Genomic DNA, 55,975 nt, shown 5'->3' with positions numbered 1-55,975 from the left:
ACCGGCGACAATCCGCGTGTCGCCGAAAAGGTTTGTGCCGATCTCGATTTGGCGTCCAAGGGTACCGCCACCGGGGCCGACCTCGAGCCACTCGACGACGACGCCTTCGCCGAGGCCGCCCGCAACAACACGATCTTCGCCCGAATCTCGCCCGAGCAGAAGGCGCGGCTGATCGTCTCGCTGCGCCGCCACGGGCGATCGGTGGGCTTCCTCGGCGACGGTGTCAATGACGCGCTGGCCCTGCACGCCGCCGACGTCGGGATCTCCGTCGACAGCGCCACCGACGTCGCCAAGGACGCGGCCGACGTTGTCCTGCTGGAAAAGGACCTCGGCGTGCTGGCCACCGGCGTCGCCGAGGGCCGGCGGATATTCGCCAACACCATCAAGTACGTGCTGATGGGCACCTCGAGCAACTTCGGCAACATGTTCAGCGCGGCCGCCGCGTCGGCGCTGCTGCCGTTCCTGCCGATGCTGCCCAGCCAGATCCTGCTCAACAACCTGCTCTACGACAGCTCCCAGCTCGCCATCCCCACCGACCGGGTCGACGAGGAACAGCTGCACGCGCCCTCGCACTGGAACGTCGCCTTCATCCGCCGGTTCATGCTGATCTTCGGGCCGATCAGCTCCCTGTTCGACTTCCTGACGTTCGGGTTGATGCTGGGCGTGCTGCACGCCGGCGTCGTCGAATTCCGCACCGGCTGGTTCGTGGAATCGCTTGCGACGCAGACGCTGATCATCTTCGCGATCCGCACCCGCAAGGTGCCGTTCTTCCGCAGCCGGGCCAGCGTCCCGCTGACCGTCACCAGCCTCACCGTGGTCGCCATCGGCGTCGCGCTGACCATCTCGCCGCTGGCCCACACCCTGGGCTTCACGCCGTTGCCGTGGCAGTTCTTCGCCGTGTTGGCCGGCTTCGTCGTCGTCTACCTGTTCCTGGTGGAGCTCGCCAAGCTGATGTTCTACAGCGAGCCGATGAACCACAACGGGCAGCCGCACCGCACCCGCGGAGACGAGCACCGAATCCGCCGCCGGGCCGCGCGCTTCCACTACGCTCCGAGATCATGAGCGAAGATCAGGCGCTGGTCATTGTCGCCGGTTATCAGGACCTCGATGCGGCTCGCCGGGACTTCGAAACCCTGGCCGAGCGAACCAAAGCCAAGGAGGTCGCGCTGCGCGGCGCGGTGCTCGTCGGCAAGGACGCCGACGGCAATCCCGTGCTGCTCGACACGGGCAACCGGCTGGGTCGCCGGGGTGCGGCATGGGGGGCGGGCGCCGGCCTGGCGGTCGGCCTGTTCTCGCCGGCCCTGCTCGCCACCGCCGCGGTCGGTGCGGCGGCCGGGGCGCTGGCGGGAACGTTCGCCGACCACCGGATCAAGAGCGGGCTGGCCGACAAGATCGGGCAGGCGCTGGCCGCGGGCAGCGGCCTGATCATCGCCGTGACACCGGCGGAGGGCCGCCTGGGCGTTGAGCAGGCGTGCGCCGGCTCCCCGATGAAATCCGTTGCGGAGCTGAGCCGTTCGACGCTGCGCAGCCTGGGCGCGGCGCTGGAAGAGGCGATGGGCAAGTTCAACCCCGACCGCACCCGGTTGCCGTTGCCGCAGCGAGCTTTCGGCGGCACCATCGGCCGCACCATGGCCGACTCGGTCGGCGACTGGACGATCGTCCCGGGGGCCAAGGCGCCCGACGGCGCGCCAAACGTGCTCATCGTGCTCATCGACGACGCCGGGTTCGGCGGCCCGGACACCTTCGGGGGCGCCATCCGGACCCCGACCCTGACCCGGGTGGCGCGCAACGGATTGACCTACAACCGCTTTCACGTCACCGCGGTCTGCTCGCCGACCCGCGCGGCGCTGCTGACCGGGCGCAACCACCATCGGGTCGGGTTCGGTTCGGTCACCGAGTTCCCCGGCCCCTTCCCGGGCTATTCCTCGGTCCGGCCGCGCAGTTGCGCCGCGCTGCCCCGCATCCTGCGCGACAACGGTTACGTGACGGGCGGTTTCGGCAAGTGGCACCTCACCCCGGACAACGTCCAGGGCGCGGCGGGCCCGTTCGACAACTGGCCGGTGGGCTGGGGCTTCGACCACTTCTGGGGCTTTCTGTCCGGCGCCGCCGGCCAGTACGACCCGATCATCACCCAGGACAACTCCGTCATCGGCGTGCCCCAAGGTGCCGACGGCCGGCCCTATTACTTCCCTGACGACCTCACCGACAAGGCCGTCGAATGGCTGCACGCCGTGCGGGCACAGGACGCCGAGAAGCCCTGGCTGATGTACTACTCGACCGGCGCCACCCACGCGCCGCACCACGTGTTCGCCGAATGGGCCGACAAATACCGCGGCCAGTTCGATGAGGGCTGGGATGTCTACCGGCGCAAGACATTCAAACGCCAAAAGCAGCTCGGTGTGATTCCGGCCGACGCCGAGCTGACCGAGCGGCCCGATTTGTTCCCGGCGTGGGACGGCCTGTCGGACAACCAGAAGAAGCTCTTCGCCCGCCAGATGGAGGTGTTCGCCGGGTTCTCCGAGAACGCGGACTACAACGTCGGCCGACTGCTCGACGCGATCGAGGATCTCGGCGAATCCGACAACACGCTGGTCTTCTACATCTGGGGAGACAACGGCGCCAGCATGGAGGGCACCGTCACCGGCTCGTTCAACGAGATGACGTTCCTGAACGGGGTGCTGCTCGACGCCGACCGTCAACTCGAGCTCATCGAACAGTACGGGGGAATCGAGGCGCTCGGAAACGAGTTCACCGCACCGCATTTCGCGAGCGCCTGGGCGCACGCCAATAACACCCCGTTCCAATGGGGCAAGCAGATGGCCAGCCACCTCGGCGGCACGCGCGACCCGATGGTGGTCGCCTGGCCGAGCCGGATCCGTCCCGACGCCGCGATCCGAGGCCAGTTCACCCACTGCATCGACATCGCGCCAACGGTGTTGGAGGCCATTGGTTTACCGCAGCCGGTCAGCGTCGACGGCTTCGAGCAGGAGGCGATGGACGGAACTAGTTTCGTCCACACTTTCGACGACCCCGCGGCGGAAGAGCGCCACACGGTGCAGTACTTCGAAATGTTCGGCAGCCGCGCCATTTACCAGGACGGTTGGTGGGCGTGCACCCGGCTGGACAAGGCGCCGTGGGACCTCTCACCCCAGACGCTGGCGCGGTTCGCGCCCGGAACGTACGACCCGGACAGCGACGTCTGGGAGCTGTACTACCTGCCCGACGACTTCTCCCAGGCGCGCAACGTCGCCGCCGAGCATCCCGACAAGGTTGCCGAGCTCACCCGGCTGTGGTGGCAGGAGGCCGAACGAAACCGGGTGCTGCCGCTGCTGGGTGGCCTCGCGGTGATGTTCGGCAGCCTGCCGCCGCTGCCGACCACCACCCGGTTCACCTTCAAGGGCAGCGTGCAGAACATCCAGCGCGGCATGGTGCCCCGGATCTTCGGGCGCTCCTACGCGATCGAGGCGCGGCTGGTCGTTCCCGACGACGGCGCGCAGGGTGTGATCGTCGCCGACGCCGACTTCATCGGCGGGTTCGCGCTATGGGTCGACGAGCGCCGGCGGCTGCGCCACACGTACTCGTTCCTCGGCGTGGACACCTACAAGCAGGTGTCCACCGAGCCGATTCCCACCGGGGACGTGACGGTGCGCATGCTCTTCGAATCCGATCAACCCGTCCCGGGTTCGGGTGGGCGGGTGACGCTCTGGGCCGACGACCGGCTGATCGGTGAGGGCTCGATGGCGAACACGGTGCCGCTGGCCTTCACGTCATACGCGGGCATGGACATCGGGCGCGACAACGGCCTCGTCGTGGACCGCGATTACGAGGACAGGGCGCCGTACGCGTTCACCGGGACCGTCAAGGACGTCGTGTTCGACCTCAAACCCGTTCACCCGGACGCCGAACAGGCGCTGCACGAGCACGCGGCCGTGCAGGCCGTCGGGCGCGGCGCCGCGGGCTGAAGGCCGCTACTGCTGGGCGCGGGCGACGTTCCCGCCGGCGAGGCCGGACTGGATGCCCCGGTTGATCTGGTCGGCGACGGAGGAGCCGCCGTTCGAGACCGTCTGCGGGCAACTGCAGGACAGGTCGTTGAACACGCTGGGGTCAGCGCCGGCCGGCGCCGCCATCGAAATCGCCATCCCGACTGTGACAGCAGCGCCAACTAAAATTCTCGATACCACGTAATCAGTTCTCCGAGCTGGTAGGTGATAGCGGGAGTGTAGGGCCGGCAGGTCTCGTGAGAGCGACCGTGCGCGTTGCCGTCACGTTAAGAAAAAAGCACGTTCGCTGTGAGGTCAGGACGCGTACTTGGGGCAGTACGCCCGGATGCTGGCGCCGACGAAGTAGCCCGCGTGGTAACCGTCGAGGCTGCTGTTGCTCATGACGGTCGACGCGACCTGGTTCACCGTCCGGCCGGTGTCCAGCTCGTCGCAGACCTCGTGGCCGGCGATCAAGGCCTTGTCAGGCGAACCAAAGTGGATGCCCTTGGCGCTGAGCGCCGCGAGGAACGCGTCGTCGGCGGCGTCGGCGCGGGCGACCGCGGCCGTGGCCGCCAGGGGAGCGAAGGCGGCCAGCACGACCAGGTGGACGATGCGGGTAATCGTCATTTCGCCTCCCTCCCTCGTCGGCACCATTGCCGAGCCGCGAATTGTCGGACATTACAGCTTTGCACAATGCGGCGATCGACGAATTGAAATCAGGGCGACACGAAAGGCGTTCGGGCCGCCGGATTCCGTGATTTGAACCGGCGTTATGCCGTTACGACGGCACGTCCGCGTATTGCGGGCAGTACGCGCGTTCGGCCAGGGCCACGAAGTAGCCGGCGTCGTCGCCGTCGATGCCGCTGCTGTTCATCACGTCGGTCGCGATCTGTTCCTGCGTCTTGCCCATATCGAGTTGGTGGCACACCAAATGGCCCGCCGCGATCGCGGATTTGGGCGACTCGTGCTCGATGCCGTGGTTGTGCAGCGCCGTGATGAACGCGTCGTCGGTGCCGTCGGCGTAAGCCGGCGGGGCCGCCGTCACCGGACCGAGCAGCGCGACCGCCGGGATGAAGCCGGCGGCCAACAGCGGGAGCAGCCGGCGAGGCTTGCGGGTACCGGTACTCGTCATTTCTAATACCCCCAAGGTTCTGAAGTTCCGTTGTTTGACGACTGAAGGTTCGGCCGCCAACGTTGCAAGCAGGTTACAGCTCGCCATCATCTAATCATCGCGGATATTGCGAACAACGCAACAATGGTTCCCGCCGGCCATACCCGCGCTGGTTTTGGCTCGTCTTCCTGGCGGCCTGCGCTGTCGGCGTCGCGGGCTGTGACGTGCGCCACGTATCGGCGGCCAGCGCCCGGGATCTGGCCGGCACCATGCGTTCCGGCGGCATGGACCGCACCTACACGTTGCACGTGCCGCCCGGCGATCCCGTCGCGTTGGTGCTCAGCCTGCACGGCGGGGGCGGCACCGGAACCGGCCAGCAGGGCCTGACCGACTTCGACGCGGTCGCCGACGCCAACAACCTGCTGGTGGCCTATCCCGATGGTTACGACAAGAGCTGGGCCGACGGGCGGGGGGCGTCCCCGGCGGATCGTCACCATGTCGACGACGTCGGGTTCCTGGTCGCGCTGGCGGGCAAGCTGCAAAGCGACTACAACATCGCGCCCGGGCACGTCTTCGCCACCGGCATGTCCAACGGCGGCTTCATGTCCAACCGGCTCGCTTGTGACCGCGCCGACGTGTTCGCCGCGATCGCGCCGGTGGCCGGCACGCTGGGCGCCGGCGTCGTCTGCCACCCGTCGCGTCCGGTGTCCGTGCTGGCGGCCCACGGGACCGCCGACCCGCTGGTGCCGTTCGACGGCGGGAACGTGCGCGGACGGGGCGGGGTCAGCCATTCGATCTCGGCGAACAGCATGGTCGACACCTGGCGTTCGGCCGATGGGTGCCAGGGCGATCCGTCGACGCAGGTGCTGCCCGGCGTGGGCGACGGCACCGTCGTGCACCGCTTCGATTCCGCGGCCTGCGCGGCGTCCACCGAGGTGATCTTCTACCGGATCGACAACGGCGGGCACACCTGGCCGGGCGGCAAGCAGTATCTGCCCCAGGCGATCATCGGGCGCACCTCGCGCGCCCTGGACGCCTCGGAAGTCATCGCCCAGTTTTTTCTCGCGCACGGCCGGAACTAGCGGAAGCGGTTAGTATGCCTCATGGCCGTGACGAGGGCATCCCTTTGAAACCCAATCGATTTGGTGCAGCGGTGGCGTTCCTGGCGACCGGTGCGGTGGTCGTGTCGGCGTGCGGCAGCGACCACCACGCCACCGGTCCAAGCGGCACCAGCAGCCCGGCGGCGAAGGTGGCCTGCGGCGGCAAGCCGACCCTGCGGGCCAGCGGCTCCACCGCTCAGGCGAACGCGATGATCCGTTTCGTCAAGGCCTTCGAACAGGCCTGCGGAGGCCAGTCCCTCAATTACACGCCCAACGGCTCCGGCGCCGGCATCGGCGAATTCGTGGGCAATCAAACCGATTTCGCCGGCTCGGACTCGCCGCTGAGCAAGGACGAGTACGCACGCGCGCAGCAGCGCTGCGGCTCGCCCGCGTGGAACCTGCCCGTGGTGTTCGGCCCGATTGTCATCGGCTACAACGTCAACGGCGTGAGCGCCCTGAACCTCGACGGCGCGACCGCGGCCCGGATCTTCAGCGGCGGCATCACCGGCTGGAACGATCCCGCGATCGCGGCGCTCAACCCCGGCGTCATCTTGCCGGCCGAGCCGATTCGCGTCGTGTTCCGCAGCGACGAGTCGGGCACCACCGACAACTTCCAGCGGTATCTCGACAGCGCCTCCAACGGCGCGTGGGGCAAGGGCGCCGGCAAGACGTTCAACGGCGGTGTCGGCGAGGGCGCCAAGGGCAACGACGGCGCCGCGGCCGCCGTGAAGACCACCGAGGGGGCGATCACCTATGTCGAGTGGTCGTTCGCCCAGGCGCAACACCTGAACACGGCCAAGGTCCTCACGTCGGCCGGCCCGGACCCGGTGACGATCAGTGCCGAATCCGTGGGCAGGACCATCTCGTCGGCCTTTTTCATCGCCAAGGGCAACGACCTCGCCCTCGACACGATCTCGTTTTATCGCCCCAACCAGCCCGACGCATACCCGATCGTGCTGGCGACCTATGAGATCGTGTGCTCGAAATACCCCGACCCGCAGGTCGGCGCGGCGGTAAAGGCGTTCCTGCAGAGCACGATTGGGGCCGGCCAGGACGGGCTCGCCGACAACGGGTACGTCCCGATTCCGCAGGAGTTCAAGTCCCGGTTGTCGACCGCGGTCAACGCTATCTCATGAGCTATCTCATGACCCGCGATACCGCGGGCAGTACGCGGCGATGCTCGCGCCGATGAAGAAGCCGGCGCGGTAGCCGTCCAAATTGCTGTTCGTCATCACCTCGGAGGCGATGTCGGACTTCTGCTTGCCGATGTCGAGCTCGTCGCAGACCTCGTGACCGGCGACGATCGCGGCCTGCGGGGTGGCGAATTCGATGCCCTTGTTCTTCACCGCCGTGACGAACAGGTTGTCGACCGCGTCGGCCCGCGCGGCCGGCGAGACCGCCACCGCGAGGCTGAGCATGGCCAGGGCGAGCCCGGCCGATAGGCGCGTTCGGGTGGTCGTCATCGCTGGGACCTCCCGTCCGGTGGTGATGGGGCCCGTCCGGCCCGCTGTGCACAGAGATCATTGCATGCCGACCTGGCAGGAGGGGCACCAATACCTGACCCGATCGCCGCCGTCGTCGTAGCGGATGCGGGTGCCGCAGCGACGGCAGGGTTGCCCGGCACGCCCGTAGACCCACAGCTGCCGGCCCGGCCGGGTGTCGCCGGTGGTGCAGCGGTTCCAGCGGAAGCGGTTGGCCCACAGCATGTCTCGGGCGCGGGTGACGAGTCGGTGCGGGTCGGCGACGGCGGCGACCGGCGCGGTGGGCACCTGCCCGCTGACGAAACACAGTTCGTTGCAATAGACGTTGCCAATGCCGGCCAGCACCCGCTGGTCCAGCAGCGCCTCGGCGATCGGCCGGTCCGGGTGCGCCACCAGGTTGGCGGCGGCGCGGTCGGCGTCCCAGTCCGGGCCCAGCAGGTCGGGTCCCAGGTGCGCCACCGCGTCCTGGTCGGCGTCCCTGTCCAGGATCTCCAGCACGCCCAGGTCGACGCCGACCGCTCGAATGCCGTTGGCTTCCAGGATGATCCGGGCGCGGTGATCCACCCGCACCGGGCGGCCGCCGACCCGCCAACTGCCGTCCATCTTCAGGTGCGAGTGAATGCTGGCCCGCCCTACCCGGATGAACAGGTGCTTGCCGCGGCTGAGCACCTCGTCGACCGCCTGCCCGGTCAGGTCGACGGTGGCGAACCGCGGCACCCGCACGTCGCAGCGCGTCAGCGTGCGCCCGGCCAGGTGCTCACGCAGCACGGCCGCGGTGTGCCAGACGGTGTCGCCCTCGGGCATGGGTTATCGCAGCCGCATTCCGCGCGGGGTGCGGGCGAACCCGGCCTCGGCCAGCGCCTCGGCGGCCGGGTTCGGTTCCCCGGCGTGGGGTTGCAGCGCCGGCGTGCCGTCGATGCGTTCGACCAGGATCGACGCGAGGCGCCGGGCGGCGACCAGGTCGGCCAGCGCGACCGCCGCCGCACGGTCGGCCGCGGGGTCGTCGGTGAACGTCAGCAGCGACCGGCCGCCGCGCTCCAAGAACCAGGCCAGCTCGCCGTCCACCAGCACGACGAGGGCGCCGGCCTTGCGGCCGGGGCGCGCGCCCTCGGCGCTCGAGGCGGGCCAGGGCAGGGCGGCGCCGTAGGGGTTGGCGGGATCGGCGGCGGCCAGCGCGACCGCCCGGTACTCCGGGCGCTCCTGATCGACGTCGTCGGTGTAGCTGCGCAACCGGTCGACGGTGGACGCGACGGCGAACTGGGCGCCGCCCAGCGACTCGACGAAGTAGCCGCGCTGGCACCTGCCGGCTTCCTCGAACGTGCTCAGCACCTTGTAGAGGGTCGCGAACCCGCCCGGCACGCCCTCGGCCGCCACCGCGCCCCGGGTCAGCACGCCGTGGCGGCCCAGCAGCAGCTCGGCCTGGTAGTGGGCCCGCAGCGTGGAATCCGGCTCCGGCGCCGGCAGGGCCGACCACCTCCCGGCCACCGCCGGGTCGGTGCTGCGGTGCTGGGCGTGCGCGACGCTGTAGCGGCTCAGCCGCGGCGGGCGACGGGTGCGGTGCGCGGGGGCGGATCGCTTGCGGGCCCCGGCGCCGGTCAGCAGGGCGCGCACCGGGGCGAACGTGTCGCCGGTGACCCAGCCGGCCCAGATCAGCTCCCACAGCGCGGTTTTCAGCTCCGACTCACCGATCGCGTCCTGGGCCAGCTGGCGGAAGAAGTAGGCGCCGCCCCCGGCCAGCGTGTCCAGGATCGCCCGATGCGCGTCGGTGAAGTCGAGCTCGGCCGGGCAGGCCAGCGTCAGCGGAGCGGAATCGCTGGCGTGCAGCGCGATCCAGCCGTCGCCCGCCGAGATCGACCCGGCGCCCGACCAGGTCACCTCGCCGGCGGCGAGCAGTTCGTCGAGCATCGCGGGGGAGTAGTCACGCACCCGCGGGGCCAGCACGAGGGGTTCGATTGCCGAGGCCGGCATCCGCACGCCGGCCAGCTGATCGATCACGGCGACCAGGCCGTCGAGACCCGACTGCGGCGACGACATGTGGTGCCACGCCGGCAGGAACCGCCCGTACGCGGCGGTGCTCACCGGCTCCACCTGCGCGCGCAGCGCCGCCAGCGAACGCCGCCGCAGGATGCGCAACACGTCCGCGTCGCACCACTGCTCGCCGCCGGCGCCCCCGGACGGTTCGGCGGCGACGAACTCGCCGCGCACCAGCCGGCCGTCGGCCGCCAGCCGGCCCAGCACGTCGGCCGTGACGCGCAGCCCCAGGCCGAACCTGCCGGCGGCCTCGGCCGTGGTGAACGGGGTGTGCGTGCGCGCGTAGCGGCCCAGCAGCTCGCCCAGCGGGTCGGCCACCGCCTCGGTGAACGCGGCCGGGACGCCCAGCGGGACCGCCGCCCCGACCCCGTCGCGCAGCCGCCCGATGTCCTCGACGGCCACCCACCAGCTGCGGCCCGCGAACGGCACGGTCAGCGCGCGCCGGGCGGCCCGCAGGCCCTCCAGCCACCCCCCGACGTCGGCGCCGCCGGCCCGGGCGGAGACCTCGTCCTCGGTCAGCGGGCCCAGCAGCCGCAGCAGGTCGGCGACGCCTTCGGCGTCGCGGGCGGCCCGGTCGGCCGACAGGTGCTGCAGCTGCCGGCCGGTCGCGGCGATGACGTCGGGGTCGAGCAATTCCCGCAGCTCTACGCGGCCCAGCAGCTCGGCCAGCAGCGTGCTGTCCAGGGACAGCGCGGCGGCCCGGCGCTCGGCCAGCGGGGTGTCGCCCTCGTACATGAAGGCGCCGACGTAACCGAACAACAGCGACGCCGCGAACGGGGAGGGCCGCGCGGTTTCCGTCTCGAGCACCCGCACCTTGCGCTGGGCGATGCCGGCCATCAGCGCGGTCAGCGCCGGGACGTCGTAGACGTCCTGCAGGCATTCGCGGATGGCCTCGAGCACCACCGGGAAGTCGGGGTACTTGCGCGCCACGTCCAGCAGCTGGGCCGCGCGCTGGCGCTGGTGCCACAGCGGCGAGCGGCGGCCGGGGTGGCGGCGGGGCAGCAGCAGCGCGCGCGCCGCGCACTCCCGAAACCGCGACGCGAACAGCGCCGAGCCGCCCACCTCGGCGGTGACGACGGGATCGATCTCGTCGGCGTCGAAGACGAAAAGTTCTGCGCCGGGCGGGCTTTCGTCCAAAGTATCGGGCAGGCGCACCACGATGCCGTCGTCGGACGCGGTCGGCTTCTCGTCGAGGCCGTAGCGCTCGCGCAGCCGCCGGCCCACCGCCAGCGCGAGCGGCCCGTGCACCCGGAGCCCGTACGGCGAATGCAGGATCACCCGCCAATCGCCGAGCTCGTCGCGGAACCGCTCGACCAAAAGCGTGGTGTCGGTGGGGACCACCCCGGCGGCGGTTCGCTGCTCGTCCAGCAGCCCCCACAGATTGTCGGTCGCGTAGGCATCGAAACCTAAAGCGGCGCAACGCTTGTCGAAGGCTTCGCGGCCGAGGCCGGCCAGCTCCCCGGTGAACGCGCCGAGCGCGGCCCCCAGCTCGGCCGGGCGGCCCACGTCGTCGCCGCGCCAGAACGGCAGCCGGGCCGGCTGTCCTGGCGCGGGGATCACCAGCACCCGGTCGTGGGTGATCTCGGTGATCCGCCAGCTGGTGGCCCCCAGCGAGATCACGTCGCCCGGCCGGGACTCGTACACCATCTCCTCGTCGAGTTCGCCTACCCGCGAAGGCTTTTCGGCCTCGGAAGCCAGATACACGGTGAACATCCCGCGGTCCGGGATGGCGCCGCCGGACGTGACGGCCAGCCGCTGTGCACCGGGCCGCGCGGTCAGCGTGCCGGTGTCGCGGTCGTAGACCAGGCGCGGGCGCAGCTCAGCGAACTCGGTGGACGGGTACTTGCCGGCCAGCAGGTCCAGGGTGGCCTCGAACACGCTGCGGGGCAGCGTCGCAAAGGGGGCGGCGCGCCGCACGGTGTCGAACCACCGGTCGGCGTCCAGCGGCTCCAGCGCGGCGGCCGCGACGGTCTGCTGCGCCAGGATGTCCAGCGGATTGGCGGGCACCCGCATCGTCTCGATCTGCCCGTCGAGCATGCGCTGCACGGTCACCGCGCACCCGATCAGGTCGGTGCGGTGCTTGGGAAACAGCACGCCGCGCGAGACCTCGCCGACCTGGTGGCCCGCCCGCCCGATCCGTTGCAGCCCGCTGGCCACCGACGGCGGCGCCTCCACCTGGATCACCAGGTCGACGGCGCCCATGTCGATGCCCAGCTCCAGGCTCGAGGTCGCCACCACCGCCTTGAGCAGCCCGCGCTTGAGGTCCTCCTCGACCAGGGCGCGCTGCTCCTTGCTGACCGAGCCGTGGTGGGCGCGCGCCAGCAGCGGCGGGGCGCCGAAGCTCTGGCCGCTCCCCATCAGGTGTGCCGGGGCGCCGCCGGCCACTTTCGGGTTGGGGTCCGTGTCCAGCGAGATCCCGGCGCGTTCGGCGTGGATCTCGTTGAGCCGGGAGGTGAGCCGCTCGGCCAGCCGGCGCGAGTTCGCGAACACGATGGTCGAGCCGTGCGATTCGATCAGGTCCACCAGCCGGGCCTCGACGTCGGGCCAGATGGAGTTGTTCGCGAGGTTGGCCATGTCGGGCACCGGGACCTGCACCGTTAGCTCGATGGTCTTGGCCGACGGCGGCGCGACGATCGTCGTGCGCGACTGCCCGGACAGGAAGCGCGCCAGCTCCTCGGGCGGGCGCACGGTGGCCGACAGCCCGATGCGCTGCGCGGGCGGCGCTTGCGACGAGGCGAAGCGCAGGTCGTCGAGGCGTTCCAGGGACAGGGCCAGGTGGGCGCCGCGCTTGCCGCCGGCGATGGCGTGGATCTCGTCGACGATCACCGTCGCAACGCCCGCAAGGGTTTCCCGGGCCGCCGACGTCAGCATCAGGAACAGCGATTCCGGGGTGGTGATCAGCACGTCGGGCGGGTGCGCGATGAGCTGCCGGCGGGCCGCGGGCGGGGTGTCGCCGGAGCGAACCCCGACGCTGATGTCCGGCGGGGGCAGGCCGTGCCGCTCGGCGATGCGGGTGAGCCCGGCCAGCGGGGTGCGCAGGTTGCGTTCGACGTCGACCGCCAGCGCCTTGAGCGGCGACACGTAGAGCACGCGGGTGCCGGCCGGCCGCTCGGCCGCCCCGGCGAGGGAGGCGGGGTTAGCCAGGGAGTCCAGGGCCCACAGGAACGCCGCGAGGGTCTTGCCGGATCCGGTCGGCGCGATCACCAGGGTGTTGTCGCCGTCGGCGATGGCCTCCCAGGCCTGCGCCTGCGCGGTGGTCGGGGCGGCGAACGTGCCGGTGAACCACTCGCGGGTGGCCGCGCTGAACCGGCCCAACGGGTCGGGTGGCCGGGAGTCGGTGCGAGTGCTCACCCAACCATGGTGCCAATGGGCACCGACAATTTGGTCGGCGAGCGCCTTCTCACAGCCTCGCAGTCGCCATCGCGTGCGCCAGCTCCGGCGGGATCTCCGGCACCCGGGCGATGGAGTCGAGCAGCGTGTGCGCGCAGGCGTCGGCGAGCCGGTCGGCGTCGGTGGTGGGGTCCATGATCCGCTGCCGGCAGATCTCGAAGGTGAACGCGAGCCAGCCCTGGATGATCACCCGCAGGTCGCGCTCGACGCTCGGTTCCAGCGCGCTGGTGTCCGGCATCCCGCTCACGACCTCGCCGATGCGCGACATGATGTGTTCCATCTGGCGGTTCTTGGCCTCGTCGTCGATGCCGAGCAGGACCGGGTCCGACCGGCCCAGCCCGACGTACGCGGCCCAGGCGGCCTCCGGGTTCGACTGGTGATAGGCCATGTAGGCCAGCACGCCGGTCCGGATCTCCTCGAACATCGTCATGCCGGGCTCGGGCGGATTGTTGGTGGCGTCGTAGAGCCGGTCCGCCTCGTCCTTGACCACCGCGGCGAAGAACGCCCGCTTGTCCGGGAAGTAGTGATACATCAGCGCGCGGGACACGCCCGCGCGTTCGGCTATCTCGTCAATGCGGACCTCGTCATAGGGTCGCTTCCCAAAGACTTCTGCCCCCAAAGCGAGCAGCTCTGCGCGGCGATCCTCAGGGGATAACCGCCTTCTGGCTGTCGGCATGTGTCAGATAGTACCCACACGGTATGAGACGCCCCTCACATTGGCTCAACCAAACGTCACGCCCTGGGCCAGCGGTAACGCGTCGGAATAATTGACGGTATTGGTACTTCGGCGCATGTAGGCCTTCCACGCGTCCGAGCCGGACTCGCGCCCGCCGCCGGTTTGCTTCTCGCCGCCGAACGCGCCACCGATCTCGGCGCCCGACGTGCCGATGTTGACATTCGCGATGCCGCAATCGGATTCGTCCAGGAAGCGCTCGGCCTCGCGCAGGTCGGTGGTGAAGATCGCCGACGAAAGTCCTTGCGGCACCGCATTGTTGAGCGTGATCGCCTCGCCCAGGTCGTCATACGTCAGCACGTAGAGGATCGGCGCGAACGTCTCGGTGGCCACGATGTCGGTCTGTGCGGGCATGCGGACGACCGCCGGCGCGACGTAGTAGGCGCTCGGGTGGGCCTCTTGCCCGTCAGGGCTGGCGAGATGGAAGCGCTCGCCGCCGAAGACCTCGCCGCCGTCGGCGCGCGCCTGCTCGAGGGCGCCGACCATGTCGCGGTAGGCGGTCTCGTGGATGAGCGGGCCGACGAGCGTGCCCGGCGCCGACGGGTCGCCGATCGCCAGCCGCCCGCACGCGTCCACGACCCGGGCGACCACCTCGTCGGCCACGGAGCGGTGCACGATCAGCCGGCGCAGGCTGGTGCAGCGCTGCCCGGCGGTGCCCGCGGCGGCGAACACGATGGCCCGCACGGCCAGGTCCAGGTCGGCCGACGGCGTGACGACGGCCGCGTTGTTGCCGCCCAGCTCCAGCAGGGCACGGCCGAAGCGCGCGGCGACCCGGGGGCCGACGGCCTGGCCCATGCGCACCGAACCGGTGGCGGACACCAACGCGATCCGGTCGTCGTCCACCAGCAGCTCGCCGAGGTCGCGCTCGCCCAGGACCAGGCCGCTGACCGCGGCGGGGGCGCCGACGTCCGCGGCCGCGCGGCCGATCAGCGCATGGCAGGCCAGCGCCGTCAGCGGCGTCAGCTCCGACGGCTTCCACACGACGGTGTCGCCGCACACCAGCGCCACGGCGGCGTTCCACGCCCACACGGCGACCGGGAAGTTGAACGCGGTGATCACCCCGACCACACCGAGCGGGTGCCAGGTCTCCAGCAGGCGGTGCCCGGGGCGCTCGGACGCGATGGTGCGGCCGTACAGCTGGCGCGACAGGCCCACCGCGAACTGGCAGACGTCGATCATTTCCTGCACCTCGCCGAGCGCCTCGGAGCCGATCTTGCCCACCTCGACGGTCACCAACGTCGCCAGGTCGTCCTTGTGGCGGGTGAGCAGCTCGCCGAGGCGGGCCACCAGCGCGCCGCGCACCGGGGCCGGCGTGGCGCGCCACGCCGAGAACGCGTCGGCGGCATCGGCGACGATCGACCGGGCCGCCTCGGGCGTGGTGTGGCCGACGGTGAACAGCACCTCGCCGGTGATGGGCGTGCTGGCGGGCAGCCCGTGCCCGGCCGGGTCGCCGAGCGTGACGCCGACGCCCATCGCTTGATAGGCCGCGCGCACCCGCGACCGCAACTCCTCAGTACGCTCGGTGATCATCGGGTTGCCTCCTCGTAAAGTGCGTACGGGTCACGGATCTCGCGGCCGATTGCCCCGGCCAGCCACTGCGCGTCGTAGCCCGAGTCGTCGGCCGCCGCCCGCGCCCGGGTTTCGCGGTCCAGGTTGGAGCGGAAGATGCCCGCCGCCGACGCCGGCAGGAAGTCTTCGTAGACGACCGGCGCCGACGGGTCGCCGCCGCGATAGTAGGCCAGCCCCTCGGCGGCCATTTCCGCGTCGGTCGGCGGGAAGTGCCGGTGCCACACCGACGCCGGGTCGGGCGCGCCCATCGCGGCGTCGTAGCGTTCCCGGCCCTTGCGGGTCAGCGCCACCCCGCGCGCCTCGACCTCGCCGAAGCGCACCCGCAGGCTGCCCGCGGCGACGCGGCCGTCCCGGCCGCGAAACAGGCAGGGCTCGGCGAGCGCGCGAAAAGAGGTCTGGCGCAACAGGACCGCGGGTCCGTCGGTGCGGGGCGGCCCCTGGATGGCGTCGATCATGGTGATGCCCCGCGCGGTCATCCGCCGATACAGCTCGTCGATGTCGAGCACCCGCGGCGTCAGGTGGTTGATGTGGGTGGAGCCCACCCCGGCGATGTCGGCGGCCACCGCCGACACCCGCGACAACTCGTCGTACCAGGCCTTGTCGATCGGCTCGCGCGACAGCGCGAACGCCGCCACCGCCGCCGAGACGAACGCGCCCGCCTCGTCAGCGGCGCAGCCGCCGTCGGCCGCAATCGTTCGCGCCCGCGCCACCAATGCGGGGTCGAAGAGCCGCCGGCGCGCGACGAACGTCTCCACCCGGGCCCGCAGCTCCGGGGAAAAGTAGCGCGCGTCCCGCGTGGCGAGCATCGAGGTGAACACCCGAAACGGGTTGCGCGCCAACTCATTCGCGTCGAGTGGACGAAACGCCGTGGACACCACCGGAATCGGCGAGGCGGCGCGGCGCAGGTCGTAGTAGCCCACCGGGTACATGCCGAAGGCGGCGAACAGGTCGGCGACGGCGGCCAGTTCGGCCGGGCTGCCGACCCGGATCGCGCCGTGCCGCTCCGCAGCGACCCGATCCAGCGACCCAAGCCGTTCGGCGTCGGGATGTCGCCCCACGTGGGCGGCGTTGACCTGGCCGCTCACCTCGACCAGCGTGCCGTACGCGGGAACCTCCCCGGCGTACATGGCGGACAGCCCGGCCGCGAATCGGGCGCGCAGCTGCCACGCCGCCAGCGTGCCCTGCCCGGGGCTCATGGCGCGCCGTCGATTTCGGCTTTGCTGCGATAATCTCCGCCCATGGGTGACGCGCTCGACGAGATTGACCGGACCCTGGTGCGCGAGCTGGTCGCCAACGGTCGCGCGACCCTGGCGGAGCTGGCCGCGAAGGCGGGCCTGTCGGTCTCCGCGGTGCAGTCCCGGGTGCGCCGGCTGGAGTCGCGCGGCGTGGTGGCGGGGTATTCCGCGCGGATCAACCCGGAGGCGGTCGGGCACCTGCTCTCGGCGTTCGTGGCCATCACTCCCTTGGATCCCTCTCAACCCGATGATGCGCCCGCCCGTCTGGAACACATCGCGGAGATCGAGTCGTGTCACTCGGTGGCCGGCGAGGAGAGCTATGTCCTGCTGGTCCGTGTCGAGTCCGCCCGGGCGCTCGAGGACCTGTTGCAGCGGATCCGCACGGCGGCCGACGTCCAGACGCGCAGCACCATCATCCTCAATACTTTTTACAGTGATCGGCAATACATACCATAATATTTCCTGTCAATATGCCATAGCACCGTAATAATCACGCTAAGATGAGCGGCATGACCGCCGCCGTTTCCGACCGGGTCCCCGAGACGTTGTCGCGCAGCATGCTGGTCGACGGTTTTGACCTGGTGCTTGACCTGACGCGGTCGGCCGGCTCCTACCTGGTCGACGCCCGGGACGGCCGCCGCTACCTCGACATGTTCACGTTTGTCGCGTCGTCGGCGCTGGGCATGAACCACCCGGCGCTGGCCGGCGACGAGGAGTTCCGCGCGGAGCTCCTGGCGGCCGCGCTGAACAAGCCGAGCAACCCCGACGTGGCCACGGCGGCGATGGCCGGCTTCGTCGAGACCTTCGTCCGGGTGCTGGGCGACCCCGCGCTGCCGCACCTGTTCTTCGTCGAGGGCGGGGCGCTGGCGGTGGAGAACGCGCTCAAGGTCGCGTTCGACTGGAAGAGCCGCCACAACGAGGCGCGCGGGATCGACCCGGCGCTGGGCACGCGGGTCCTGCATTTGCGCGGCGCGTTCCACGGTCGCAGCGGCTACACGATGTCGCTGACCAACACCAAGCCGGTCACCGTGGCCCGCTTCCCGAAGTTCGACTGGCCGCGCATCGACGCGCCCTATATCCGGCCGGCGACCGACATGGATGCGCTAGAGGCCGAGTCGATTCGGCAGGCCCGGGCGGCGTTCGACGCGCACCCGCACGACGTCGCGTGCTTCGTGGCCGAGCCCATTCAGGGGGAGGGCGGCGACCGCCACTTCCGTCCCGCCTTCTTCGCCGCGATGCGCCGGCTGTGCGACGAACACGACGCCCTGTTGATCTTCGACGAGGTCCAGACCGGCTGCGGGCTGACCGGAACCCCATGGGCCTACCAGCAACTGGGCGTGCAACCCGATGTGGTGGCGTTCGGCAAGAAGACGCAGGTGTGCGGGGTGATGGCGGGCCGCCGGGTCGACGAGGTCCCCGACAACGTGTTCGCGGTCGCCTCCCGGATCAGCTCGACCTGGGGCGGCAGCCTGGCCGACATGGTGCGGGCCCGCCGCATTTTGGAGGTGATCGAGGCCGACGGGTTGTTCGACCGCGCCGCCGATCTGGGGCGCTACCTGCTGGGCCGGCTGGTCGAACTGGCCGACGACTTCCCGGCCGTGGTTCTCGACCCCCGCGGCCGCGGCCTGATGTGCGCGTTCAGCCTGCCGAGCACCGGCGCCCGTGAGGCGGTGATCGCCCAGCTGTGGCAACGCCGCGTGATCGCGCTGCGCTGCGGGGAGGACGGCGTCCGGTTCCGGCCCGCGCTGACCGTCACCCGGGGGGAGATCGATGCGCTGGTTTGCGCCCTGAGCGGCGCTTTGACGGCCGTGACGTGGGGCTGACGGCGGTTTACCGTGATAGGGCGCAGGGTATCCGGATCTGCATCATCGTGGGCGCGTAACTAATGCGGCGCAGCGAACGATTAACCAAGAAATCAGGGCCAGCACACGGGGGACGAGTATGCAAACGGCGGATCAGCGGTCGCCGGGTGACCACTTGGGGCAGGAGGACCGCGAGGTGCACGCGGCCATCCGGTTTGCCGCCCTGGCCGCAATCGCGGGCATGGGCTTCTTGGTTCTTGCCGCGTTGTGGGTCAGCACCTGCCCCGGGACCGGCGTCGACACGGCGGCCTGTGGCACGCCCCAGCGCACGATGCTGGCGCTGGGCGGTCCGCTGATTCTGCTGGCCGGGGCGCTCTGGGCGTTCCTGCGCACCTACCGGGTATGGAAGGCCCACGGCACCTGGTGGGGATGGCACGGCGCGGGCTGGTTCCTGCTGACGCTGATGGTGGTGGCCCTCGGCCTGGGCGTATCCCCGATCGCCGGGCCGGTGCTGGCCCTATGACCTGCGCCGACTAAACGCGCGAATCGGGGCGCGCGGGGCTCTGCGGCTTCGGGCCGATCTCGGTTCGTGGGATCTCGGTCCGTGGAATGAAGCGCCATTGCTCGTCGATGCGGCCCACGCGGCGGTGCTCCGCGACGAACCACAACGCGCCGGCGATCGTCCCGAGCACGGCCACCAGGCTCGTGGTGGCGACCCATTCGTAGTGGCCGTAGGCGGCCGCGGCCGTGGTACTGATCATCCCGCCCACCGCGACGAGGAACAGGATGAACCCGGGCCAGTACAGGTTGTCCTTCATCGAGAAACCGGCGTGCGGTTGCGTCGTCCGGAAGTGGTCCGTCGGATCGCGATGCCTGTCGCTCATCAGCCCTCCCTCGGTCGTTTCAGGTCGTCGAGCCGGCCGTGTCGCGAACCGGCACCTCGGGCAGCGAAATCGCCCCGATCGTGGTCACCAGCCACACGATGATCGTCGCGGCGAGCCAGGAGGCGGCGCCGCGGATGGACAGGCCGTGGGTGAACGCCGCGGCCAAGCTCAACGCGACCAGGGTCAGCACCAGCCCGGCGCCCCCGAGCAGCAGCGACGCGTAGGCCCGCGGCAACTTCACGATCAGCAGCGACAGGCTTGCCTGCGCCACCGAGAACACCAGGACGGCGACGACAAACCCCGACGCCGACACCGAAACGCCGGGCACGACCCAGGCCGCCGCCAGCAGGCCGACGGCCCACGACGCGAGAAGCACAACCGCTCGAAGCAGAGCCTGCTTCATGCCAATAAGTGTAGGTCGCGGGGTAGACGGTGTTAAGGGTCCGCAGACGGGGTTATTCGCTGCCGCAATTGGGTATCAGCTGTACACCATGATGAGTGCCGGAAGGGTTGCGTCAGCGACACCGACATCGATGCCCACTACCGTAGACGTGACCAGCGGCGGCGATTGTGACTAATCGGTTGGAACCCACGGTCGACGGCGGGCTGCGCGGCAATAGTAATGTCAACCAGACATTGCCGGGAGACCATATGACCGATCCGGGAGTTGGCGCGAACAAGCGTCAACGCGGCCACCGCGCCGTCGAGCTGCACGTTGCGGCACGCCTCGAGAACCTGGCGATGCTGCGCACGCTGGTAGGTGCCATCGGCACCTTCGAGGACCTGGACTTCGACGCGGTCGCCGACCTGCGGCTCGCGGTGGACGAGGTGTGCACCCGCCTCATTCGCTCGGCCACGCCGGGCGCGACGCTGGTGGTCGTGGTCGACCCGCACGACGACGAGTTGGTGGTGGAAGCCTCCGCGGCGTGCGACACCCACGACGTGGTGGCGCCCGGCAGCTTCAGCTGGCACGTCCTGACCTCCCTGGCGGACGATGTCCAGACCTTCCACGACGGTCGCGAACCCGACGAGACCGGCAGTGTCTTCGGTATCACGCTGACGGCGCGACGGGCGGCCTCTAGCAGGTGACAGCGCGAGCTGCCGGCGGTTCGGTTTCGCGGCCGAACGAGTATGCGGACGTCCCGGACATGTTCCGCGAGCTGGCGGGCATCGCCCCCGACTCGATGGAATTCCAGCGCCAGCGGGACAAGATCGTGGAGCGGTGCCTGCCACTGGCCGACCACATCGCCCGCCGGTTCGAGGGCCGCGGCGAACCGCGCGACGACCTGGTCCAGGTGGCGCGGGTGGGCCTGGTCAACGCCGTCGTCCGCTTCGACGTCGAGACCGGGTCGGACTTCGTCTCGTTCGCGGTGCCCACGATCATGGGCGAGGTCCGTCGCCACTTCCGCGACAACAGCTGGTCGGTCAAGGTCCCGCGGCGCCTGAAGGAACTGCACCTGCGGCTGGGCACCGCCACCGCCGATCTGTCCCAGCGCCTCGGCCGGGCGCCGACGGCGAGCGAACTCGCCGTCGAACTCGGCATGGAGCGCGACGAGGTGGTCGAGGGCCTGGTGGCGGGCAGCTCCTACAACACGCTGTCCATCGACACCGGCGGCGGCAGCGACGACGACGACGCCCGCGCCATCGCCGACACGTTGGGCGACGTGGACGCCGGCCTCGACCGCATCGAAGATCGCGAGGCGTTGCGCCCGCTGCTCGAGGCGCTGCCCGAGCGGGAACGAATGGTGTTGGTGCTCAGGTTTTTCGAGTCGATGACGCAGACGCAGATCGCCGAGCGGGTCGGCATCTCACAGATGCACGTGTCGCGCCTGCTGGCCAAGTCGCTAACGCGGCTGCGGGACCAACTGAAGTAGCGGCCGCGACTCGTCGCGCTCCCTCTTGGTGGGGCGCAGCAGCGGCTCGGCCTGCGGCGTCGTCACCGGCAGGGTGCCATCGGGGTCGCAGATCCTCAACAACCGCGCTACGGCCGGGCTCGGCACCATGGCCCAGTGCAACTGGGCGGCCGAGCACGCGACGTTGATCCGGTGCAGGGCCGAAAAGCCAGCGGTACCAATGAATTCCAGGCCGCGCAGGTCGACGACGATCCGGCGGGCGCGCCTGACGCTGCGTTGCGCGTAGATGGCGAGCTGATCGGCGTTGGCGGCGTCGAGCTCACCGTCGACGGTGATCACCGCCCCCAGCGCGCTCCAGCGGGAGGTGAATTGTGCGGTTCGGCTTTGTTGCCAAGATTGGGCCACAGACATGCGTGTCTCCGTCATTTGGAGGGTGTTGCTGCGGACGACGCCAGGTGGCCGTGAAGCTCGAGATCGGGGAGTTTGCCTTCCCGCTTGCCTGACGTGATCCGGGCGGCTGTGAACTCAACCTGAAACCGACCCTACCCGCGCCGGGGCGGGTCGGACAACGCTATCGAGGTTTCTTCTGAGTTTCTTCGTGTTATTTGATCTCGGCGAGGACCGTGCCCTGGGTGATGGCCGCGCCGGCCTCGACGGCGAGCCCGGTGATGGTGCCGTCCTTGTGCGCGGTGACCGGGTTTTCCATCTTCATCGCCTCGAGGACCACGACCAGGTCGCCGGCGGCGACCTCCTGGCCCTCCTCCACCGCGACCTTGACCACGGTGCCCTGCATGGGCGCCGTCACCGCGTCGCCGGAGGCGGCCACCCCCGCGTGCGATCCGCGCTTGCGCGGCTTGGGCTTCTTGCGGATCACCCCGGCCGGGTCGGCGGAACCGTTGGTCAGGGCCAGGTCGCCGGGCAGGGACACTTCGAGCCGGCGCCCGCCGACCTCGACGACCACCGTCTGCCGGGGCCGGGCGTCCTCTTCGTCGATCGGCTCGCCGCCGGTGAACGGCTCGATGGTGTTGTTCCACTCGGTCTCGATCCAGCGGGTGTGGACCGAGAAGCCCTTCTCGTCACCGATGAACGCCGGGTCTCTCACCACGGCGCGGTGGAACGGGATGACGGTCGCCAAGCCTTCGACGTGGAACTCGTCGAGGGCCCGGCGGGAGCGGGCCAGGGCCTCCTCGCGGGTGGCGCCGTAGACGATCAGCTTGGCCAGCATCGAGTCGAACTGGCCGCCGATCACCGATCCCGCCTCCACGCCGGAGTCCAGCCGGACGCCCGGACCGCTGGGCGTCTCGTACTTGGTGACGGGCCCCGGGGCGGGCAGGAAGCCGCGCCCGGCGTCCTCGCCGTTAATCCGGAACTCGATGGCGTGCCCGCGCGGGGTCGGGTCCTCGGTGATGTCGAGCTTCTCGCCGTTGGCGATCTTGAACTGCTGCAACACCAGGTCGATGCCCGCGGTCTCCTCGGTGACGGGGTGCTCGACCTGCAGGCGGGTGTTCACCTCCAGGAAGGAGATCAGGCCGTCCTGGCCGACCAGGTACTCGACGGTGCCGGCGCCGTAGTAGTGCGCCTCCTTGCAGATCCGCTTGGCCGACTCGTGGATCTCCTTGCGCTGCGCGTCGGTCAAGAACGGCGCCGGCGCCTCCTCGACCAGCTTCTGGAAGCGGCGCTGCAGCGAGCAGTCGCGGGTGCCGGCGACGACGACGTTCCCGTGCTGGTCGGCGATCACCTGCGCCTCGACGTGGCGGGGCTTGTCCAGGTACCGCTCGACGAAGCACTCGCCGCGGCCGAACGCGGCGACGGCCTCGCGGGTGGCCGACTCGAACAGCTCGGGGATCTCCTCGAGGGTGCGGGCGACCTTCATGCCGCGCCCGCCGCCGCCGAAGGCGGCCTTGATGGCGATCGGCACGCCGTACTCCTTGGCGAAGGCCACCACCTCGTCGGCGTCCTTGACCGGGTCCGGGGTGCCGGGCACCAGCGGCGCCTGGGCGCGCGCGGCGATGTGGCGGGCGGTGACCTTGTCGCCGAGGTCGCGGATGGACTGGGGGCTGGGGCCGATCCAGATCAGGCCGGCGTCGATGACCGCCTGCGCGAAGTCGGCGTTCTCGGAGAGGAAGCCGTAGCCGGGGTGGACCGCGTTGGCGCCGGACTTCTCCGCCGCGTCCAGCAGCTTGCCGAAGTCCAGGTAGGACTCCGCGGACGTCTGACCGCCCAGGGCGAACGCCTCGTCGGCCAGCCGCACGTGCGGCGCGTCGGCGTCGGGCTCGGCATACACCGCCACGCTGGGCAGGCCCGCGTCGCGGGCCGCACGGATCACCCGGACGGCGATCTCACCGCGATTGGCGACGAGCACCTTGGAGATCCTCGAGCTGGCGTGACTAGCCACTTCGCCTCCTGTTCGGCTGGACGTCATATGCGTCTCTAAGAGAAATTCTTACAAGTCTTGTCCCGGGGAAGTTTATGCGGCGCGCCGTACGGGCCGACACCCGGTCTCCAAATCCGTTCCTGATCAGGCCGTCTCGCGCAATCGCCGCTTGATGCGGGCCAGCATCGCCGACATGCCGCGCAGCCGCAGCGGGCTGATCAGAGCGGCCAGGCCCAGCTCGGTGTAGAAGTCCTCGGGCACCGCGAGGATGTCGGCGGCCGGTTGCTCGTCCAAACCGGCGGCCAGGATCGACGCGAACCCCCGGGTGGTGGGCGCCTCGGCGGGCGCGCTGAAGTGCAGCCGCACCCGATTGCGGTCGCTGGCGTCGACGTGCAGGAACAGCGGCGACTGGCACTCGGGCACCGGCTCCATCGCCGCCTCCTCGAGGTCGGCCGGCAGCGCGGGAAGGTCGTTGGCGAACTCCAGCAGCAGCGTCAGCTTGTCCTGGCCCTGGACTTCGGCGAAGTCGGACACCACCTCGGCCAGCGGCGCGGGCATGCTCATCAGACCGGAACGGCTCCCGGCTGCTCGCCCGCGACGATCGGCACCCGCACGGTGTTGCCCCACTCGGTCCACGATCCGTCGTAGTTGCGGACCCCGGGCTTGCCCAGCAGGTGGGTGAGCACGAACCAGGTGTGGCTGGACCGCTCGCCGATGCGGCAGTAGACGACGGTCTTGTCGTCCGGCCGCAGGAAGCCGTAGAGCTCCTCGAGCTCGGCGCGGGGGCGGAAGCGGCCGCTCTCGTCGACCGCCTTGCCCCACGGGATCGATACGGCGGTGGGGATGTGCCCGGCCCGCAGCGCCCCCTCCTCGGGGTAGTCGGGCATGTGGGTGCGCTTGCCGGTGTACTCGTCCGGCGAGCGCACGTCGATCAGCGGCTCGGAACCGAGGATGGCCAGCACGTCGTCCTTGTACGCGCGGATGGGCGCGTCGTTGCGCTGCACCACGGGATAGCCGCTCGACGTCGCCGTCGGGACGTCCAGGGTGGTGTCGCGGCGCTCGGCCAGCCACAGGTCGCGCCCGCCGTTGAGCAGGCGCACGTCGGGGTGGCCGAACAGTGTGAAGACCCACAGCGCGTAGGCCGCCCACCAGTTGCTCTTGTCGCCGTAGATCACCACGGTGTCGTCGCGGGCGATGCCCTTGCGATCCATCAGCTCGGCGAACTGCTCGCCGTTGATGTAGTCGCGGACCCGCGGGTCGTTGAGGTCGGTGTGCCAGTCGATCTTGACCGCGCCGGGGATGTGGCCGACGTCGTAGAGCAACACGTCCTCGTCGGACTCGACGATCGCCAGGCCGGGGGCGCCCATGTTGGCGGACAGCCAGTCGGCGGTGACCAGTCGTTCGGGGTGGGCGTATTCGGTCAGGGACGGGTGTGGATCGGGGGGTAACGACACGACTTCGAGCCTACCGCCGGGTCTCCCACAGCGAGGCCACGGACAGCCCGGCCCGGCCCAACAGCTCACGCAGCAGCGGCAGGCTCACGCCGATCACGTTCGACGGATCGCCCTCGATCCCGTCGACGAACCAGCCGCCCAGCCCGTCCAGGGTGAACCCGCCGGCCACCCGCAGAGGCTCGCCGTCGGCTACGTACGCCCGCAGATCCGCCTCGGCAGGCGCGGCGAAATGCACTGTGGTGCAGGCGGATTGGACCTCGCGGTGGGCGATCGCGCCGTCGCGCAGCCGCAGCAGGCAGTGCCCGGTGTGCAGCCGGCCCGAGCGGCCGCCCATCAGCCGCCACTGGCTCACCGCGGCCTCGGGCGAGCCCGGCTTGCCGCACAGCCGGCCGTCGATGGCCAGCATCGAATCACAGCCCAGCACAACGCAATCCGCCGCGGTGGCGCCGTCGAGGCGCCCGGCGACGTCGTTGGCCTTGGCCGCGGCCAGCGCGCACACCACCTCCTCGGGCGGGGCGTCGGGCGCCAGGCCCGCGGCGATCAGGTCCTCGTCGACGCCGGACACCACGACGAGCGGATCGAGGCCGGCCTGGCGCAGCACCTTGCGGCGGCCGGGCGAGGCCGACCCAAGCACCAGCCGGGTCAATGCCTCATGTGTGTCATCTGCTGCATGGTCAGCCGCTGGTAGTTCGACATCGCGTAGCGCAGCCGGTCGACCGGCAAGCCCCAGCGGGTGCTCTCCGGCTGGGTGGGCTCGGGCGAGGCGGCGCCGACACCGCCGAGCACGGCCACCAGCGCCGCCAGCTCCGCGTCGGTGGGGTTCCCCTTGAGCACCTGGATGTGCGGCTCGTGGTGAGCGTCGTCTGTCATAGCGGAATGTTCCCGTGCTTCTTGGGCGGCAGGTGGCTGATCTTGCGTTCCAGCAGGCGCAGCGCCGTGCCGATGTAGCCGCGGGTGTACGACGGCGGGATCACCGCGTCGACGTAGCCGCGCTCGGCCGCGACGTAGGGGTTGACCAGCGTGTCCTCGTACTCCTGCTGCAGCTGCAGGCGCAAGGCGTCCACGTCCTCGCCGTTGCGGGCGGCCTCGGCCAGTTGCTGGCGGTACACGAAGCCGACCGCGCCGGAGGCGCCCATCACCGCGATCTGGGCCGTCGGCCAGGCCAGGTTGACGTCGCAGCCCATGTCCTTGGAACCCATGACGCAGTAGGCGCCGCCGTAGGCCTTGCGGGTGATGACCGTGATCTTGGGCACGGTCGCCTCGCCGTAGGCGTACAGCAGCTTGGCCCCGCGCCGGATGATGCCGTTGTACTCCTGGCCGGTGCCCGGCAGGAAGCCCGGGACGTCGACCAGCATGACGATCGGGATGTTGAAGCAGTCGCAGGTCCGCACGAAGCGGGCCGCCTTCTCCGAGGCGTTGATGTCCAGGCAGCCGGCGAACTGGGTCGGCTGGTTGGCCACGATCCCGACCGGCCGGCCGTCGATGCGGCCGAACCCGACGACGATGTTCTGCGCGTAACCGCCCTGGATCTCCAGGAACTCGTCGTCGTCGAGGATCCGGGTGATCACCTCGTGCATGTCGTAGGGCTGGTTGGGCGAGTCCGGGATCAGCGTGTCCAGCTCGAGGTCCTCCTCGGTGAGGTTCTCCTCGATGGGGCCCACGGGGGCGGGCTCGGCGTACCGGGGCGGGTCGGTGGCGTTGTTCGGCGGCAGGTAGCTCAGCAGGTCGCGGACCCAGTCGAAGGCGTCCTGCTCGCCGGAGGCCACGTAGTGCAGCGTGCCCGACTTGGCCATGTGGGTGTGTGCGCCGCCGAGTTCCTCCATGGTGACGTCCTCACCGGTGACCGTCTTGATGACGTCGGGGCCGGTGATGAACATCTGGCTGGTCTGGTCGACCATGACCACGAAGTCGGTCAGGGCGGGGGAGTAGACGTGCCCGCCGGCGGCCGCGCCCATGATCAGCGAGATCTGTGGGATGACCCCCGACGCGACGATGTTGTTGCGGAAGATCCGGCTGTACAGGCCCAGCGAGACGACGCCCTCCTGGATGCGTGCGCCGGCGCCGTCGTTGATGCCGATCAGCGGGCGGCCGGTCTTGATCGCCAGCTCCTGCACCTTGACGATCTTCTCGCCGTACACCTCGCCGAGGCTGCCGCCGAACACCGTGGCGTCCTGGCTGAAGATGCACACGTCGCGGCCGTCGATGGTGCCGTAGCCGGTGATCACGCCGTCGCCCAGCGGGCGGTTCTTGTCCAGGCCGAAGTTGCTGCTGCGGTGTTTGGCCAGCGCATCGAGCTCGACGAACGAGTCCTCGTCGAGCAGGGCCAGGATGCGCTCGCGGGCGGTCAGCTTGCCCTTGGCGTGCACCTTCTCGACGGCCTCTTCGCCGACCGGGTGCAGCGACTCCTCCCGCCGCTTGTGCAGCTCGGCCAGCTTGCCCGCGGTGGTGTGGATGTCGATGGTGTGCTCGGCGGCGGGCTCGGCCGTGTGGTCGGTAACGCTTGTCATGGGACTCGATGGTATCGGCAGGCCCCGCGCCGGTGCTTAGGCTGGGTGGAGTGACGGACCGCGATTCGCTTCGGCAACCGCTGGATCAGGCCGCGCTGCGCGCCGAGCTGATCGGCACCGGGCTGGGCTGGCGCCAGCTCGACGTCGTGGAACAGACCGGCTCCACCAACGCCGACCTCTTGGCGCGCGCGGCGGCGGGCGACGACGTCGCCGGGGCGGTGCTGATCGCCGAGCACCAGACGGCCGGCCGCGGGCGCCACGGGCGCGGCTGGACGGCCAGCCCGCGGGCCCAGATCACGATGTCGGTGGGCGTCAGCGTCGTCGACGTGCCCACCGAGGGCTGGGGCTGGCTGTCGCTGGCCACCGGGGTGGCGATCGTCGACGCGGTGCTGGCCGTCACCGGGGTGCAGGCGGGCCTCAAGTGGCCCAACGACGTGCTGGCCGGCCCGCCGGACTCCCCGGGCAAGCTGGCCGGGATCCTCGCCGAGGTGGCCCGCCCGGTCGTGGTGATCGGCTTGGGGCTCAACGTGACTCAGGCCCCCGACGAGGTCGACGGGCCTGGTGCCACGTCGCTGTTCGACCTCGGCGTGCCCGAGCCGGACCGCGGCCAACTGGTCGGCGCGGTGCTGACCGAACTGGGCAGGCGGATCGTGGCCTGGCGGGCCGCGCGGGGCGCCGACTGGGCGCTGGCGGCCGACTACCGGGCGCGCAGCCTGACCATCGGGCGCCCGGTGCGCGCCGTGCTGCCCGGCGACAAGGAGGTCGTGGGCACCGCGACCGCCGTCGACGACCAGGGCCGGTTATGTGTGGAGGCCGGCGGCCAAACCGTCGTCGTTTCCGCCGGTGACGTCGTGCATCTGCGCCAGCAGCGGTAGCTTCTCTCACGTGAGCTATCCGGACAACGCCCTGGCCGCCGGCGAGCAGGTCGTCCTGCACCGCCACCCGCACTGGAAGCGGTTGATCTGGCCCGTCGTGGTGCTGGTGCTGGCGACCGCGCTGGCCGCGTTCGGTTCCGGCTACCTCAACTCGACGCACTGGGAGCAGCTCGCCAAGAACATTATCTACGGCGTCATCTGGGGCATCTGGCTGGTGATCGTCGGCTGGCTCACGCTGTGGCCGTTCCTGGGCTGGCTGACCACGCATTTCGTCGTCACTAACCGCCGGGTGATGTTTCGCCACGGGGTGCTCACGCGCAGCGGCATCGACATCCCGCTGGCGCGCATCAACAGCGTGGAGTTCCGGGACCGCTTGAGCGAACGCATGTTTCGCACCGGAACGCTGATCATCGAGTCGGCGTCACAAGATCCGTTGGAGTTCTACAACATTCCGCGGCTGCGCGAGGTGCACGCGCTGCTGTATCACGAAGTCTTTGACACCCTGGGTTCGGAGGAGTCGCCGAGCTGACCGAATCGGCTCGCCTTTTTCCGCCACGACCGCAACAGGGTGACGTTGCTCTTCTCGAGCTCGTCCTCCAGGACCTCGGCGAAACCGCCTGCGGTAAGGGCGGATTCGATCGCCTTGTCGGGGTTGCGGGCGAACTCGTCGGGAAACACCCAGCGCCGGAACGCCCAGAAGCGGAACGCCATCTGCAGCAGGTTGCCGATGATGTAGGCCGAGATGAAGTCGGTGATGTTCTCCAGCGTCAGCGACACCTCGGGCACCCGAAGCTGCAGCACATAGTGCGAAAACCACAGCGGCGCCATGGAAAGCAGCACGCCCACGCCGCTGAAGGCGAAGAACAAGAACGCCTCGTGGTGGCGCTCGCGGCCGCCGCGGTCGCGGAAGCTCCACTCCCGGTTCAAGACATAGGAGGCGATGACCGCGACGATCCCCGCGATCACCTTGGCCGTCACCGGCTTGGGTTCGAGGATCGTCAGCTTGAGGGTGTAGAAAATCGCCGAGTCGATGACGAACGTGGTGCCGCCGACGATCGCGAATTTGATCAGCTCGTGATGGCGCAGCAAATGAGGCTGAACGGCCTCTGGCAGGCGCGAAATTACGGCATCGGCGAAGGACACAACACGTCAGTGTACGGACGGACGCGAAAACGACGCAAAATCTGCTTCGCCGCGGGCCGTGACAACATGATGGCCGTGCCGAACAAGCGCTCACCGAAGGCCGCCCCCGTCGTGGCGATGGTCGGCGGCGGTCAGCTCGCCCGCATGACCCACCAATCCGCGATCGCGCTGGGGCAGACGCTGCGGGTGCTGGCGACCGCCCCCGGCGAATCGGCCGCGCAGGTCAGCCCCGACGTGATGATCGGCTCGCACGCCGATATCGAGGACCTGCGCCGGGTCGCGGCCGGGGCCGACGTGCTGACCTTCGACCACGAGCACGTCCCGACCGAGCTGCTGGAGAAGCTGGTCGCCGAGGGCGTCAACGTGGCGCCGCCGCCGCACGCCCTAGTGCACGCCCAGGACAAGCTGGTGATGCGGCGGCGGTTGGAGGCGCTGGGCGCGCCGGTGCCGCGGTATGCCGGCATCGGCAACCTGGACGAGCTTGAGGCCTTCGCCGCGCGAGTGGGCGGTCCCGTCGTCGTCAAAGCCGTCCGCGGCGGCTACGACGGGCGCGGGGTGCGGATGGCCCGCGACCCCCTGCACGCGCGCGAAATCGCGGCCAGCTTCCTGGCCGACGGCGTGCCGGTGATGGCCGAGGAGCAGGTGAACCTGCGCCGCGAACTGTCGGCCCTGGTGGCGCGCTCCCCGTTCGGGCAGGGCGCGGCCTGGCCCGTGGTCGAGACGGTGCAGCGGGACGGGATCTGCGTGCAGGTGATCGCGCCCGCGCCGGACCTGGACGACGGCGTGGCCTCCGGGGCCCAGCAGCTGGCGTTGCGGTTGGCCGCCGAACTCGGTGTCGTCGGCGTGTTGGCGGTCGAGCTGTTCGAGACGACCGATGGTGCGCTGCTGGTCAACGAGCTCGCGATGCGGCCGCACAACTCCGGGCACTGGACCATGGACGGGGCGCGCACCAGCCAGTTCGAGCAGCACCTGCGCGCGGTGCTGGACTACCCGCTCGGCGACACCGACGCCATCGCGCCGGTGACCGTGATGGCCAACGTGCTAGGCGCCCGAGAGACCCCGGCGATGAGCACGGACGAGCGGCTGCACCACCTCTTCGCGCGGATGCCCGACGCGCGGGTCCACCTCTACGGCAAACAGGAGCGGCCCGGCCGCAAGATCGGGCACGTCAACTTCCTTGGCGCGGACCCGGCGGGGCTGGTCCAGCTGCGTGAACGCGCCGATCTGGCGGCACACTGGTTGTCACACGGGCAGTGGACGGACGGATGGGATCCACATGGCTAGCGCCGGCGACGATGCAGTGGGGGCACCCCCAGCCGCGCAGCGGCGAGGGGGACGAAGCGATGAGAAGGAGCGGCGCATATGACACAAGCTCCTCGGGTCGGCGTCATCATGGGCAGCGACAGCGACTGGTCGGTGATGGCCGACGCCGCTGAGGCGCTGGCCGAGTTCGACGTCCCGGCCGAGGTCCGGGTGGTCTCGGCGCATCGCACGCCGCAGGTGATGTTCGACTACGCGCGCACGGCGGCCGACCGCGGCCTGCAGGTGATCATCGCCGGCGCCGGCGGCGCCGCACACCTGCCCGGAATGGTCGCCTCCGCCACGCCGCTGCCGGTGATCGGGGTGCCGGTGCCGCTGGCCCGCCTCGACGGCCTGGACTCGCTGCTGTCGATCGTGCAGATGCCGGCCGGGGTTCCGGTCGCCACCGTCTCGATCGGCGGCGCCCGCAACGCGGGCCTGCTCGCGGTGCGCATACTGGCGTCGTCCGACGCGACGCTGCGGGCGCGGATCGAGGCGTTCTCCGACGAGCTGGCCGAGAGCGTCAAGGCCAAGGATGCGGCGCTGCAACAGCGCCACGGTAAAGTTACCGGCCAGTAGCTCGGTGACGACGCGGACGCCCAGCGTCCGTCGAGGAGCCGAGCAGGCCAGCAGAGTGCTTAGGAGGCCAAGATGGCTCAGTGGGCCGGACACCCCACCTTCGATCTGTTCCAACTGCCCGAGGAACACCGGGAGCTGCGGGCGGCGATCCGCGCGCTGGCGGAGAAGGAGATCGCGCCGCATGCGGCCGACGTGGACGAGAACGCGCGGTTCCCGCAGGAGGCGCTGGACGCGCTGAACGCGTCGGGGTTCAACGCGGTGCACGTGCCGGAGGAGTACGGCGGCCAGGGCGCGGACTCGGTCGCGGCGTGCATCGTCATCGAGGAAGTGGCCCGCGTCGACGCGTCCGCCTCGTTGATCCCGGCGGTGAACAAGCTGGGCACCATGGGCCTGATCCTGCGCGGCTCGGAGGAGCTGAAAAAGCAGGTGCTGCCCTCGCTCGCGGAGGACGGCGCGCTGGCGTCCTACGCGCTGTCCGAGCGGGAGGCCGGCAGCGACGCGGCGTCGATGCGCACCCGCGCCAAGGCCGACGGCGACGACTGGATCCTCAACGGCGCCAAGGCCTGGATCACCAACGGCGGCAAGTCGACCTGGTACACGGTGATGGCCGTCACCGACCCCGACAAGGGCGCCAACGGCATCTCGGCGTTCATCGTGCACATCGACGACGAGGGCTTCACCGTCGGCCCCAAGGAGAAGAAGCTCGGCATCAAGGGCTCGCCGACCACCGAGCTGTACTTCGAGAACTGCCGCATTCCGGGCGACCGGATCATCGGCGAGCCGGGCACCGGCTTCAAGACCGCCCTGGCCACGCTGGACCACACCCGTCCCACCATCGGGGCCCAGGCGGTGGGCATCGCCCAGGGCGCGCTGGACGCCGCGATCGCCTACACCAAGGACCGCAAGCAGTTCGGGGAGTCGATCAGCAGCTTCCAGGCCGTGCAGTTCATGCTGGCCGACATGGCGATGAAGGTCGAGGCCGCGCGGCTGCTGGTCTACCAGGCCGCCGCCCGGGCCGAGCGCGGCGAACCCGACCTCGGCTTCATCTCGGCCGCGTCCAAGTGCTTCGCCTCCGACGTCGCGATGGAGGTGACCACCGACGCCGTGCAGTTGTTCGGCGGCGCCGGCTACACCACCGACTTCCCCGTCGAGCGGATGATGCGCGACGCCAAGATCACCCAGATCTACGAGGGCACCAACCAGATTCAGCGCGTGGTGATGTCGCGGGCGCTGCTGCGCTGAATGCGGGACTCCGTTTGGGAAGGCGTCGGCGCACCGAATAGGATCTCCGACAGCAACGAGATGGGCCGGTAAGTCCGGCCCCAGCGTCGGTAAACAGGCACCGGCCGTCCACTCCGACCGTCGTGCAAGAGCAAAGTCTTATCGCGGCCGCGGGAGCGTCCAATTGCTTAACATGGCTTCCCATGGGCTTCCATGGTTGACCGGGAATTGACGCACATGCGCCCTCCCTCCAGCGCCGCCGCGCAGTGGCAGTCGTTATCGCTGCTGTTGGTCGAGGACGACCGGGCCGACGCGCTGCTCGTGGAGGAGCTGATCGCCGAAGCGGTCGCCGACATCCGGCTGACCTGGGCGCAGTCGATCGCGCAGGCCGAAGAGGAGCTCGCATCGGTGCGGCCCGACTGCGTGCTGCTGGACCTGAACCTGCCCGACGCCAGCGGGATCGACGCGCTGGACCGCATCGCCCGGCGCGACGCCGCGGTCCCCATCGTCGTGCTGACCGGGTTGAACGACGAATACTTCGGGGCCTCCGCGGTTGCGGCGGGCGCGCAGGACTACCTCGTCAAGGGGCGCGTCGAGCCCGAGATGCTGCGCCGCGCGCTGCTCTACGCGATCGAGCGCAAACGGGCCGAGCTCATCGCCGCCGACCTGCACGCGAGCCGGCTCCGGGCCCGCGAGAACGCGCTGCTGGAACGCGGCCTGCTGCCGTCGCCGCTGCTGCTCGACCGGCCCGGCATCGACATCGTGGCCCGGTACCGGCCGAGCCGCGAGGACGCCCTGTTATGCGGGGACTTCTACGACGTTGTGCAGACACCCGACCGGGTCGTGCACGTCCTGATCGGCGACGTCGCCGGGCACGGGCCGGACGAAGCGGCGCTGGGGGCGGCCCTGCGGATCGCGTTCCGCGCGCTCACCTTCGCCGGCGTGCACGGCGTGGAGCTGATGCGCAAGCTCGAGCGAGTGCTGCAGTCCGAACGCACCGGCAACGGGATCTTCGCGACGGTGCTCAGCCTGGAGATCCACCCCGACGGCGCCGGCGTCACCGCCGTTAGGGCCGGCCATCCGGGGATGCTGCTGCAGGACGGCGAGGGCGTCGAATGGGTGGAGCCGCCGGGCGGTCCGGCGCTGGGCCTGGGTGGCGACCACTGGCCGCGGCACGAGCTGCGCCTGCCCGCGGGGCAGGGGCTGCTGCTGCTGACCGACGGGCTCTTCGAAGGGTATTCCGGGGAAGGCAACCGGCGCCTGGGCGAGGACGGTCTGCTCGCGCTGGCCCGCAAGCATGCGCGGCTGCCCGGACCGGCGTTCGTCGACGCGCTCATCGACGGCGCCGAGGAACTCGCCCGCCCGCGCGGCGGGCTCAGCGACGACATCGCGGTGGTGCGCGTCGAGCGGACCACGACGTGAGCCCCGCCCTGCGGGTGCCGCGCCTTACGCAGCTGACCGTGCGCGGCTGGCAGTTCCTGGTCCTGTCCACCATGGGCGTGATGGTGCTCGCCGGCGCGGTGATCGGGGCCGTGCTGCTGCAGCGCTCCGACGACATGCTGCGCGCGCTGGTCGACGGGATCCAGCCGTCGCGGGTGGCCGCCTATCAGCTGCAATCGGCGCTGCGCGACCAGGAAACCGGCGTGCGCGGCTACCTGATCGCGGCCGATCGCCAGTTCCTCACGCCGTACTACGACGGGCAGCACGCCGAACGCGAGGCGGCCGATGAGATCCGGCGACGGTTGGCCGAGCGTCCGGACCTGCTCGCCGACCTGGACGCGATCGAACAGGCGGCCGCCAACTGGCGCGCCAACTATGCCGAGCCCGCGATCGCGAGCGTGGCCCCCGACGCCCGGAACGTCATGAGCCGGCCCGCGGCCGAACGTGGCAAGGCCCAATTCGACCACCTGCGTACCCTTTTCGACAGGCAGAACACGAACCTGACCGCGGCGCGCAACCAGGCGGCCGACGATCTCAAGCGAACCAACGCCTGGCGGGACCGGGTGCTCATCACCATGGTGCTGCTGTTCTTCGGCACGGCGGCCGCGCTGGGGCTTTTGATGCGGGACGCGGTCACCCGCCCGCTGGCGGCGTTGGCCGCTTCCTGCCGGCAAATCACGCGCGGCGACTTCGCCGAGACCATCGCAGCGCCTCGGCGCCCCAAGGACATTCGCAACATGGCGATCGACGTGGAGAACATGCGGGAGCGCCTCGTCGAGGAGCTCGAGGTATCCCGTTCGGCCCGCGCGCTTTTGGACGAGCAGGCCGTCGAATTGCGGCGCTCCAACGCCGAACTCGAGCAGTTCGCCTACGTCGCGTCGCACGACCTGCAAGAGCCGCTGCGCAAGGTCGCCTCGTTCTGCCAGCTGCTCGAGAAGCGTTACGGCGACCAGCTCGACGAGCGCGGGATCGAATACATCGGCTACGCCGTCGACGGGGCAAAGCGCATGCAGGTGCTGATCAACGACCTGCTCACCTTTTCCCGCGTGGGCCGCCTGGCCACCATGCAAACCGAGGTCGACCTCGGCACGGCGCTCGACGCCGGCCTGGCCAACCTCGCCGTCGCCCTCGAGGAGACGGACGCCGAAATCGTGCGGCCCGCGCAGCCGCTGCCGGTCATCATCGGGGATCCCACCCTGCTGACCATGCTGTGGCAGAACCTGATCGGCAACGCGGTGAAGTTCCGGCACAAGGACCGCCGGCCCCGCGTGGTCATCGACTGCGAACGACGCACCGACGAGTGGCTATTGTCCGTGTCGGACAACGGCATTGGCATCGCCGAAGAATTCACCGAGAAGGTGTTCGTCATTTTCCAGCGGCTGCACGGCCGGGACGTGTACTCCGGAACCGGGGTGGGTCTGGCGCTGTGCAAGAAGATCGTCGAGCAGCACGGCGGCACCGTCTGGGTCGACTCGACCTACACCGACGGGACGCGGCTTCAGTTCACCCTGCCCATCGCGACGAAAGAAGGAGGCCACGATGACATCGCCATCATCGGCCGGTAGAGCGATCGAGATCCTGCTCGTCGAGGACGATCCGGGCGACGAGCTGATCACGCGAGAAGCGTTCGAGCACAACAAGCTCAAGAACAACCTGCACGTGGCCCACGACGGGGAGGAGGGCCTGGACTTCCTCTACCGGCGCGGTCCATACGCCGACGCGCCGCGACCCGACCTCATCCTCCTCGACCTGAACCTGCCGAAATACGACGGCCGACAGCTGCTGGAGAAGGTCAAGTCCGACCCCGACCTGGCGCGCATCCCGGTCGTCGTGCTCACCACCTCCTCGGCGGAGGAGGACATCCTGCGCAGCTACCAACTGCACGCCAACGCCTACGTCACCAAGCCGGTCGACCTCGACGCGTTCATCACCGCGGTTCGCCAGATCGACGAGTTCTTCATTCAGGTGGTGCGGCTGCCGGGGCTCTAGCCGGTGAGGAACTCCTCGTTGTGCTGCCCGGGCGCGGGTGGGGGTTCGTTGGCCCAACCGGCCGACGCGGCGTCGAAGCTGGCGTAGCGCGCCGGCATGCGAACGACCGTGATCGCGTCCTCACCGCTGCCGACCCGCAGGGCGAGCTCGTTCTCGGCGAACAGCGGGGTGCCGACCACCTGCTTCCAGGTGTAGGCGTGGCAGGCCATCAGGCCGCCGTCCTGCAGCAGCTCGACCCATTCGGCCGCGGTCTTGGCCGCCAGCGCCGACTCGAGTTCCTCGGTGAGCTCCGGGTAGTTGAGCGCCCGGGCGCGCTGGTCGATGAACCGCTCGTCGGTCAGCAGGTCGGGGCGGCCGATGATCTCGCACAGCTTCGCCCAATGCTTGGGCACGTACGCGCTGATCACCAGGTAGCCGTCGGCGGCCTTGAACGCGTCGGACGGTTGGGTGGCGAAGCCAACTCCCTTGCGCTTCTTGGGTTTCGGCTCCGCGTCGGGCCGCGGCTCGCTCGGCTTGTTCAGGTGGATGGTCAGCTGGCTGGCCTGCAGGTTGACCGCGACGTCGTACATCGCGACGCGCACGACGTCGGCCACCCCGTGGCGCTCGCGGTTGAGGAGCGCGGCCAGCACCGCCTGGGCCAGCACGTGACCGCTGGCGGCGTCGACGAGCTGGAAGGGGATGATCTGCGGCTTGCCGGTCGGGGTGGGCATCCCGGTGGTCATGCCCGATTCGGCGGCGACCATCAGGTCGACGCCGGGCCGGTTGCCCTGCGGGCCGTTGCCGCCGTAGGCCGACAGCCGCGCGTAGATCAGCTTCGGGTTGCGCGCCCGCAGCTCGTCGGGCCCGAGCCCCATCCGCTCCATGACCCCGGGCCGAAAGCCTTCCAGCACAACGTCGGCGGTGTCGACGAGCCGCAGAATTCGCTGCTTGCTCTCGTCGTCGGTGAGGTCCACCGTCACCGATTTCTTGCCCCGGTTGTGGGGCAGGAACAGCGTGGGCAGGGGCGGGCGCCCGGGCAGGACGGCGGTGATGTGCCGGGCCGCCTCGCCGCCGGGGGCCTCCACCTTGATCACCTCGGCGCCCAGGTCGGCCAGCACCTGTCCGGCCAGCGGCCCGGCGATGTTCTGGGTGAAGTCCAGTACCCGGTACCCGTCAAGTGGCTTGGCGGGCTTGCTGTTTGGCATGCGTGGCCTTCCCTAAGCTGCCCGGTCCAGCACCGCGGTGCAGTAGTAGTTGCCGGAAAACGGCGCGCCGGGTTCGCTGCGTTGCAAAGGTAACCCGGTGTCGGCCAACAACTGGTTGAGGGGTGTGCGGACCGTGCGCCAGCCGTGCCGCTCCAGGTAGGTTGCCGCGTCGTTGCGCTCGCCGGGGAAGCCCAGGTCGCCCAGCGCGATGTCCAGGCCGTTGGCCCGCCACTTCTCGCTTGCCGCGTTCAGGGCGTCGCCGCTGCTGCCGGTGTTGCTGAAGACCTCGGCCATCAGCCGGCTGCCGTCGGCGGACAGCGCGGTGACGTCGTCGAGCAGCCGGTCCTGCGCCTCGGGCGGCAGGAAGGCGAGCAGGCCCTCGGCGGCCCAGGCGGTCGGCCGTCCGGCGTCGAACCCCGCGCGGCGCAGCGCCGACCGCCAATCGTGGCGCAGGTCGATCGGGACGGGCCGCAGTTCCGCCGTGGGCTCGGCGCCCAGCCGGGCGAGGGTGGCGGTCTTGAATTCGATCACCTCGGGCTGGTCGATCTCGAACACCGTCGTTCCCGGCGGCCAGGCCAGCCGGTACGCGCGGGCGTCGAGCCCGCAGGCCAGGATCACCACCTGGCGGATCCCCACCGCGCCCGCCTCGGCGAAGAACGCGTCGATGTGGCGGGTGCGGGCGGCCAGCAGGTCGGTCATGCGCTGCATGCCCCACGGGGCGTCCGGCTCGTCGACGTCGGCGGAAGTCAACTCACCGGCGGACCACCGCGTCATGAAGTCGATGCCCACCGCGCGCACCAGCGGCTCGGCGAACGGGTCGTCGATCAGCCCGTCGTGGGTGGCCCGGGCCCGCCCCGCGGCCACCATGGTGGCGGTGGCTCCCACGCTGGTGGCCAGGTCCCAGGTGTCGTTGTCGGTGCGCGCCATGTCGTCCCTTCTCCCCGCTACTGGTTAGCCACAATAACTGTGACCAAAGACCCCGCCGGTGGGGGCGTTGCGCACTTATCGACGGCCGCCTCGACCAGCACAGTGAAGGCAATGACGGCGAAGATGTTCGGGCGTCTCGGGTTGGAAACGTGGTCGCTCGCGATGTACGCGCGGTCCGGGGGGTTGCGGTTGATCCCACCCGGTCGGGTGGCTTGGGTGCTGCGCGCACTGGACCGTTACGGGCTTTTGGGCGCCGCGACGGTCATCGCCGCCGCCCGGGACCGCGACGGGCTGGCGCTGATCGACGAGCGTGGTCCGCTGACGTTCGGTGAGCTGGATGAGCGGACCAACGCGCTGGCCAACGAGTGGCGCCGCCGCGGGCTTGGCCCGGGCGCGAGCGTGGGCATCCTGGCCGGCAACCACCGGGGCTTCCTGGAGGCCGTCTACGGCGCGGCCAAGTGTGGCGCCGGCGTCCTGCTGCTCAACACCGGTTTCGGCGGCGCGCAACTCGCCGAGATGCTGTCCCGCGAGGGTGCCGACCTGCTGGTGTACGACGACGAATACGCCGGCATCGTCGCGAACGCCCGGCCGAGGCTGGGCCGAATCCGGGCCTGGGCGCAGTCGCCCGGTCCCGACACGCTCGATGCGTTGATCGAGAGCGGCGATCCCGGCCCGCCGCCGCGCTCCGGCGGCCGGCCCAAGATCGTCATCTCGACCAGCGGGACGACCGGGGTCCCCAAGGGCGCCCTGCGCTCGGAGCCCTACTCGCTGATACCGGTCGGCGGCCTGCTCGGCAAGGTGCCATTGCGCGGCCGGGAGGTCACCGAATGCTGTGTGCCGCTGTTTCATTCGATGGGCTTCAGCCACGCGATGTATGCGATGGTGCTTGGCTCGACCTTGGTGGTGCGCCGCCACTTCGATGCCGAGCAAGCCCTGGACAGCGTGGCCACGCATCGGGCCAGCGCCATGATCGTGGTCCCGATCATGCTGCGGCGCATCCTCGATCTCGGTGCGTCCGCCCTCGCCGAACACGATCTGTCCTCGTTGCGCATCGTGTTCGTCGGCGGATCCCAACTCCGGGCGGCGCTGGCCACCCGCGCGTTGGAGGCGCTGGGGCCCGTGGTCTACAACATGTACGGCTCCACCGAGGTCGCGTACGCCACCATCGCCACGCCAGCCGACCTGGCCGTCGAGCCCGGATGCGTCGGTGCGGTGGTGCCCGGTTCGGTTGTCAAGATCTTCGCCGGCGATCGCGAGGCGCCGCCGGGCACCCCGGGGCGGATCTTCGTCGGCAACGTGCTGGCCTTCGAGGGCTACACCGGCGGCGGCACCAAGGAATCGATCCGGGGCCTGATGTCCACCGGCGACATCGGCCATTTCGACGCGGCCGGAAGGCTATTCATCGACGGCCGCGACGACGAGATGATCGTGTCCGGTGGGGAGAACGTGTACCCGGGCGAGGTCGAGGAGGCGCTCGCGCACCACCCCGACATCCTCGATGTCGCGGTCGTCGGCGTCAGCGACGACGAGTTCGGGCAGCGGTTGCGCAGCTACATCGTGGTGCGGCCGGGCGCATCGCTGACCGAGAGCGACGTCAAGGACTACATCCGAAATCGCTTGGCCCGCTTCAAGGTTCCGCGCGACGTCTTGTTTGTCGACGAGCTGCCCCGCAACGCGGGCGGGAAGGTGCTGAAGCGCCTGCTGGGCGTGTAAGAACGCGGACACGGTTGTGTTACATCGGCGTGTGCGCGCGTGCAACCTCGCCCCGCCGTCGCTAGCCTCGCGCAATGACCACTTCGCCCGTCGTCGTCGCCGAATGCCACGTCGCCGGGAGCGGGGATGCCGGCTGGCGGGCCGCCGCCGGGTGGGCGCGCCGGCTGGCCTGGCTCAGCATGGTCGTCGTGCTCGTCGAGGGCGCGGTCGGCTTGTGGCAGGGACTGGCGGTCGGGTCGATCGCGCTCACCGGATGGGCGCTCGGCGGCGCGGCCGAGGCGCTGGCCAGCGCGATGGTGATCTGGCGGTTCAGCGGCGCGCGGGCGTCTTCGGAGACGGCCGAGCGGCGCGCCCGGCGCGGTGTGGCGGTGTCGTTCTGGCTGACCGCGCCCTACATCGCCGCGGAATCCCTCCGGGACCTGACCGAGGAGCACCACGCCGAGATGTCGGTGATCGGCATTGCGCTGGCCGCCCTCGGCCTGGTGCTGATGCCGGTCCTCGGCCGGGCCAACCACCGGCTGGGGGTGCGGCTCGGTTCGGAGGCCACCGAGGGCGAAGGCACGCAGAACTACCTGTGCGGCATCCAGGCCGCGGCGGTGCTGATCACGCTCGCGCTGACCGGGCTGTGGTCGGGCGCGTGGTGGGTCGACCCGGTGGTGGGGTTCGGGGTCGCCGGGGCCGCCGCCTGGCAGGGCGTGCGGACCTGGCGCGGCCACGGCTGCGGCTGCTGATCCCGGGCGCGTTACGGCAGCAGCCGGCTGAGGCTGAAGATCCCGGACACGACGGTGCCGAAGTTGAGCAGGCCGGAGAGCTGACCGCTGGTGCCGGGGCCGGCCAGGCTGCCGGGGATGCCGACGTTGAAGAAGCCCGAATTGTCGCCGTTGACTATGGTCCCGCCGGTGGCCGAGTTGAAGAAGCCCGACGTCTCGCCGTTGATGAAGGACGGTCCGCTGGCCGAGTTGAAGAAGCCCGAGCCGAAGCCGTCGAAACCAAAATTGGGGTCCGAACCGCTGAAGTTGTTGCCGAAACCCGAGACCGAGCCGTCGCCCCCGGATCCGCCGGTGGTCGAGTTGGAGAAGCCCGAGACCCCGATCCCGGTGTTGCCGAAGCCCGAGTTCGCCGCGCCGCTGTCGGTGCTGTAACCGAAGCCGGTGTTGACACTGCCCGAGTTCCAGTAGCCGGTGTTGCTGCTGCCCGAGTTCCCGTTGCCCGTGTTGAAGTTGCCCGAGTTCCCGAAGCCGGTGTTGGCGAAGCCCCCGTTGCCGGCGCCCGTGTTCACGGGGCCCGCGTTCACGAAGCCGGTGTCTTGCGCGCCCGAGTTCCCGAAGCCGGTGTCGTAGCCGCCGGAGTTCCCGATGCCGGTGCTGACGGCGCCCGAGTTGCCGACGCCGAAGTTGTTGGGAATGCCCGCGTTATAGGTGTTGCTGCCGGTGTTGAACAGGCCGACGTTGCCGTCACCGGAGTTGAAGAAGCCGATGTTGTTGTTGCCCGAATTGAACAGGCCGATGTTGCCGCTGCCCGAGTTCAGCCCGCCGAGGTTGAACTGATTGGTCGCGGTGTTGAAATACGTGTTGCCGATGCCGATTTCGTTGTTGCCGGTCAGCCCGAAGCCGATGTTGTTGTTCCCGGTGTTGCCGGCGCCCATGTTTCCGATGCCGGTGTTTCCACCGCCGCGGTTGAAGGCGCCGGTGTTTCCGAAGCCGACATTGTTGTTGCCGGTGTTTCCCATGCCGACGTTGTTGTCGGCGCCGTTGGTGAGGGTGAGGAAGCTGGTGCCGGTGTTTCCGAAGCCGATGTTGTTGTTGCCCGCGTTGCCGCCGCCGACATTGAAGTTGCCGAAGTTCCCGGGGCCGACGTTTCCGCTGCCGAGGTTTCCGCCACCGACGTTCGAGTTGCCGGTGTTTCCGCTGCCGAAGTTTTGATTGCCGGTGTTTCCGCTGCCCACGTTCGCGTTGCCCCTGTTGCCCGCACCCAGGTTGGGCAGGGTGGACAGCAGGTCCTGCAGCGTCTGCGCGGGGGCCTGCAGCGGCGCCGCGCTGGCCGCCTCGGCGCTCCCATATGCGCTTGCCGCCGCCTGTAGCGCCCGCACGAACTGATCGTGAAACGCCCCGGCCTGCCTGCCCAGTGCGGCGAACTGCTGGCCGTGACCGGCGAACAGCGCGGCGAGGGCCGCCGAGATTTCGTCGCCGGCCATCGCGGTCACCGTCGTCGTCGAGAACGCCGCCGCGGCGCGGGCCGCGGTGAGACTCGATCCGATGCCGGCGACCTCGGTTGCCGTCTGGCCCAGTAGGTCCGGGACTGCGATCAGGTAGGTCATGGCTGGCCTTTCACCGGATCAGGTCGGTGGCTTGACCGCGCCGTGGGCGTGGACGAACGGTAATTTACTTCGCCGCAAGGCCGCTAGACATACGGCAAAGCGCGTATCTTCGCCTGTCGCATGGCCAGTGCGACGGCTTCGGTCCGTGATCGCGCCCCGAGTCGGGTGTAGATGTTTTCGAGGTGCTTGCGGATCGTGGCGGGGCTGAGGTAGAGCTGGTCGGCAATCGCCTGGGTGCTGTGTCCGCCGGCGAGCAGGCGGAGCACCTCCGCTTGACGGTTCGTAAGTCCCAGGGCGAGTAGTGATTCGACTGAGGGCAGGTGGTCGGCGGGCAGCTCATCGAGCAGTAGGGTGCGCCATCCTTCGGCGGTGCGACCGGACAAGGCACGCACCCGCAGCCGGCCCTGGGGCCGGGTGAGGCAGATGCTGTTGAAGACGTCGCGGTTGCTGGCCTGCAGCCAGCGGGCCAACGAATCGGGCAGTACGCCGTCGATGTCGTGCTGCCCGGGGCAATACGCGTCGAGTAGCTGCCGGCTCAACCCCGACGCGTGCATCACGCGGTCACGGTCGTCGAGCAGGATCACCGCCGTGTCAGCCTCGTCCAGGCCCGCCTCCTGCGCCGCGATGACGGCCCTGGCCAGGTCACGTTGGTGTGCTTGGAGGTAGGCGCGGCGCAAATGTGGTTCCAGCAGCTCGACCATCGCGCGATCACGCCCGGTGAAGCTGCGCCGGGATCGGCCGATGGCGACGGTGGCCAAATCTGCTGACTCGGTCAGGTTGAAGTAGAGCTGGTCTTCCACACCCAACAGCCGGTACACCTCCTGGTAGAGCTCTAGGCGATGCAGCTCGCTGGTGGTCACCAGGTCGGAAAGCAAGTGCGCGCGGAAGTCGCCGCGTTGACACAACTGCACTCCAGGATGCTGGTGCGAGGTCGCATCGAACGCCTCGACAAGCCCCGCGTAGGTCGCCTCCGGGGACTCGACGAAAACGAGTACCTGCCCTGTCTCCAGGTCCAGCTCGTTGTAACCAAGCACGTCACCGGGAATCAGACGTCGTACACAGGACAACAACTCGCGGCGAAAGCTCTCCAGCCCGTCAAACGAGTACGCCGCCAGCGCGACCTCCATGACGGCGGCGACGCTGTCGCTGTCCAGACTTGTCATCCTGCGAGTTTCCGATGCTCGGCGCGTTTGAGCAGAAGATACGTGGTTTGCCGTAGTCCCGCGGCGGTTCAGTCCAGGCGGTACCGGATCAGCCGGGAGCTGTTGGCCACCACCGCAACCGACGACGCGTTGTGCAGGATCGCGGCCAGCACGGGGGAGAGCGCGCCGCCGGCGCCGATGATCAGCCCGGCGGCGTTGACGGCGATCGACATGCCGTAGTTCTCGCGGATCACGTCTACCGCGCGGGCGCCCAGGTCGCGCACGTCGAGCAGGCGATGCAGGTCGTCGTTGGCCAGCGCCACGTCGGCGGTCTCGACGGCGACGTCGGTTCCCGCCAGGCCCATCGCGATCCCGATGTCGGCGGCGGCCAGCGCCGGGGCGTCGTTGATGCCGTCACCGACCATGCCCACCACGAAGCCGTCGCCCTGCAGCTCGCGCACCACCTCGAGCTTGTCCTCCGGCATCACCTCGGCGCGCCACTCGTCGATCCCGAGCTCGGCGGCCACCACCTCGGCGATCTCGGGATGATCGCCGGTGAGCATGACGATCCGACGAATCCCGTTGGCGCGCAACTTCGTCAGCACCTCGGCCGCCTCGGGTCGCACCTCGTCGCGCAGGCTGATCAGCCCCACCAGGGTGCCGTCCACCGCGAGCAGCAACGGCGTCTCCGCCTGGCGGCGCAATCGGTCGACCCACTCCTTCGCCTTCTTGGACACCTTGACCTTTTCGGACTGCAGCAGCGACGGGCTGCCCAGCAACAGGGTCCGCCCGTCGGCCCAGGTTCGCATGCCCATGCCCACCAGCACCTCGCACTCCTCGTGCGGCGGGATGCTGATGTGGCGTTCCTCGGTCGAGCGGATCACCGCCTCGGCCAGCGGGTGCCGCGAGTGGATCTCCGAGCTGGCCGCATAGGCCAGCACCTGCTCCGGCTCCCAATCCTTGTGCATCGCAACGATGTTGGTGACCACCGGGCGGCCCACGGTCAGCGTGCCGGTCTTGTCGAACACGATCGCGTCGACTCGGCCCGCCTGTTCCAGGTGGGAGCCGCCCTTGATCAGGATGCCCCGGCGCGCGCCGTTGCCGATCGCCGCGCTGATCGCGGTCGGGGTGGCCAGGCCGACCGCGCACGGGCACGCGATCAGCAGCATGGTCATCGCCCGGCGGACGTCCCCGGTGATCACCAGGGTGATGGCCGAGACGATGAACGACGTGGGAACGAAACGGCGAGAGAAGTTTTCGCCGACCGTCTGGATCGGCGCGCGGTCGTGCTGCGCCTCTTCGACCCGGGCGATGATGCGTCCGATGGTGGTCTGGTTGCCGACGGCGTGGGCGCGCACCACCAGCCGCCCGCGCACCACGACCGAGCCGGCGTGCACGCGCGCGCCCACGATGACGCTGACGGGCAGGTTCTCGCCGGTGATCGCGGACTGATCGACGATCGCCTCGCCGTCGATGACCTCGCCGTCCACCGGTATCGCGACGTGGTCGTGCACCACCACCTCGTCGCCGATTTCAACGCTGTCGATCGGCACCTGAATCTCGCCGTCCGGCAAGCGGATCCACGCCGTGTCCTGGTTGCCGCGCAGCAACTCGGAGATGGCGCGGCGGGTCCGGCGCAGCGTGAGGTCCTGTAGGTACTCGCCGATGTTGAGCAGCCACAGCACGGTGAGGGCCACGACGTTCTCCCGCAACACGAGGCTCGCCACGGTGGCCGCCGAGACCAGCGCGTCGGTGCCGGCCCGGCCGGAGCGCAGGGAGCGCAGCGCGCCGCGCAGGAAGGGGTAGCCGGTGAAGACGGTGACGCCGGTGGCAAACAGCCGTCCACTCGGGCCCAGCAGCGGTGGCCGCGCGAACACGTAGCGGCGCACGCCGAGCAACCCCAGCGCCGCGCCGCCGATGACCATGCGCAGCACGTCGGTGTTGCGGATCTCCGAGGAGTGCGGCGCGCGTGCCGGGATCAGTGCGGCGGCGACGCGGGCGGCGCCGGCGATCGCGTCCAGCATCGCGGCGCGGTCGGCGCGCCGCGGTGAATACCAGACCACCACCGAGCCGGTGCGCGGGTAGGCGTGCACCGCGCGCACCCCCGGCACCTTGGCGACGGCCTCCTCGACCGCCACGGCGCGCCGCGAGTCGGCCCGCACCCACCCGACCGCGACCCGCATGCGCCCGGCCGCATCCGAAATGAGTTGTAGGGCAGGGTCTTCGGGTTGCGGCAGGCGATCAGTGATCGTGCTCATGGGCGTCGGTGACGGACGGCGTGGGCGCCTCCTCGCCGATGCGTTCGCGGGCCTCGGCCATGACGTCGGCGATCTTCAGGCGCGCCGACTCGGCGGCCTCCTCGGCCTTGCGGGTGCCGCGCAGGCCCAGCTCCGCCGCGGACACGGCGGTCTCGTGCAGCGGCGCCTTCGCCGCGGCCTTGCGCACCACCTCGTAGGCCGTCACGCCGACCAGGCCGGTGACCACCGTCCCCGCCGCCTTTGCCAGGAGCCCGTAGACCGCCATTGCCTCACCCTTCCTGTCGGTCGGTTAATCCTCGCACGACGCTAACATTGAAATATTGCGATATCAATATGAATCGGCGGCCTAGAGGACCCGGGTGACCTTTTCCGTCTCGATCCGGCGCGGCTGCGCCGCGGGGTCGGGGTTGGCGACCTGCACCAGCGACGCACCGACCGCCAGGATCGACAGCAGCCCGTCGACCAGTTCCTCGGGACCGGACCAGGCGGCGGTGGACAGGATTCGGTCCCCGGACGTCAATCCCCTTGCAGTGGCGAATCTTTCGCAATCGGCCAGGACCGCTTCGACCGATCGGCTGGCCAGCGCCGGGCCGGGGTGGCGCTCGGGGACGATCTGGTCGCCGTGCACGCGGACGGCGGTGGCGTAATCGGTGACGCCGATCGGCAGGTCCGGTGCGGGGCGGCCGAACGGGTCCAGCGAGAGCACCGCGACCTCACCCCCCGCCACCGAAGCGTCCGCCTCGTCCAGCCGCTCGGCGGTGCACAACGCGAGGTCGGCGGCGGCGCCCGATTCGAGCACGGCCTCGGCGCCGATCCACCACACCCCGAACAGCACCGCCGCCGTCTGCCAGTGCGCCGGAAGCAGGATCGCGACGCGGCTGGCCGGTCCGGCGCCCAGCTCGTCGCGCAACAGGTTGCCGGTCTTGGCCGCCCAGTTGGCCAGCGTCACACCGGACAATTCGATGCGCTCGCCGGTCATGTCGTCGTAGTAGGTGATGCGCGGGCCGACCGGGTCGGCCCGCAGCATCGGATCCAGGATCGCGCCGGAGAGCGTGCTCAGTTGATGCACTCGGGCTTGTCGGAGCCGGCGGTCAGGATCGGCGACGGCGGCGGCGTGTTGGGGCCGGTGGCGCCCGCGTTGGACGCCCGCGCGGTCAGCACCTGGGTGCTGGGGCCACCGGAGAGGCCGGAGCCCGGACCGGTGTAGTCGTTGGCGAGCACCACCTTGACGGATCCGGCCGGCAGCGCCGGGTCGGCGACGACGGGCAACCCGCCCAGTTCCTTGCCGACCTGCTGCGCGCCCAGGTCGTCGGTCTTGGCGGCGCGCACCTGGCTGCCCTTCACGTGGCCGCCGTCGTTGTTGCCGACGGTTCCGGCGCCGAATCCCTTGGCGCTCAACACATCCGACACCGCCGCGGCCAGCCCGTTGATGTCGGTGTCGTTGACCACGTCGACGGTGGTCTTGGCCGGCGTGTAGGCCAGTTCCTCGGTCTTGCCCTGCGCCTGGTCTTGCAGCAGGCTGCCCACCCAGTCGGCGACCTGGTGCGGGTCCACCCGGACCACGCTCTGCATGCCGTCGTCGCTCCAGCCGGCCCCGTCGAGCACCGGGATGGTCGCGAACGCGACCTTACCGCCGGCCAGCTTTTGCAACTGCTGCAGGAAATCCATCACGTCCCATCCCGAGGAGATCACCATCGAGCGCTGGACGGCCGCCTCTAACCGGCCCAGCGTGGAAGGACTGGACAGCGTCTTGCCCGAGATGACCCGGTGGGCCAACGAGGCCATCACCGCTTGCTGGCGCACCACCCGGTCCAGGTCGCCGCGCGGCAGGTCGTGGCGCTGGCGGACGAAGCTGAGCGCCTGCGGGCCGTCGAGCTTTTGGCGGCCGGCCGGGAAGTCGGCGCCCGAAAGCGGTTCGTACACCGGCTCTTTGAGGCAGACCTCGACGCCGCCTAGCGCGTCGGTGATCAGCGCGAAGCCCAGCAGCCCGATCTCGGCGTAGTGGTCGACGGTCACCCCGGTCAGGTCGGCGACGGTCTTGATGAGGGCCTCGCGGCCGGCCTCGGTGCCGGCCGCCTCGGCCTCGGCGGCCGACGCGCCGGCCTTGACCAGGCTGGCCCGCTTCGCCTCCCGGGTCTGGCCGTAGACGCCGTTGATCTTCGTCTTGCCCAGGCCCGGGGCCGCGACGTAGGAGTCCCGCGGGATCGAGATCGCGGTCGCCGACCTTCCGTTGTTCGGTATCCGGACCAGGATGATCGTGTCGGTGTTGGTGGCCTCTTCGTCGCCGGCCCGCAGCGTCGCCAGCTCCTCGGCCGACAGCGGGTTGCCGTGCGCGTCCGTGCGGCTGTCCAGGCCGACGAGCAGGATGTCGATCGCGCCGTCGTCGCCGCCCTTGCCCAGCGACGGGGCGGACATGTGGAAGATGCCGTCCTCGAAGGCCCGGACGTTGCTCCAGGCGATTCCGGTGCCGAAAACGACCGCGACGGCCAGCACAGTGGCAACCACACGAACCACACGTTGCACAGGCATCACAACAGATTACTTGTGACACAGCCGTTTCGCGGGTAGCTGAAAGCGGCGTGCCTGGGCCATGCCAGACTCGACACATGTCGGAAAGGCTTGTGATCAGCGGCGGGGGCGGGCAATTGGGCACTTCTCTGACGGCGCTGGCCGCCGACAGAGGTCGCGACGTGCTGGCGTTCACGTCGTCGCAGTGGGACATCACCGACCCCGCCGCGGCGGAACGGATCATCCGGGCCGGCGACGTGGTGGTCAACTGCGCGGCGTACACCAACGTCGACGGCGCGGAGAGCGACGAGGCCGCGGCCTACGCCGTCAACGCGACCGGCCCGGGGCACCTGGCGCGGGCCTGCGCGAAGGTCGGCGCCCGGCTGATCCACGTCTCCACCGACTACATGTTCACCGGCCCTCCCCCCGAGGACGGCCCGCACCCGTACGAGCCCAGCGACAAGACCGACGCGCGCGGCGTGTACGCCCTCTCCAAGCTGGCCGGCGAGGAGGAGGTGCTGGCCGCGCTGCCGGAGGCGGTCGTGGTCAGGACCGCCTGGCTCTACACCGGCGGAACCGGCAAGGACTTCGTCGCCGTCATGCGCCGCCTGGCCGCCGGGGACGGCCCGGTGGACGTCGTCGACGACCAGGTCGGGTCGCCGACGTACGTCGCCGATTTGGCCGTCGCGCTGCTGCAGGTCGCCGACGAGCGGGTGCCCGGGCCCATCCTGCACGCCGCCAACGAGGGTGCGGTGTCGCGCTTCGAGCAGGCCCGCGCGGTGTTCAGTGAATGCGGCGCCGACCCGGACCGGGTGCGACCCGTCAAGACCGACGACTTCCCGCGCCCGGCGCCGCGCCCGAGCTATTCCGCGCTGGGCAGCCGCGAGTCCGCGGCGGCGGGCCTGACACCGTTAAGGCCCTGGCGCCCTGCGCTTGTCGCGGCGCTGGCCGCGTCCGCCGGTGATCGAGCGTTACCCTCGACGCGTGACTGACGTCCTGCCGGTCGTGACGGTGACCTACTCACCGGGCCCCCACCTCGAGAGGTTTTTGGCCTCCCTGTCGATCGCCACCGAGCGCCCCGTCAGCGTGCTGCTGGCCGACAACGGCTCCACCGACGGGGCCCCGCAGGAGGCCGTCGAGCGCTACCCCAACGTCCGGCTCATCGACACCGGCGCCAACCTCGGATACGGGACCGCGGTGAATCACGCGGTCGCGCGGCTGGATGACGACGAGAACGGGGACTGGTTGATCGTGGCCAACCCCGACGTGCAGTGGGGCCCGGGCAGCATCGACGCCCTGCTGGACGCCGCCACCCGCTGGCCGCACGCCGGCGCGCTGGGGCCGCTCATCCGCGACCCCGACGGTTCGGTGTATCCGTCGGCGCGGCATCTGCCCAGCCTGATCCGCGGGAGCATGCACGCGGTGGTCGGCCCGTTCTGGAAGCGCAACCCGTGGACGGCGGCCTATCGCCAGGAACGGCTGGAGCCCAGCGAGCGGGCGGTGGGCTGGCTCTCGGGATCCTGCCTGCTGGTGCGGCGGTCGGCCTTCGACCAGGTCGGCGGGTTCGACGAGCGCTACTTCATGTACATGGAGGACGTCGACCTCGGTGACCGGCTGGGCAAGGCCGGCTGGCTGAACGTCTACGTGCCGACGGCCGAAGTGCTGCACGACAAGGGCCACTCCACCGGCCACGACCCGGGACTCCACCTGGCCGCTCATCACAAAAGCACCTACATGTTCCTCGCCGACCGGCATCCTGGATGGTGGCGGGCGCCGCTGCGCTGGACGCTGCGGGTTTCGCTGGTGGTGCGTTCGCGGCTGATGGTGCGCAGTGCGCGGCGCCTGAGTAGACGGAACGTGGCGGAAGGGCGGCGCTGAAATGGGAACATCTCAGGTCGATGCGGTGGTGCTGGTCGGCGGCAAGGGCACCCGGCTGCGGCCGCTGACGCTGTCGGCGCCCAAGCCCATGCTGCCCACCGCGGGGCTGCCGTTTCTGAACCACCTGCTGTCGCGGATCGCCGCGGCCGGCATCGAGCACGTCATCCTGAGCACGTCGTATCAGGCCCAGGTCTTCGAGGCGGAGTTCGGCGACGGCTCCAAGCTGGGCCTGCAGCTCGAATACGTGACCGAGGAGCAGCCGCTGGGAACGGGCGGCGGCATCGGCAACGTCGCCGACCACCTGCGCAACGACACCGTGATGGTGTTCAACGGCGACGTGCTGTCCGGCGCCGACCTGGGCCAGCTGCTGGACTTCCACCGGACCAACGAGGCCGACGTCACGCTGCACCTGGTGCGGGTGGGCGACCCGCGGGCGTTCGGCTGCGTGACCACCGACGAGCACAACCGCGTCGTCGCCTTCCTGGAAAAGACGCAGGACCCGCCGACCGACCAGATCAACGCCGGAACGTATGTCTTCAAGCGCGCCATCATCGACCGGATCCCGCGTGGCCGCGAGGCTTCGGTCGAACGCGAGGTGTTCCCGGCCCTGCTGTCCGACGCGGGAGTCAAGGTCTGCGGCTACGTCGACGCCACCTATTGGCGGGACATGGGCACCCCGGAAGACTTCGTGCGCGGCTCGGCCGACCTGGTCCGCGGGATCGCGCCGTCGCCGGCCCTGCGCGGCCACCGCGGCGAGCAGCTGGTGCACGACGGCGCGGCGGTGTCCCCGGGTGCGGTGCTGATCGGCGGCACGGTCGTCGGGCGCGGCGCCGAGATCGGCCCCGGCGTCCGGCTGGACGGCGCGGTGATCTTCGACGGGGTCAAGGTGGAGGCGGGCAGCGTGATCGAGCGCTCGATCCTGGGCTTCGGCGTCCGCATCGGCCCGCGTGCGCTGATCCGCGACGGGGTGATCGGCGACGGCGCCGACATCGGCGCGCGCTGTGAGTTGCTGCGCGGCGCGCGGGTGTGGCCGGGGATCTCCATTCCCGACGGCGGGATCCGCTACTCGTCCGACGTGTGACACGGACTCACGTATGACGCGGCGATCCCTGCAAATGAGCAGCGAAGAAGAGCTCGATTCGTTTCCACGCGTCTTTCGCCGAGGTCGGTTCGGGACCGATGCCGGCGACCCGAAAGAGCGGTCGCAGGGTCCGGGGGCCGGCTTCGGCGTCGTTGAGGAATGCGTGGCTGGCATTCGGATACTCCGCGACGTCGCGAAGGATTCCCGCGTTGGCGAGCGCCGCGTCCAGGCGGCGCGCGGCACCGCGAAGTGATGGGTCGCGTCCTCCGTAGCTGGCCACGATCGGGCATGCGCTGGCCACGGCGGCATCAAGGTTGCGCGGGAGCTGGCCGTAATTGACCGCGGCCGCGGAATACCCGTCGGAGGCAGTCAGCAGCGCGAAGCCGCCTCCGATGCAAAAGCCGACGGTGCCGATCTTCGCGGTGCAGTCAGGGGAGTCGATCAGGTATTGGCGGCCGGCCGCGATGTCGGCGAACACGCGGCCGTGCCCCCGGAGCATGGCGGTCATGGTGGCGACCAGGCAACGTGCGGTGCCGCCCGCACTGAACAAGTCGACGGCCAGGGTGAGATAGCCGAAACTGGCGAGCTTGTCGGCGTGGCGGCGCATGACGTCGTCGAGGCCGAAGATTTCGTGAATCATCACGACACCGGGCCACGGACCCGGCCCGGACGGGGTCGACAGGTAGCCATGCAAGGGTGTGGACCCGTTGCGAGCGCTGGCCAGGTCGCTGAGGTCGATGTCGGTCATGGTGGGGACTCCCGGGGTCAGGTTGCCAGCGGTTGGTTGAGATTGGTGGCGACGCCGAGCAGGCCGACACCGCTGCGTAGGGCATCGGCTGATATGTCGGTCACCAGGTGGTGCATGACGATCAGGCCGTGCATGAGCGAAAACACCGTCGCGGCAACGGCTCTGGTGTCTGAGTCGGCCGGGATGTGTCCGTCGTCGCGCCAGCGGGCTGCCAGTTGGGCGATGTGGTCCAGGGTGTCGAGATACAGCCTGCGGGTCCGTTTGTGCAGGGCCGGGTCGCGCAGTGCTTCCGCCCAAGTCTGCAAGGCGATGCGGGTCAGGTCGTAGTCCTGATTGTCTGTGCGGCTGTGAAGTTCGGCCACCAAGTGGGTCAGCGTTTCGGCAGGAGTGGAGCGGGGGTCGCGGTCGAGGAGCGTGAGGAAGATGCCGCGCACCCTGCTCACGCCTTCCTCGGCGCTGGCGTGGATGAGCTCTTCTTTGCTTCGGAAATACCGGTAGACCGCGCTGGATGACATCCCGGTCTCCGCGACCACCTGGTCCATGGAGGTGGCGTGGAACCCATCGCGCGAAAAGCACCTCCACGCGCTAGTGAGGATGTGCTGGCGGCGTTGGGCGCGAGTCTGCTCTGTGAGGCGGGGCACGCAACCGATCATAAACGGAAACGATCGGTTGCGCTATATCGAAGTTGAGGCTATTTTTGATACTAAAAAGAAACGTTCGTGGTTGTTATAACTGCTCAGGAGAGTCACGTGCCCACATCCGGGACGGGCGCAGACCGTACCCACGCGACCTTCGGCCGCTACGCCGAAACCCCATACGACCAGATGACGCCCGAGCAGCAGCAGGGCTATCGGGTACTCGCGAAGGCCGAGGGGGGCGAGCTACAAGGGCCGGCGAAGATCTGGGTGGACAACTCGAAGCTCGCGAAGGCTGTGGCGCCTCTGGCCGAGCATTTCCATCCACCGAATCATTCGCTCACGCAACGCGAGCGCGAGATCGCCGTCTGCGTCATGCTCGGCATGTGGCACGCGCCGTTTCCGATCACGGCGCACAACCGAGTCGCGATCAATCTGGCCATCTCGCCCGGGGTTGTCGATGCCTTGCTGTGTGGCCGGCCGACGTTTCTGGACGATCAGCGGGAGCAGACCGTCTATGAGCTAGCGGCGGCCCTCGCCGGTGGCCGCTACATCCCCGAGAGCCTGTACGAGCGCGCGGTCGAGGTTCTCGGCCATGATCGCATCACTGACATCACCGTCCTCATGGGTATGTACACAGCAGTCTCGTTCACGCTGAAGTTCTACGACGTCCCCGCCGACGCACCGGGGATCAAGCGCTGAAATGCCAAGGATTGCAACAGGTATGAAAGGAATTACCGCCGTGAGCGCTCCTGTCAACCGATTCGTCATCGGCCCCAGCGCCGACGGCCGTTCGGCGGTCCTGCAGCAAGGACTGACCAACGTGCAAGCCCGCGACGGATTCTTCTGGCGGGCCACACTGTGGGCGACCCAGGAAACCCCTGCCGACAACACAATTGACGGCGACCGGTCACAGACTCCCGGATTGGACGCACAACGCGAACCCTTCCCGAACGGATTCATCTGCCGAGCGCTGGAAATCTGGCCCGATGACCCCGACGTCGACGAGCGTCGCCGCCAGTTCACCGAGCTGAACAAACAAGTGCGCCAAAAGCACCTTCCCACTGCGGCCGAGCTGGACCGTCACCCCACCATGCACCGCACCGACACCCTGGACTGCCTCACCTGCGTGCGCGGCGAAATCTACCTCGTCACGGACACCGACGAGGTACTTATGCGGCCGGGCGACACCGCGATCATCCGCGGGGTCAACCACGCCTGGAGCAACCGGTCAACCGAACCGTGCCTCCTCGTCGGCACGATGACAGACGCCGTCCCGGCATAACCGTTGGCCGGCAATCGCACCCACGCATAAGGAAACTCATGAAGGCGCCGCGAAAATTGCGCATCGGTCGTGTGCGCAAGATGCTGGCTCTATCGGCGGTGTGGCTGAGCGGCACCGTAATCGTTGCCGCAAGCCCGGCTCACGCGCAGGGGCCCGACGATTTCCTTCGAGATCTCAACGGCATCGGCATCGGCAACCCAAGCGACAGCCACAATTTCGACCTGGTCGGGTTCGGCAACGCGATCTGTTGGCGGCTCTACAGCGGCGAAGCCCCCGCCGAGTTAATTCAGCATTTGGTCACCGAATCGCGCTCAGGCGGCCAAGCGGGGCTCACACCTCAACAGGCCCGGGCCGCTCTCGGCTTCGCCGTCTCCGACCTCTGTCCCGATGCCGCCCATCCGGGCGAGACACATTGATGGGGGTCCGACGTCTGAGCCCTCGCCCGTCCCGAGCGTGCGGCTCGCTTCAGACTCGCCGCGTGGCGCGGGCGACGAGGTACGCCAGCGCGTGATCCGTGCCGTCCGGCAGGGCGTCGGCGGGTCACCACCGCAGGTCGTCGGACTCGTCGCTGATGGCGATCCGGGCGCGGTGATCGGCGACGGCGCCGACATCGCCGCGCGGTGCGAGCAGTTGCGGGCGTCCGGGTGTGGCCCGGTGTGTCGATTCCCGACGGCGGGATCCGCTACTCCTCCGACGCGTAGGACCTCGGCGAACGGCGGCCCGCTAGGAGCCGTTGCCGCCCTGCCCGCCGTTGGCGGTACCGCTACCGCCGGTAAATGGTGTGACGAAGGCGGCACCGCCGCCGCCACCACCACCCAACCTGCTGCCGAGGCCCGTGCCGAAGCCGAAGCCGCCGCCCGCGGCGCCCGGGCCGCTGGCGTCGCCGCTGGAGCCGTTGCCGTCGTTGGGGCTGCCGAGGCCGCCGACCGGCGAGCCCCCGCTGAAGCCCGAAACGACGTTGCCGCCGGCGCCCCCGGCGCCGCCGGTGCCGCCAGCTCCGCCGAAACCGCCGCCACCACCACCGCCGCCGGCCGCGCTGATAGCACCGGTGCCGGCACCGGTGCCGGCACCGCCGAGGCCGCCGCCGGCCGCGGGGAAAATACCGCTGCCGGCACCGGCGGCTCCGTTGCCACCGGTTGCGCTGAAAACCCCCTGGACGACAACCGCACCGCCACCGCCGGCGCCGCCATAATTGCCGGTCGCGAAGGGGTTGCCGGCGCCGCCGCCACCACCAACGCCACCGAAGGCCGTGACGTTGTTAACTTGGCTGAAGGTCTGGGTGCTGACCACGGCCTGGCCACCGGCGCCGCCGTTGCCGCCAGCTCCGCCGAAACCGCCGCCGCTGCTGTTGCCGCCGAGGCCGCCGCCGCCACCGCCGCCGCCGGCGGCGGCCCCAGCGGCATTGGGGTTGGTGGGGTTGACGGTTGCGTTGCCGCCGTGGCCGCCGTTGCCGCCGGTGCCGCCGGTGGGGCCGATGCCACCGGTGCCGCCGTTGCCGCCGTTGCCGGCGGCCAAGTTTGCGTTGTTGTCACCGCGGCTGGTGTTGACGGTGCCGCCGTTGCCGCCGTCGCCGCCGTGCCCACCGGTGCCGGCGATGCTGATGCCGCCGTCACCGCCGTTGCCGCCGCTGCCGGAGCCGTCGGTGTCGCTGCCGTCGCCGCCGTCACCGCCGGTGCCGCCGGCCCCGCCGGTGAGGCCGTTGCCGCCGTTGCCGCCGTTGCCGCCATGCCCGCCGGCGCCGGTGGGGGCGGCGGTGCCCCCTACACCGCCGCCCCCACCGGCGCCGGCGGTGAGGCCGTCGCCGCCTGCGCCGCCGTTGCCGCCGTTGCCGGCGGCGGTAACGCCGTTGTCGTTGGCACCTGCACCGCCCAGCCCGCCCTGACCGCCGTTGCCGGCGACGCCGTTGCTGCCGTCGGCATGGCCGAACAGGCCGATGCCTTGACCGCCGGACCCGCCGGCCCCGCCGTTGCCGCCCGTACCGCCGTTGGTGCCGTTCAGGGCGCCGGCGACACCGGCGTCACCGGCACCACGGGCTCTGCAATCGCGGCCACCAACGGCGGCATCGGCGGCAGCGGCGGGGCAGGCGGCGCTGGCGGCAACGGCGGGATCTTCTCCGGCACCGGCGGTGCAGGTGGAGCAGGCGGAACCGGCGGAGTCGGCGGGACCGGCGGGGCCGGTGTCGCCGGCGCCCTGAACGGCACCAACGGCGGTACGGGCGGCAACGGCGGGGCCGGCGGGTCCGGCGGTCA

General features: G+C 70.0%; 53 protein-coding genes and 4 pseudogenes (1 of these 57 cut by a window edge). 26 read left to right on the top strand and 31 right to left on the bottom strand.

Annotation, left to right across the window (positions count from 1 at the left end; genetic code table 11):
* Together mgtA and A5712_RS26950 are read left to right on the top strand one after the other, a co-directional pair.
* A protein-coding gene (mgtA, locus tag A5712_RS26955) for a magnesium-translocating P-type ATPase (RefSeq protein WP_068112574.1) crosses the window boundary here: on the top strand, positions 1-1,062 show its final stretch. It extends 1,554 nt beyond the left edge of the window; only the last 1,062 of its 2,616 coding nucleotides appear in the window; its start codon lies off the left edge, out of view; the stop codon is at positions 1,060-1,062.
* Positions 1,056-3,962, top strand: a complete 2,907-nt coding sequence (locus A5712_RS26950; RefSeq protein WP_156766789.1) for an arylsulfatase — start codon at positions 1,056-1,058, stop codon at positions 3,960-3,962. Before mgtA ends, A5712_RS26950 begins: the two co-directional genes overlap by 7 nt.
* Positions 3,963-3,968: 6 nt before the next feature.
* On the opposite strand, the gene A5712_RS31120 is transcribed toward A5712_RS26950, so the two are convergent.
* The 3 genes from A5712_RS31120 to A5712_RS26935 form a co-directional block, all read right to left on the bottom strand.
* Positions 3,969-4,139 carry a hypothetical protein gene (locus tag A5712_RS31120; protein ID WP_231982258.1) on the bottom strand — a complete coding sequence of 57 codons (171 nt, stop codon included), beginning with the start codon at positions 4,137-4,139 and terminating at the stop codon, positions 3,969-3,971.
* A 156-nt stretch (positions 4,140-4,295) separates the two neighbouring features.
* Positions 4,296-4,607, bottom strand: a complete 312-nt coding sequence (locus tag A5712_RS26940; protein WP_068112566.1) for a DUF732 domain-containing protein — start codon at positions 4,605-4,607, stop codon at positions 4,296-4,298.
* A gap of 151 nt (positions 4,608-4,758) precedes the next feature.
* Entirely contained in the window at positions 4,759-5,112 is a 354-nt protein-coding gene (locus tag A5712_RS26935; RefSeq protein WP_068112563.1) for a DUF732 domain-containing protein, read from the bottom strand.
* 167 nt (positions 5,113-5,279) lie between these two features.
* Here A5712_RS26935 and A5712_RS26930 point away from each other — a divergent pair, with 167 nt between their 5' ends.
* Both A5712_RS26930 and pstS read left to right on the top strand, forming a co-directional pair.
* Positions 5,280-6,173 (top strand): PHB depolymerase family esterase, encoded by an 894-nt coding sequence (locus A5712_RS26930; RefSeq protein WP_068112597.1) that lies wholly within the window; start codon positions 5,280-5,282, stop codon positions 6,171-6,173.
* Between the two features lie 44 nt (positions 6,174-6,217).
* The gene (gene pstS, locus A5712_RS26925; protein ID WP_068112559.1) at positions 6,218-7,327 is read left to right on the top strand and encodes a phosphate ABC transporter substrate-binding protein PstS; all 1,110 of its coding nucleotides are present in this window, start codon (positions 6,218-6,220) and stop codon (positions 7,325-7,327) included.
* Positions 7,328-7,333: 6 nt separating this feature from the next.
* Here the strand turns inward: pstS and A5712_RS26920 are convergent, their stop codons facing one another.
* The 6 genes from A5712_RS26920 to A5712_RS26895 are packed head-to-tail and all read right to left on the bottom strand — an operon-like array spanning position 7,334 to position 16,591.
* Positions 7,334-7,654 carry a DUF732 domain-containing protein gene (locus A5712_RS26920; RefSeq protein ID WP_068112556.1) on the bottom strand — a complete coding sequence of 107 codons (321 nt, stop codon included), beginning with the start codon at positions 7,652-7,654 and terminating at the stop codon, positions 7,334-7,336.
* A 57-nt stretch (positions 7,655-7,711) separates the two neighbouring features.
* A complete protein-coding gene (gene nei2, locus A5712_RS26915) occupies positions 7,712-8,476 on the bottom strand; it encodes an endonuclease VIII Nei2 (protein WP_068112553.1) in 765 nt (254 codons plus the stop codon).
* Between the two features lie 3 nt (positions 8,477-8,479).
* Positions 8,480-13,054, bottom strand: a complete 4,575-nt coding sequence (locus A5712_RS26910; RefSeq protein WP_068112549.1) for an ATP-dependent helicase — start codon at positions 13,052-13,054, stop codon at positions 8,480-8,482.
* A gap of 49 nt (positions 13,055-13,103) precedes the next feature.
* Positions 13,104-13,769: a TetR/AcrR family transcriptional regulator gene (locus tag A5712_RS26905; protein ID WP_068112546.1), complete on the bottom strand. Its 666-nt coding sequence runs from the start codon at positions 13,767-13,769 to the stop codon at positions 13,104-13,106.
* A gap of 45 nt (positions 13,770-13,814) precedes the next feature.
* Complete coding sequence (locus tag A5712_RS26900) at positions 13,815-15,356, bottom strand: aldehyde dehydrogenase family protein (protein WP_068112544.1); 1,542 nt, start codon at positions 15,354-15,356, stop codon at positions 13,815-13,817.
* Entirely contained in the window at positions 15,353-16,591 is a 1,239-nt protein-coding gene (locus A5712_RS26895; protein WP_068112543.1) for a VOC family protein, read from the bottom strand. Before A5712_RS26895 ends, A5712_RS26900 begins: the two co-directional genes overlap by 4 nt.
* A gap of 42 nt (positions 16,592-16,633) precedes the next feature.
* Between A5712_RS26895 and A5712_RS26890 the strand changes: the two genes are divergently transcribed.
* From A5712_RS26890 to A5712_RS26880, 3 genes are all read left to right on the top strand, one after another.
* Complete coding sequence (locus A5712_RS26890) at positions 16,634-17,086, top strand: Lrp/AsnC family transcriptional regulator (RefSeq protein WP_068112540.1); 453 nt, start codon at positions 16,634-16,636, stop codon at positions 17,084-17,086.
* A gap of 44 nt (positions 17,087-17,130) precedes the next feature.
* Positions 17,131-18,453: an L-lysine 6-transaminase gene (gene lat / locus A5712_RS26885; RefSeq protein WP_068112538.1), complete on the top strand. Its 1,323-nt coding sequence runs from the start codon at positions 17,131-17,133 to the stop codon at positions 18,451-18,453.
* Positions 18,454-18,571: 118 nt separating this feature from the next.
* Positions 18,572-18,955 (top strand): hypothetical protein, encoded by a 384-nt coding sequence (locus tag A5712_RS26880; RefSeq protein WP_068112537.1) that lies wholly within the window; start codon positions 18,572-18,574, stop codon positions 18,953-18,955.
* Positions 18,956-18,965: 10 nt separating this feature from the next.
* Here A5712_RS26880 and usfY read toward each other — a convergent pair whose 3' ends face one another.
* Positions 18,966-19,316, bottom strand: coding sequence for a protein UsfY (gene usfY, locus A5712_RS26875; protein ID WP_068112535.1), 351 nt, complete (start codon positions 19,314-19,316; stop codon positions 18,966-18,968).
* Positions 19,317-19,335: 19 nt separating this feature from the next.
* Positions 19,336-19,719, bottom strand: coding sequence for a phage holin family protein (locus tag A5712_RS26870; protein WP_068112533.1), 384 nt, complete (start codon positions 19,717-19,719; stop codon positions 19,336-19,338).
* A gap of 248 nt (positions 19,720-19,967) precedes the next feature.
* Between A5712_RS26870 and A5712_RS26865 the strand changes: the two genes are divergently transcribed.
* Both A5712_RS26865 and A5712_RS26860 read left to right on the top strand, forming a co-directional pair.
* The gene (locus A5712_RS26865) at positions 19,968-20,405 is read left to right on the top strand and encodes an anti-sigma factor (protein ID WP_068112530.1); all 438 of its coding nucleotides are present in this window, start codon (positions 19,968-19,970) and stop codon (positions 20,403-20,405) included.
* Positions 20,402-21,190, top strand: coding sequence for an RNA polymerase sigma factor SigF (locus A5712_RS26860; protein WP_068112527.1), 789 nt, complete (start codon positions 20,402-20,404; stop codon positions 21,188-21,190). Before A5712_RS26865 ends, A5712_RS26860 begins: the two co-directional genes overlap by 4 nt.
* Here the strand turns inward: A5712_RS26860 and A5712_RS26855 are convergent.
* The 7 genes from A5712_RS26855 to A5712_RS26825 all read right to left on the bottom strand — a co-directional run bounded on the left by A5712_RS26855 (position 21,161) and on the right by A5712_RS26825 (position 27,504).
* On the bottom strand, positions 21,161-21,580 hold the full coding sequence (locus A5712_RS26855) for an STAS domain-containing protein (protein WP_068112524.1): 420 nt from the start codon (positions 21,578-21,580) through the stop codon (positions 21,161-21,163). The genes A5712_RS26860 and A5712_RS26855 overlap by 30 nt on opposite strands.
* 190 nt (positions 21,581-21,770) lie before the next feature.
* On the bottom strand, positions 21,771-23,564 hold the full coding sequence (locus tag A5712_RS26850) for an acetyl/propionyl/methylcrotonyl-CoA carboxylase subunit alpha (protein ID WP_068112520.1): 1,794 nt from the start codon (positions 23,562-23,564) through the stop codon (positions 21,771-21,773).
* A 123-nt stretch (positions 23,565-23,687) separates the two neighbouring features.
* Entirely contained in the window at positions 23,688-24,107 is a 420-nt protein-coding gene (locus A5712_RS26845) for a SufE family protein (RefSeq protein WP_068112517.1), read from the bottom strand.
* Entirely contained in the window at positions 24,107-24,997 is an 891-nt protein-coding gene (locus tag A5712_RS26840) for a sulfurtransferase (RefSeq protein ID WP_068112514.1), read from the bottom strand. The genes A5712_RS26845 and A5712_RS26840 overlap by 1 nt, the downstream gene beginning before the upstream one ends.
* 10 nt (positions 24,998-25,007) lie before the next feature.
* Entirely contained in the window at positions 25,008-25,643 is a 636-nt protein-coding gene (locus tag A5712_RS26835; protein WP_068112511.1) for a nucleoside triphosphate pyrophosphatase, read from the bottom strand.
* A complete protein-coding gene (locus A5712_RS26830) occupies positions 25,640-25,867 on the bottom strand; it encodes an acyl-CoA carboxylase subunit epsilon (protein WP_068112508.1) in 228 nt (75 codons plus the stop codon). Before A5712_RS26830 ends, A5712_RS26835 begins: the two co-directional genes overlap by 4 nt.
* Positions 25,864-27,504 carry an acyl-CoA carboxylase subunit beta gene (locus tag A5712_RS26825; RefSeq protein ID WP_068112505.1) on the bottom strand — a complete coding sequence of 547 codons (1,641 nt, stop codon included), beginning with the start codon at positions 27,502-27,504 and terminating at the stop codon, positions 25,864-25,866. Before A5712_RS26825 ends, A5712_RS26830 begins: the two co-directional genes overlap by 4 nt.
* A 50-nt stretch (positions 27,505-27,554) precedes the next feature.
* On the opposite strand from A5712_RS26825, the gene A5712_RS26820 reads away from it, so the two are divergent.
* On the top strand, positions 27,555-28,379 hold the full coding sequence (locus A5712_RS26820; protein ID WP_068112502.1) for a biotin--[acetyl-CoA-carboxylase] ligase: 825 nt from the start codon (positions 27,555-27,557) through the stop codon (positions 28,377-28,379).
* A gap of 10 nt (positions 28,380-28,389) precedes the next feature.
* Entirely contained in the window at positions 28,390-28,908 is a 519-nt protein-coding gene (locus A5712_RS26815) for a PH domain-containing protein (protein ID WP_068112498.1), read from the top strand.
* Here the strand turns inward: A5712_RS26815 and A5712_RS26810 are convergent.
* The gene (locus tag A5712_RS26810; protein ID WP_068112495.1) at positions 28,863-29,522 is read right to left on the bottom strand and encodes a GtrA family protein; all 660 of its coding nucleotides are present in this window, start codon (positions 29,520-29,522) and stop codon (positions 28,863-28,865) included. The two genes, A5712_RS26815 and A5712_RS26810, sit on opposite strands and share 46 nt — an antisense overlap.
* A 66-nt stretch (positions 29,523-29,588) precedes the next feature.
* Between A5712_RS26810 and A5712_RS26805 the strand changes: the two are divergent.
* From A5712_RS26805 to A5712_RS26780, 6 genes and pseudogenes are all read left to right on the top strand, one after another.
* Positions 29,589-30,888: pseudogene (locus tag A5712_RS26805) on the top strand (5-(carboxyamino)imidazole ribonucleotide synthase).
* Positions 30,885-31,400 carry a 5-(carboxyamino)imidazole ribonucleotide mutase gene (gene purE, locus A5712_RS26800; protein WP_068112492.1) on the top strand — a complete coding sequence of 172 codons (516 nt, stop codon included), beginning with the start codon at positions 30,885-30,887 and terminating at the stop codon, positions 31,398-31,400. The pseudogene A5712_RS26805 and the gene purE overlap by 4 nt, the downstream one beginning before the upstream one ends.
* Positions 31,401-31,472: 72 nt before the next feature.
* The gene (locus tag A5712_RS26795) at positions 31,473-32,642 is read left to right on the top strand and encodes an acyl-CoA dehydrogenase (RefSeq protein WP_068112487.1); all 1,170 of its coding nucleotides are present in this window, start codon (positions 31,473-31,475) and stop codon (positions 32,640-32,642) included.
* Between the two features lie 216 nt (positions 32,643-32,858).
* The gene (locus A5712_RS26790) at positions 32,859-34,043 is read left to right on the top strand and encodes a PP2C family protein-serine/threonine phosphatase (RefSeq protein ID WP_156766785.1); all 1,185 of its coding nucleotides are present in this window, start codon (positions 32,859-32,861) and stop codon (positions 34,041-34,043) included.
* A gap of 71 nt (positions 34,044-34,114) precedes the next feature.
* A complete protein-coding gene (locus A5712_RS26785) occupies positions 34,115-35,626 on the top strand; it encodes a CHASE3 domain-containing protein (protein WP_082973684.1) in 1,512 nt (503 codons plus the stop codon).
* Positions 35,601-36,050 carry a response regulator gene (locus A5712_RS26780; protein ID WP_068112478.1) on the top strand — a complete coding sequence of 150 codons (450 nt, stop codon included), beginning with the start codon at positions 35,601-35,603 and terminating at the stop codon, positions 36,048-36,050. Before A5712_RS26785 ends, A5712_RS26780 begins: the two co-directional genes overlap by 26 nt.
* Here the strand turns inward: A5712_RS26780 and A5712_RS26775 are convergent.
* Both A5712_RS26775 and A5712_RS26770 read right to left on the bottom strand, forming a co-directional pair.
* Positions 36,047-37,234, bottom strand: a complete 1,188-nt coding sequence (locus A5712_RS26775; RefSeq protein ID WP_068112474.1) for a CoA transferase — start codon at positions 37,232-37,234, stop codon at positions 36,047-36,049. The two genes, A5712_RS26780 and A5712_RS26775, sit on opposite strands and share 4 nt — an antisense overlap.
* Before the next feature lie 12 nt (positions 37,235-37,246).
* Entirely contained in the window at positions 37,247-38,161 is a 915-nt protein-coding gene (locus A5712_RS26770; protein WP_068112471.1) for a class I SAM-dependent methyltransferase, read from the bottom strand.
* Between the two features lie 111 nt (positions 38,162-38,272).
* On the opposite strand from A5712_RS26770, the gene A5712_RS26765 reads away from it, so the two are divergent.
* Entirely contained in the window at positions 38,273-39,874 is a 1,602-nt protein-coding gene (locus A5712_RS26765; protein WP_068112468.1) for an AMP-binding protein, read from the top strand.
* A 74-nt stretch (positions 39,875-39,948) separates the two neighbouring features.
* On the top strand, positions 39,949-40,605 hold the full coding sequence (locus A5712_RS26760) for a cation transporter (RefSeq protein WP_068112466.1): 657 nt from the start codon (positions 39,949-39,951) through the stop codon (positions 40,603-40,605).
* A gap of 11 nt (positions 40,606-40,616) precedes the next feature.
* On the opposite strand, the gene A5712_RS26755 is transcribed toward A5712_RS26760, so the two are convergent.
* The 6 genes from A5712_RS26755 to A5712_RS26730 form a co-directional block, all read right to left on the bottom strand.
* Positions 40,617-42,191: a PE family protein gene (locus A5712_RS26755; RefSeq protein WP_068112463.1), complete on the bottom strand. Its 1,575-nt coding sequence runs from the start codon at positions 42,189-42,191 to the stop codon at positions 40,617-40,619.
* Positions 42,192-42,274: 83 nt separating this feature from the next.
* Positions 42,275-43,354, bottom strand: a complete 1,080-nt coding sequence (locus A5712_RS26750; RefSeq protein ID WP_068112459.1) for a LuxR C-terminal-related transcriptional regulator — start codon at positions 43,352-43,354, stop codon at positions 42,275-42,277.
* Positions 43,355-43,422: 68 nt separating this feature from the next.
* A complete protein-coding gene (gene ctpC / locus A5712_RS26745) occupies positions 43,423-45,591 on the bottom strand; it encodes a manganese-exporting P-type ATPase CtpC (protein WP_068112456.1) in 2,169 nt (722 codons plus the stop codon).
* On the bottom strand, positions 45,575-45,856 hold the full coding sequence (locus tag A5712_RS26740; protein ID WP_068112454.1) for a DUF1490 family protein: 282 nt from the start codon (positions 45,854-45,856) through the stop codon (positions 45,575-45,577). Before A5712_RS26740 ends, ctpC begins: the two co-directional genes overlap by 17 nt.
* A gap of 81 nt (positions 45,857-45,937) precedes the next feature.
* The gene (locus A5712_RS26735; protein WP_197519508.1) at positions 45,938-46,660 is read right to left on the bottom strand and encodes a TIGR03089 family protein; all 723 of its coding nucleotides are present in this window, start codon (positions 46,658-46,660) and stop codon (positions 45,938-45,940) included.
* The gene (locus tag A5712_RS26730; protein WP_369830442.1) at positions 46,648-48,123 is read right to left on the bottom strand and encodes an LCP family protein; all 1,476 of its coding nucleotides are present in this window, start codon (positions 48,121-48,123) and stop codon (positions 46,648-46,650) included. Before A5712_RS26730 ends, A5712_RS26735 begins: the two co-directional genes overlap by 13 nt.
* Positions 48,124-48,197: 74 nt before the next feature.
* On the opposite strand from A5712_RS26730, the gene rfbD reads away from it, so the two are divergent.
* The 3 genes from rfbD to A5712_RS26715 are packed head-to-tail and all read left to right on the top strand — an operon-like array spanning position 48,198 to position 51,058.
* A complete protein-coding gene (gene rfbD, locus A5712_RS26725; RefSeq protein ID WP_068112448.1) occupies positions 48,198-49,091 on the top strand; it encodes a dTDP-4-dehydrorhamnose reductase in 894 nt (297 codons plus the stop codon).
* Entirely contained in the window at positions 49,084-49,977 is an 894-nt protein-coding gene (locus tag A5712_RS26720; protein ID WP_068112445.1) for a glycosyltransferase family 2 protein, read from the top strand. The genes rfbD and A5712_RS26720 overlap by 8 nt, the downstream gene beginning before the upstream one ends.
* A 1-nt stretch (position 49,978) precedes the next feature.
* The gene (locus A5712_RS26715; RefSeq protein WP_068112441.1) at positions 49,979-51,058 is read left to right on the top strand and encodes a sugar phosphate nucleotidyltransferase; all 1,080 of its coding nucleotides are present in this window, start codon (positions 49,979-49,981) and stop codon (positions 51,056-51,058) included.
* A 7-nt stretch (positions 51,059-51,065) separates the two neighbouring features.
* Here the strand turns inward: A5712_RS26715 and A5712_RS26710 are convergent, their stop codons facing one another.
* Together A5712_RS26710 and A5712_RS26705 are read right to left on the bottom strand one after the other, a co-directional pair.
* Positions 51,066-51,806, bottom strand: coding sequence for a dienelactone hydrolase family protein (locus A5712_RS26710; protein WP_068112437.1), 741 nt, complete (start codon positions 51,804-51,806; stop codon positions 51,066-51,068).
* 17 nt (positions 51,807-51,823) lie between these two features.
* On the bottom strand, positions 51,824-52,459 hold the full coding sequence (locus tag A5712_RS26705; protein WP_082973682.1) for a TetR/AcrR family transcriptional regulator: 636 nt from the start codon (positions 52,457-52,459) through the stop codon (positions 51,824-51,826).
* Between the two features lie 96 nt (positions 52,460-52,555).
* Between A5712_RS26705 and A5712_RS26700 the strand changes: the two genes are divergently transcribed.
* From A5712_RS26700 to A5712_RS26690, 3 genes are read left to right on the top strand one after another with little or no spacing between them, the layout of a single operon-like run.
* Positions 52,556-53,143 carry a carboxymuconolactone decarboxylase gene (locus A5712_RS26700; protein WP_156766784.1) on the top strand — a complete coding sequence of 196 codons (588 nt, stop codon included), beginning with the start codon at positions 52,556-52,558 and terminating at the stop codon, positions 53,141-53,143.
* A gap of 40 nt (positions 53,144-53,183) precedes the next feature.
* Positions 53,184-53,726, top strand: coding sequence for a cupin domain-containing protein (locus A5712_RS26695; RefSeq protein WP_068112433.1), 543 nt, complete (start codon positions 53,184-53,186; stop codon positions 53,724-53,726).
* 38 nt (positions 53,727-53,764) lie between these two features.
* On the top strand, positions 53,765-54,142 hold the full coding sequence (locus tag A5712_RS26690) for a DUF732 domain-containing protein (RefSeq protein WP_068112430.1): 378 nt from the start codon (positions 53,765-53,767) through the stop codon (positions 54,140-54,142).
* A 49-nt stretch (positions 54,143-54,191) separates the two neighbouring features.
* Here the strand turns inward: A5712_RS26690 and A5712_RS31115 are convergent.
* Positions 54,192-54,311: pseudogene (locus tag A5712_RS31115) on the bottom strand (NUDIX hydrolase); the annotation flags it as partial.
* Between the two features lie 3 nt (positions 54,312-54,314).
* Here A5712_RS31115 and A5712_RS31110 point away from each other — a divergent pair.
* A pseudogene (locus A5712_RS31110) lies at positions 54,315-54,427 on the top strand (NDP-sugar synthase); the annotation flags it as partial.
* A 22-nt stretch (positions 54,428-54,449) separates the two neighbouring features.
* On the opposite strand, the pseudogene A5712_RS31535 reads toward A5712_RS31110, so the two are convergent.
* Positions 54,450-55,975 (bottom strand): annotated as a pseudogene (locus A5712_RS31535) (PE family protein); the annotation flags it as partial.

Source organism: Mycobacterium sp. E2327, assembly GCF_001672675.1.
Lineage (GTDB): Bacteria > Actinomycetota > Actinomycetes > Mycobacteriales > Mycobacteriaceae > Mycobacterium.
The sequence above is the reverse complement of the archived record's forward strand: the minus strand, read 5'-3'. Positions and strand labels throughout refer to the sequence as shown.

What these genes read in the sequence shown, in the direction of transcription:
- A5712_RS26825 (WP_068112505.1), bottom strand. Translation starts at nt 27,504, where the DNA reads ATGACAAGCGTTACCGACCACACGGCCGAGCCCGCCGCCGAGCACACC.
- A5712_RS26890 (WP_068112540.1), top strand. Translation starts at nt 16,634, where the DNA reads ATGGGTGACGCGCTCGACGAGATTGACCGGACCCTGGTGCGCGAGCTG.
- A5712_RS26710 (WP_068112437.1), bottom strand. Translation starts at nt 51,806, where the DNA reads ATGACCGACATCGACCTCAGCGACCTGGCCAGCGCTCGCAACGGGTCC.
- A5712_RS26855 (WP_068112524.1), bottom strand. Translation starts at nt 21,580, where the DNA reads ATGTCTGTGGCCCAATCTTGGCAACAAAGCCGAACCGCACAATTCACC.
- A5712_RS26765 (WP_068112468.1), top strand. Translation starts at nt 38,273, where the DNA reads ATGACGGCGAAGATGTTCGGGCGTCTCGGGTTGGAAACGTGGTCGCTC.
- A5712_RS26740 (WP_068112454.1), bottom strand. Translation starts at nt 45,856, where the DNA reads ATGGCGGTCTACGGGCTCCTGGCAAAGGCGGCGGGGACGGTGGTCACC.
- nei2 (WP_068112553.1), bottom strand. Translation starts at nt 8,476, where the DNA reads ATGCCCGAGGGCGACACCGTCTGGCACACCGCGGCCGTGCTGCGTGAG.
- A5712_RS26830 (WP_068112508.1), bottom strand. Translation starts at nt 25,867, where the DNA reads ATGACAGACGACGCTCACCACGAGCCGCACATCCAGGTGCTCAAGGGG.
- A5712_RS26755 (WP_068112463.1), bottom strand. Translation starts at nt 42,191, where the DNA reads ATGACCTACCTGATCGCAGTCCCGGACCTACTGGGCCAGACGGCAACC.
- A5712_RS26895 (WP_068112543.1), bottom strand. Translation starts at nt 16,591, where the DNA reads ATGAGCCCCGGGCAGGGCACGCTGGCGGCGTGGCAGCTGCGCGCCCGA.
- A5712_RS26780 (WP_068112478.1), top strand. Translation starts at nt 35,601, where the DNA reads ATGACATCGCCATCATCGGCCGGTAGAGCGATCGAGATCCTGCTCGTC.
- A5712_RS31120 (WP_231982258.1), bottom strand. Translation starts at nt 4,139, where the DNA reads ATGGCGATTTCGATGGCGGCGCCGGCCGGCGCTGACCCCAGCGTGTTC.
- A5712_RS26690 (WP_068112430.1), top strand. Translation starts at nt 53,765, where the DNA reads ATGAAGGCGCCGCGAAAATTGCGCATCGGTCGTGTGCGCAAGATGCTG.
- A5712_RS26775 (WP_068112474.1), bottom strand. Translation starts at nt 37,234, where the DNA reads ATGCCAAACAGCAAGCCCGCCAAGCCACTTGACGGGTACCGGGTACTG.
- A5712_RS26785 (WP_082973684.1), top strand. Translation starts at nt 34,115, where the DNA reads ATGGGCGTGATGGTGCTCGCCGGCGCGGTGATCGGGGCCGTGCTGCTG.
- A5712_RS26750 (WP_068112459.1), bottom strand. Translation starts at nt 43,354, where the DNA reads ATGACAAGTCTGGACAGCGACAGCGTCGCCGCCGTCATGGAGGTCGCG.
- A5712_RS26870 (WP_068112533.1), bottom strand. Translation starts at nt 19,719, where the DNA reads ATGAAGCAGGCTCTGCTTCGAGCGGTTGTGCTTCTCGCGTCGTGGGCC.
- lat (WP_068112538.1), top strand. Translation starts at nt 17,131, where the DNA reads ATGAGCGGCATGACCGCCGCCGTTTCCGACCGGGTCCCCGAGACGTTG.
- rfbD (WP_068112448.1), top strand. Translation starts at nt 48,198, where the DNA reads ATGTCGGAAAGGCTTGTGATCAGCGGCGGGGGCGGGCAATTGGGCACT.
- A5712_RS26865 (WP_068112530.1), top strand. Translation starts at nt 19,968, where the DNA reads ATGACCGATCCGGGAGTTGGCGCGAACAAGCGTCAACGCGGCCACCGC.
- A5712_RS26795 (WP_068112487.1), top strand. Translation starts at nt 31,473, where the DNA reads ATGGCTCAGTGGGCCGGACACCCCACCTTCGATCTGTTCCAACTGCCC.
- A5712_RS26770 (WP_068112471.1), bottom strand. Translation starts at nt 38,161, where the DNA reads ATGGCGCGCACCGACAACGACACCTGGGACCTGGCCACCAGCGTGGGA.
- A5712_RS26935 (WP_068112563.1), bottom strand. Translation starts at nt 5,112, where the DNA reads ATGACGAGTACCGGTACCCGCAAGCCTCGCCGGCTGCTCCCGCTGTTG.
- A5712_RS26790 (WP_156766785.1), top strand. Translation starts at nt 32,859, where the DNA reads ATGCGCCCTCCCTCCAGCGCCGCCGCGCAGTGGCAGTCGTTATCGCTG.
- A5712_RS26715 (WP_068112441.1), top strand. Translation starts at nt 49,979, where the DNA reads ATGGGAACATCTCAGGTCGATGCGGTGGTGCTGGTCGGCGGCAAGGGC.
- A5712_RS26845 (WP_068112517.1), bottom strand. Translation starts at nt 24,107, where the DNA reads ATGAGCATGCCCGCGCCGCTGGCCGAGGTGGTGTCCGACTTCGCCGAA.
- A5712_RS26920 (WP_068112556.1), bottom strand. Translation starts at nt 7,654, where the DNA reads ATGACGACCACCCGAACGCGCCTATCGGCCGGGCTCGCCCTGGCCATG.
- usfY (WP_068112535.1), bottom strand. Translation starts at nt 19,316, where the DNA reads ATGAGCGACAGGCATCGCGATCCGACGGACCACTTCCGGACGACGCAA.
- purE (WP_068112492.1), top strand. Translation starts at nt 30,885, where the DNA reads ATGACACAAGCTCCTCGGGTCGGCGTCATCATGGGCAGCGACAGCGAC.
- ctpC (WP_068112456.1), bottom strand. Translation starts at nt 45,591, where the DNA reads ATGAGCACGATCACTGATCGCCTGCCGCAACCCGAAGACCCTGCCCTA.
- A5712_RS26760 (WP_068112466.1), top strand. Translation starts at nt 39,949, where the DNA reads ATGACCACTTCGCCCGTCGTCGTCGCCGAATGCCACGTCGCCGGGAGC.
- A5712_RS26705 (WP_082973682.1), bottom strand. Translation starts at nt 52,459, where the DNA reads ATGATCGGTTGCGTGCCCCGCCTCACAGAGCAGACTCGCGCCCAACGC.
- A5712_RS26905 (WP_068112546.1), bottom strand. Translation starts at nt 13,769, where the DNA reads ATGCCGACAGCCAGAAGGCGGTTATCCCCTGAGGATCGCCGCGCAGAG.
- A5712_RS26940 (WP_068112566.1), bottom strand. Translation starts at nt 4,607, where the DNA reads ATGACGATTACCCGCATCGTCCACCTGGTCGTGCTGGCCGCCTTCGCT.
- A5712_RS26900 (WP_068112544.1), bottom strand. Translation starts at nt 15,356, where the DNA reads ATGATCACCGAGCGTACTGAGGAGTTGCGGTCGCGGGTGCGCGCGGCC.
- A5712_RS26880 (WP_068112537.1), top strand. Translation starts at nt 18,572, where the DNA reads ATGCAAACGGCGGATCAGCGGTCGCCGGGTGACCACTTGGGGCAGGAG.